A 57,671-nucleotide genomic window follows, 5' to 3' on the forward strand; every position below is an offset into this window, starting at 1 on the left:
CGAAGCGAAAAAAAGGAACATTCAGTTGGGAAAAGAAGACAGGAGCAGCCATCACACCTTTAATCATTGCCTTAGTATTATTGATCATATTAGCCGTCTATATTTCGTTGATTTTCTATCATGCATTTGTTTATCGATTTTAGTTTAAATTGCTTTTCTATACGCGAAATTGAAGGGACCAACATCAAAAATAATGGCAATGCTCAAAAAATAGGTTCAGGATACCCGTAGTGACCTTTATAGGCGAATATTTTTGGAACGTTTTACTATTCTCCTAAAGTAGTTATAATTGAAGGAAATACGTTATTAAGGAATTTCTCCTTCTAAACTAAAAAAGAATAGGTGAGGAACAGTGTCTATGGATAGTTACTCTGATTTGTTAAAACTAACAAATCAAACGGAAAATAGCTACTGGTATAAAAAATCAGTACCTGAAAATACTACGCTTCTTTACGAAGGGGACGTAGCAGATAAAATCTATTTTATTAAAAAAGGAGCTCTTCGTCTTTGGAATAACGATGACGGAAAAGATATCACGTTTCAGTTTTTCTTTGAAGGGCAAATCGTCGCTTCTTATGAAAGTTTTCACCTTGGGAAACCAAGTATATTTACCATTGAAACAATTGAAAATACTGATTTATTAGTCTTAGAAAAAAGAAAACTGGAGCATTTATTAGCAGAATCACCTGATTTAATATATCTGATGATGAATCAGTTATCGGAACGTTTTATCGCTTATACCGAATACTTCTTATCAAGAATCAAAGAATCCCCAGAAAAAAGATATATTTCATTGCTCGAAAAAAGACCAGAACTAGTACGACGTGTACCAGATCACTATATTGCTTCATTTTTAGGGATCACGCCGGTTTCTTTAAGCAGAATAAAAAAGAGAATCAAATCGTAGAATTATCTTTTGTTAATTACAGTTACATGATCTCCCTGTATTCTTTAGTCATAAAAGAAAAAGGGAGATCGAAACGAATATGAAAACATTGATTATCTATAACCATCCATATGAAGGAAGTTACAATTACGCCATTCTGGAATCAGTAGTAAAAGGAATCACAAGAGCTCAAGGAAAATATGAAGTCATTGATCTAGATAAAGAGAACTTTAACCCTGTGATGACTTCCGCTGATCTATTAGGGTTTGTAAAGCACCAAGCAGTTGACCCTATTGCTATAAGCTATGCGGAAAAAATCAAAGAAGCAGATCATCTGGTCTTTATTTTCCCGATTTGGTGGGAAATGATGCCAGCATTAACAAAAGGGTTTATCGATAAAGTCATTTATCCAGGATTGACTTATGACTACAAAGAGAATGGGATAAGCATGGTGTGTCTTTTACCCAAATTAAAGGCCACAACAGTTATTACAACGATGAATACACCTAAGATCATGTACAAATTAACCTATGGGAATGCCTTGAAAAAAGCGCTTATAAAAGGAACATTCAAGAAATCAGGTATGAAAAACGTGAACTGGATCAGTTTAAACATGGTCAAAATGAGCAAGGTAGAAAAAAGACAAAAATGGCTAAAAAATATTGAACAGAAATTCGCAAACATGTAATTAGGATAAACAAAGATTGAGGTAAAAGTGGTTTTTACTTTTATCTCAATCTTTTTAATCACTTTAAAGGAAGGAGCAACTCTATGTATACAAGCATTGAATATGTAATCGTTCACAAAGTCAATATTTATGAGGTAAATCGTTTTGGTCACAAATGGTATACTCAAACATTGATTTTTAAGCTTCCAGAAGATAAAAAACGTTTGTTTTCTTATCATGTGACAAATAAGATTGATATTTCCCATTTGAACAAAGGAGACAAAGTCATGCTAAATCTTCATGTTTTTGGGAGAGGTCGTTCAACTTATTTTAAACCAGAATTTTGTGTAGATGGCATACTATTAATTGAATAAGTTTCCAGTATGACTAAGGCCGAAAAAGCTGTTTAGATGACTAAGATCCAATACATAACTAATTCGGATGCGGATAATTGCACACACAAAATACAGCTTAAAACACGAACAAATGAACAACAACTATAAAATTGTTGCTGCGCAAATTATTAATAATAATTTATTCTAAAAAATTTTTCACAAAATACGAATTTGAAAAATAAAATTTTGGAATATGCAACGAACAAATCAGAAAATTTTTCTAGCAAATAAAAATTTACGAGTAGAAACAGTGCAAAATTTTTTTATAATTTTGAATAAGACAAAAATAGCAAATTTTGGTTTAAATTGGTATGAAGTAGGTTTGATTTCACTTTGAATCTACTTTGCATAATATATATTATGTAAACTAGAACATGAAAATTATATATTAGGCTATTCTCCCCGCTGTTTTACCTATCTCTAATATCTTTTAATGAACGTAATTAGCAAAAAACGAAAAAAATAATTATTTAACTTTTGCAGGCATAAATGGTTAAAAACAGAATGTTGATTTTCCTTATAGATAGGTTTACTTTTTCTGGATTTTATTTGTTTATTTCAAATAGATTGCAATATCTTTTTTTTAGAATATCAAATTCTTTTTTTCTAGTTGTGATAGCTAAGATAAATCGAACTGCTTCATCCTTAGAAAAAGCAGTCGTATAGTCGTTGATTTCAAGGAATGTGACCATTGCTAGCAGTGCCGTTCGCTTATTACCATTATAAAAGGGATGTTTCTTTGCGAGGTTTATTGCTAATATGGCAGCTTTGTCATAAATACTTGGGTATAAATCTTCGCCCAAAAATGACTGAGACGGTTGATTGATTGCCATATCTAAAGCGCTGGAATCTTTTACAGCAATCATTTTACCTTTAGAATAACGAAGAATAACTTTACATTTAAACATAATGAACTACAGGAAAACTACTGGAACTGCTGTATGCTAAAATCATAAATCAACTAAATCTTTCAAAGGTTGATTATATTGATCCATAACAGAATTAACTATGCTATCAATATTGAGTTTTTCCTCTTGATAAATATAAATGATTGATTCTCCGGTTTCTACACCTATATATTTTTTTGTTTCTGGATGAATAGTCGTAATATCGCTATTGCCAGATTTTTTAATCTTATACTTGCGTGTCATTTTCAATGTATCTCTCTCTTTTCTAATAGATTTTCCATTCATAAAAAAGGTTAGGCTTGATTTAAGTCGTGGAGACTGTGAAATATCTTTCCCCTCTCAAATGCCTAATTTATCAATAAAGTGCTTGGATTTTTAGCATTTACACTTTTTCATTTATTATTTACGCACAAAAATCGATTTCTATCTTAATCGATCAGATAAATTCGCTAGTTAATAGCGGTCGCAATTAAAAAAACTGATAAAGATTTCCGTTTCAAAGAAATTTTATCAGTTTCGACTTGTAACTTGCCATGAGAAATTGTCTTAGTCACAGATTTTTTTAAAGAGCGTGTTTATTGGATCATATCGGAATCGAACGATTTGTTTGGCGCACTCGATTTGCACAATAAACGGCACAGTTAATAGATCATCAGCAATCAAACCTAAAAACTCAAGTTCTGAAATTGATAGATTGATGTGGAATTGCTGATTTTCGGTTGGATAAATCGTTGTTTTATCGAATCCTACTAATATTTTTGTCCTAGGGAGCCATTTATTGGTGTATTTTTTCAAATAAACTTGAATAACTTCTTTGCCAGCAATCGCTGAGTCATTAGCGATAGTTCCAGATACAATGATTTGTTTTCCTTCTAGAGAAACTTCAGAATATTCGAGAGCGAAGTTGCTGTAACTTAAACCATAGCCAAACCGATACACTGGTTTTCCTGATAAATGAAGATAGTTCTCGTTAAAAGCGGTATCTCTAAAATTATAAAAAACCGGTAATTGTCCTTCTGCATCTGGTATCGATACTGCTAATTTTCCACTAGGATTTCGTTTGCCAAAAATTATATTCGCTAAAGCTTCGCCACCATATTGCCCAGGATATCCCACATAGAGTAAAGAATCAAAATAATCTGCTAGTGGAGAAACAATGACTGGTCTTCCAGTAATGACCACACCAATCAAAGGCTTTCCAAGTTTTGCTAGTTCCTGGATCAGTTCTGATTGGCAATCAGGTACACTTAAGTCAGACAGATCGATATTTTCCCCGCTAGTCATTTCGTTCGAACCACTCAATGCTGCACCATTCTTATCAAAAGTAGTCTCAAACTCACGTATGCTTGAACCACCAAATGTCACAATGACTACCTCTGCTTCTTCTGCTATCTCTTTTGCTTCTTCTAATAACTCCCTACGACCAGAAGTCATTCCACACCCTTTAGCCTGTGTAAATACGATATTATCCTTCTGGTACTGCTGTAATCCATCCCACAAAGTCGAACATCGCTCTCTCATCTTGAATGGCGTATAATCTCCTAATTGATGGTAAATACTTTCATTATGCGGACCGATTACTGCAATTTTGCATGATTCTGTTTGACTCAATGGTAATATACCTTGATTTTTTAACAAGACCACCGATTCTTCTGCTAATTGGATTGTTAGCCGTTTCGTTTGTTTGATATCTACTTCCGCTATCTTAGGCAACTCTTTCCTGAACAGCCCCATCCTCTCCTTCAATTTTAGCACACGAAGGACGGCATCATCTAACTCTTCAACAAAAACCTCTCCCATTTCGATAGCATGTTCCAATCTTGGGAAGACCTGATCCCATAAACTGATGTCCACCCCACTTTTTAATGCTTCTGCTGCTGCACGCATTGGGTCACCAAAGTGTTCAGCAATACGATCTAACGCACATCCATCTGCCATGACGATGCCTTCAAACCCGCCCTCTTCTCTTAAAAACTTCCGCAATAAAAAGGGATTGTTATGGCAAGGTACTCCATCTATATCATTATAAGCAGCCATGATCGCTGAAGTGCCTGCTCGAATACTTCTCAGCGCTGCCGGAAAATGGATTTCACGTAATTCTCGTTCACCAATGGCTACTGGTCCCGCATTATGCCCACCCATACTGGCTCCTTGGGCGGCAAAATGCTTTAGCACCGCCAAGACTAAAGGATGTCCATCTTCTTTTTGCAGTCCTCTAACAGCCGCTTCTGCAAAGCAACTGGTTAGAAAAGGGTCTTCGCTAAAGCACTCTTCCGTTCTCCCCCATCTTGGATCACGAGCAATATCAAGGGCGGAAATCAAGCCGACATGCGCCCCTGTTGTACGAATTTCTTTTGCAACACATTCTTGGACTTTTTGATAAAGTCCAGGATTCCAACTGGCTCCACTGCAAAAATTAACAGGTACTGTCGTAGCATCTAGTCCTTGATGTCCATGGGGGCATTCTTCAGTCAAGAAAGCGGGGATTTTAAGTCTTGTATGTTCATTCAAATAGGTTTGGATCAATTGGCTGACTTCAAATGCTTCTTCTTGCGTAAGGCCTGTATTCAAATCTCTGTTCGTCCAAGGGTCTGCCCGAAAAACACCATAGATCCACCCAATCGACCCAAAATACGCTACTTCTTTTTTGAAGTAATCAGTCAATTCGATTCTTCCATTTACTTTTTCGTAAACTTGCCGCCCGTAGAGACGTTGATTCAGTTGTCCTACTTTTTCCCTTATAGTCATCTCTTTAAGAAGGTTTTCGATCATCTCATTACTCCATATACAATTTGATTGTGTGGATCTCATATGGTTTGAAGTTGATGCTTACACAGTTTCCAATCACCGGTAACTCCTCATCCTCTTCTTCCAATAAATTACATAGAAAAGCGCGTTCAATATGTCGTTTTGCTGACAAGGAACCGACTGTTTGACGATTATGGTATTCATATAATCGAACAATGACCGCTTCTTCCTCTTCTGCTTTTTTCACTGTATCGAGTAAAATATTTTTTTCGTCAACAGAGAAATACGCTGTATCTTCGCAATCTAAAAGAATCGGTAAGACCAACGCAGGAACATTCAAATCTAGGGCTTGCTCCATCGTATCTGCTTCCTTCCAAGTCCCATGATGTGCATACAAGGAATAGGTGAATTTATGGATTCCCTGATCTGCGTTTGGATATGGATCAGTTGCTGCTTTGATCAAAGAAATCCCTACTTTTTGATATGCTGTATTGAATCCATATTTCGAATCAGTTAAAATACTGACTCCAAACCCTTCTTCTGATAAATCGACCCATTTTTGCCCACAGCTTTCAAAACGTGCGAGATCCCACGAAGTATTTTGATGAACTGCTCGCTTGACATTCCCAAATTGGATATCGAAAGTTGCTTCTAAGGTATTGACAGCAATCGGCATTTGCACTTTCAATAGCAAATGGTGTAGATGCCAGTCTACAGTGGTTTCAAAATCAATACGGCCAGTATCATGATAAAAATGAATGAGTTGGCAAATCGTGGAATTCTCAAAAGGGCGAATGACTTTGATCGTATCTCGAATAGGCCCCTTTTCAACTAGTTTGGCTTCACTTAGCTGATTGACAAAATATGCTTTTTTATCGTAATAGATATCGATATCCCACGCATCGTAATTCATCGGTAGGTCTTCATAAGCAATTAGTTGATTCAGTATCGTGCCTTCAGGTAATATTTCTCGCTGGTATCTTTTGTCATATAAAGAAATGATCTCAAAAGAACGGTTGAATTTTACGATAAAGTCAGTTGTTTCAAACTCTTTTTGTATAGGTTGGACCACTTGTGCTTTCTTTGTGTTTTCCACGAGTTGAACAATCTGATTACTTAGACTAGCCATATGAGGTAGCTTCACCAACAGTTGTCCGTCGTGCGTTCGCTGCTGTAACTTTGCATCTTTGCTTTGTTTCTCTGTCGCAAAACAAATGATTGCATCCCGTTTGATCCCTAACGGATTATAGACTGTTAGGTATTCTTGTCCTTTCAAAGAAAGCAGTCGATCCTTATTCTGTTCTGCCAGAAAATCAGTTAATTGCTGGATCAATGCATTTCCTTTGTTTGTGATCAGCTGATAGTCTTGATCTGTTTCTTGGTACACTTCTTTTATAGAACTACCTGGCAAAATATCATGGAACTGATTGAGTAAGAGTTTTTTCCATAGGGTTTCCAACTCTTGCGGGTAAATCGCCAGCCCATAGCAACTATATAGTTTCTCGATCGTTTGAAGAAAAAATTCAGATTGACGATTGGCTTTTTTGTTTTTGCCAATCGAGGTCAATGTCCCCCGGTGGTATTCAAAATATAACTCACCGTACCAAACAGGTGGATCATCAAGATTCAACGAATGTTCCAATCTCTGATAAAACTCGCTTGCTCGATTCCCAGTGATCGTTGGCATCTCAGGTAGAGGACGGTGCAAACGTCTTTGGACTTCCAACATCTGTCTTGTGGGACCACCGCCACCGTCACCATATCCATACGCCACAAGAATTTCATTGTGCGCACTTTTTTGCTGATACCGATCAAAACTACCCTTGATCGTATAAGGGTCTAAAAGGCCATTATATGTCGTGTAATAGGGAGTAGGGCTGTAGCCTTCACTAATAGTCGTGATAAAATGTGTCAGCACTCTACTGCCATCGATTCCCTGCCAGTAAAACGAATCATAGGGTAGTTGATTGAATTGATTCCAAGATAGTTTCGTTGTCATAAAATAGGGCGTGTTCGTTTTTAACAACAGTTGTGGCAAAGCTGCAGAATAGCCAAAGACGTCGGGTAGCCACAAAATCTGACTATCGATGCCAAATTCTTTTTTGATGAATCGTTTTCCATAAAGTAGTTGGCGAACAAGCGATTCCCCTGAGGTCAAGTTACAGTCTGCTTCTACCCACATCGCCCCTTCTACTTCCCACTTTCCTTCAACCACTTTACGCTTGATCTCATCGTACAACTCTGGTGCCTGTTCCTTAATGAACTGATACATTTGCGGTTGGCTTTGAAGGAAAGTATACTCAGGAAATTCCTTCATCAGTTTGAGGACAGTTTGAAAACTTCGTTGCCCCTTTTCGATTGCTTGTTGTACCGTCCATAGCCAAGCTAGATCGATATGTGTATGTCCGACTGCCGTTACCCTTTCTTCAATTGCTCCTGCAGAGTGATAGAGTTCTTCGAAAATTCTGCGAGCGCTCTTTAGACTGCTGTAAAAAAGAGTAGAATAAGGTTGTCTAAAATCCAAGGAATTGACTGCTTTTGTTACAAATTTCTGGTACATCTCTGTTTTACCGCCGAATTGTCGGATTCCCCGCCAACAGTCAAGGGACGTGAAAAGATCGTAAATCGTTTGCTCCACCTCTGGATCGATTTTAATCAATGAAACGTACAAAGGAAACTTTTTTTCTGTCCGTCCAGCCCACAGTTCGATCGATAGATCCAAGGAACGATCAAAAAAGAAGTGATCCAAGATGATTTCTCTATGATTGACATCGATACTTTGGATAAGTGTTCCATCGATCGAAACATTCATCTGTGGGTTAGTCGTATTATCCCATTCCCCTAGTACTGTCTCTATTCTTAACGCTACCGTCGCCTTTTTCCATTCGCTAGGCACTGAAAAGCTACCTTTTAATGTGTAATGCCTGTTCTTTTTTCCAAAAAAAGTGCCTTGTTGATAGAGTTCCCATGATTCATCATTTTTCTTATAGATTGGTTCGATACATTGTTCTTCTTGTACGCGATATTTTTTTAATTCTCCTAAAATTCTTTGGGCACGTTCAAATTCAAATGGTTCCATCTATTTTCACATTCCTCCTATGTATTTCATGCTTCATTTGCATCAAAAACCTGGACCATCCTCGTGTAGAAAATAGTCGCAGGTCTTATGCCTCATATCGCTAGTTTTCTTTCCATCGGTTATAAGCTGTTTGATAGACTTCAAGATATTTTTCGATGCCCATCGACTCTACCGTTTTCTTAAAATCGTCCCATTTACTAAGCGGTTCGACTCCCGTAATGAATTTTGCTTCCATTTGTTCGATATAAGTCGATAAATCAGTTGCCGTTGCCGAAACTTGGTCATTTTCTTTCACTGTTAAATATAGAAGAGGAAAAGGAACTTTTGCAATATCGTTCATTTTCTCCTGTGTTTCCTTTGCTACCCACTCATCAAAACGAGTGTCTTTTTCTTCATCTGGTGCTGTTAAAAGTTTATATTCTCCAGTGTCGGTGACGATGTTCGGTGTAGTCAATCCGTATGCTGGCGTGATTTTTCCCCGTTCATCTTCCGTATTTTTCAGATCGATCCCTTTTGTGTACACGCGAACCTTCTCACCGGCAGCATTTTTCTGATATTCCCATAAAGAACCTTCTGGACCCTGTTCTAAATATTTCGATCCTTCCTCTGAATAAAAATAATCTACCCAGCGCACAGAAGCTTCTGGCGAAGGATTCACTTTCGTCAATGCGAAAGTCCCTCGAGAAAGACGAGGACTTCCTGGAATCACTGCATCAGTTGACCACTCAGACGTCAAAGGCTGGAACATTGGGTCATTCAATGCTTCTATTTCCGTTCGGCCCGTGGTGAAGAAACTAAAGTAGTCGGAAAATATCCCTAGTTGATCATTCTGTCCCTTCGCTTTTTTCTGTTCATCCGATTGTCCATAGACTTCTTTGTCAAGTAACCCTTCGTTATAAAGTTTATTCATGAATGTCAAATAGCCTTTATAGTTTTCAGTGGTGGGTGTATAAATGACCTGATCATTATCGACTTGGATCCCTCTTGTCCTCAAACCAAAAGCCGCAAGCAACCAGACTCTTGTTCCATTCATATCCACATCAGTTAGCGGAATCTCATCTGCTTTCCCATTCCCATTAGGATCTTCATTTTTAAAACGAAGGAGAAGTTCATAGAATTCATCTATTGTCTTTGGCAGCTCCGTCACATTCAGCTTATCTAACCAAGTGCCGTTATACCACATTGGTCCTTGCCACCAAATCGATGTTGCATTTCTAGTGACCATCGGTAGAGAATAAACGTGTCCGTCTGGCGTCGTGATCGATTTCAATAAAGACGGGTCTTCTTGCGTCAATGCGTAAAAATTAGGCATTAGTTCTGGAGTTATGTATTCTTCTAAAGGAAGTAAAATCCCCTGTGAGCCGTAATCGATTTCCATAGCAGAAGTCAAAGAACCCGAGCCAGCCCCATAAACGATATCTGGCAAATCACCAGAAGCAAAAGCTAGATTCAAACGTGTACTGAAATCAGCTAGGGGCGGTGTCGTATATTTCAATGAGATCCCTGTTTTTTTCTGATAATCTTTGAGCGTTGGCATATCTTCCCATTCTGCCAAACCAGCATTGGGTGCCATCAGATTCAATGTTAATTTTTGACCCTTTTTAATGATCGGAAACTGACCATCTGTATTCAATTCAGCTTTTGTTGTTTTTTCCGTATCCTTTTTGTCGGATTTTCCACAGGCACTTATTGCTGTAACACATAAAATAAGACAAATGATCCGTATAACTTTCTTTTTCATAGTTTTATCCTCCCTCTTAGTTATCCTTTTATTGAACCTACCATCATCCCTTTGACAAAATATTTTTGCAAGAAAGGATAGACGATGATGACTGGTAACGTTGAAACAATCATGACACCATATTTGATCACTGCAGCTAATTGCTGTTTGCTATACAACATGTTCGCTGTGTCCGCACTTATATTGCTTACTGTATTTGAAGACATATCTTGTAAAATCAAGATTTCACGTAATACCAATTGCAAAGGATACATTGATTTGTCTGAAAGATAGATCAATGCACTGAAAAAGCTGTTCCAATGACCAACACCATAAAACAAAGCCATTACAGCGATGATCGGTGTCGATAATGGTAAAACGATTTTTAGGAACAAACGAAAATTAGAACAGCCATCCACGATAGCGGCTTCTTCCATCTCTCTAGGAATCGTTGTCTGAAAAAAAGTTCTTGTGACAACGACGTTATAGACCGATACGCATCCCGGAATCACGAGAGCCCAAACTGTATTCAACATCCCTAAACTACGAATCAGCAGATAAGAAGGAATCAGCCCTCCAGAAAGAAACATCGTTACGAGCATAAAATTGGTAAATGCTTTTCTTCCATAGAAATCTTCCCTTGCCAAAGCATAGGCACAGGGCAATGTGACGAGAAGGTTGATCATCGTACCCAGCGAAGTGTAATAAATCGTGTTTAAATACCCTCGCCAAATATTGCTATTTCCCAACAACGTACGATAGCCTTCTAGAGTTACTCCCTTTGGAAATAGCCACATCTCCCCCGAATTTACAAGGTGCGGGTTTGAAATAGAGACACTAACGATATAAATCAAGGGATAAAGCACGATCAATAACGCAATTGCTAAAAAAGTGTATAGGACACCCAGGAATAATTTATCTGCTTTGGTATCTTTGATAAGAGTGGTTGTTTTCATCTTTTCACCTCCTTTTTTACAGCAGACTGGAATTACTCAAACGTTTGGCAATGCTATTTACTGAAATCAGTAAAATGGAATTGATCACTGAATTAAAAAGTCCGACTGCAGATGCAAAACTATATTGAGCATCCAACAATCCCTGCTGATACACGAATGTTGCAATGACATTCGACGACTCCATGTTCAAGGGATTTTGCATTAGAATGACTTTTTCGAATCCTACCGACATCAAACTGACAAAACTCATGATCAATAAAATGACCATCGTTGGCATGATCGTCGGCAAATTGATGTACCAAACTCTTTGCAACCTTGAAGCGCCATCGATCGTGGCAGCTTCGTGTAGTTGGGTATCGACACCAGATAAAGCGGCTAAATAAATGACAGAGCCCCATCCAGTGCCTTGCCATACACCTGATAAAACATAAATCGTTTTGAACCATTTAGGATCAGTCATAAAGTTGATTCGTTGTAGCCCAACAAACTCCAACAAATGGTTGATCACCCCAGTTGAAGGAGATAAGAAAGCAATGATCATCCCTACCATGACCACCACCGCAATAAAGTTGGGCGCATAAGTCACTGTTTGCGTGATTTTTTTAAACGGACCATCCTTGATTTCATTCAATGCTAAAGCCAAGATGATCGGAAGTGGAAACCCAACGATGAGGGAGTACACACTGATACCTAAAGTATTTTTGATTAGATCCCAAAAATAGTAGGATTCAAAAAAACGCTGAAAGTGTTTCAACCCAACCCAAGGACTACCTAATATACCAAGAGAAGGCATATAATCTTTAAAAGCAATGATGATCCCATACATCGGTCCGTAAGAGAAAATCAGGATCACCAGAAAAGCGGGCAAAACAAATAAATAAAGTTGTTGATTCTTTCTCAGTTTCAGTTTGAATTGCTGGAACTTTGTTTTTTTGTCTGTCGATGGTATCTGAGTATTTGGATAACCCATTGGTTAACCTCCTTTTTAAAAATAGTTTGCGCTTTCATTTTTATTTATTCTTTGTTATTCGAAGTCCGATTGCTCCGTTTACGGGACGTGTGATTTCACTGCTAAGTAGATGATATTAGCCATCTATTTCATAGAATGACAGTTGCTTTTCTGTTGCTAGATCTACAACGACTGTGTCTATACTCGCTTTGATTTCACTTAACTTGATAACAGATTGCGGTATTTCCAGAATGCTACGAAATGCGTAATATGTATTTTTTTCTTTATGCGAGGTAAAATACCATCCCTCAGTATTGTCACTCTGTTTTTTTTCTAGAGGTCGCGTATGATAGATCCCTTCACCATACCTTTGCAACCATTCACCGATTTCTTCTAAGATGGATGTTTCTTCCTTGGTGATCGTTCCTGCAGGAGTTGGCCCTACACCTAAAATCAAATTTCCGCCTTTACTGACAACATCAATCAGCATCTCAATCAATTCCTGACTTGTCTTGAACACGTCATTTGGCACGTATCCCCAGTCGTTTCCTATAGGTATGTTGCTTTCCCAAGGTTTTGAAGGAATCTCATCATGCGCAGGTATTTTTCTTTCTGGCGTCACATAATTTTCGTGACGTCCCCCCATCATCCGATCTACAATGATCAATTCTGGTTGCGACTCACGGGCAATCTCTGCCAAACGGTCCATCTGTAAATCCTCTTTGCCTTGTCCACACCAACCAGCATCCAACCACAGAAAATCGATCGGTCCATAGTGAGTAGTGATCTCCTTTATTTGATGATGAACAAAAGAAACATATCTTTCCCACAGTTCAGGGTGCTTTTGTGTATCATAGCTGACATGCCGACCTTTGATAGTTGAATCATCTAACCAATAAAAGGGCGAGTACCAATCAGCTTTAGAATAATAGGCACCTGTCGCTAACCCCGCAGATCGAAAAGCAGTGAAAACTTCTTTAAGCACATCTCTTTTAAAAGGGCTTAATTTACCTCCGATTTTGTACTCTGTTTCCAGTGTATTGTATAAATTGAAGCCATCATGATGCTTCGCTGTGAATAAACAATACCTAAAACCGGCCTTTTGACAAAGTTCCGCCCACTTTTCGGCGTTCAATTTTTTGGGGTTGAATTCCCTTATAAGTTGCCAATAATCCATTCGTAAATCTGCTATATTCTCTCGATAGGCTCTACCGGCTCGTGCCCATTCATCTTTTTCAGACAATTGCCAAGACTCCACGATACCTGCTTGCGCATATAGTCCATAGTGAAAAATGACACCGAATTTCAAATCTTGGAACCAACTGAGACGTCGTTCCAGCATTTTTGTTTCTGGATAAATCTCTTCTTGTTCATCTCTATTTTTCGATTGTTCAATATCGCCTCGGATTTTTTCCATTACACACCTCTCCTTTGTTTTAAACCTACTGGGCAAAGACAGAAAAAACAATATGTAAAAAAAGCCAATGTGTAATATCAGGAATACTATGGTATTCGCAATTTTTTATAGTATCTTTTTAGTAAATAAACGTAGCAAGGAGGATCTTATGCCTACATCTAACGCCTTTTATGACCTATCTTATCGTTTTGGAACGTTCCTGATACTTTTGCTTAAACTGCAGTTTTTCTGGCTACTGACTCTCTTGAAAGGTGGGATCATTTTTGGCTTATTTCCAGCGACTGCTACCATCTTTCAAGTTTTTCTATTCCTTTTTACGAACAAAGAAGTGCCTCAAGAATTGGGCTCTTGGTATAAAAAAACGACTAACCGTCAGTTCAAGGTAATCAATCGATTAGGCTTCTTCTACAGCAGCATCCTGCTTTTTCTTTGGTTCGATCTACGAATAGCTGCACACTTTCTGCGCCATTCATTCGTTCATCTGAGTTTATTGCTCTTTGTATGTCTGTTCATTCTGGCAGGATTCTATCTTCTGCCTGTCTTTCTACGATACCAGCTAACATTTAGCCAATACTTCATACGTGTATTTCTCTTGATGTTCTTGAATCCTTTCCAAACATTAGCGATGGTTGTCAGTAGTATCCTCACCTCAGCACTTGTATTCTGGTGTCCTTTATTCTGTTTCTTAGCTATCCCATTATTTTTGTTTCCAATCGGCTTTTTTACTTTTCAGGCGATGCAACGTGGAGAGAACCTTGCGAGGAACAAGACATGTACAAAATGATTCGAATTTTTATTTTTTTACTCATTTCTTTCTTTTTGTTTTTCATTTGGCTAGGTAATGATCACCAAGAGACAATATCAAATAGGCAAACAACTGCTACACTTTCGGGAAAGATCACGGATAAAGAAAGTGCCCAAAATTGTCTTGACTTAGTAAAAAAGAATTTAGCTGCAGCCACTGAAAAAAACCTTGAAGCTTATCTGGCTACTTTGTCTGACAAAGCGCAAGCAGACACAAAAAAAGAACTATCAAGTATTGATTCTTATGATCTACAACACGAGCTGATAGCTTTCAAGGTACTTGATCAACGGCCAGATTCTTTGTTTGTTGAAGCATTCCAGCGAACGAATAATCAAGGAACAACCCATTATCAAAACCATATCGCTCAAATCCATTACACGTTTATGATTGAAGCAGGTGAATGGAAAATCACTGATGCCATCATTACCAATATCGAACAGATCGATTAAAAAACAGCTTTCCAGGGTTAGACTGTCCTACTCAAGGACGTCAATCCATAGAAAGCTGCTTTTTGTTTTCATGTTCAAATAGTGCAAACACCGTTTATTTACGGTTCATTTCTCGATATTTACCTGGTGTCATCCCGACGATCTGCCGGAATTTTCTTGTAAAATTAGAGATATCATAATACCCATTCTGTTGGATGATCACCTTGATGGGCAACTCAGTTTCTGCCAATTCTTGTTTTATTTTTCTAAAGCGCAACATTTGGATATATTTTGAAAAAGGCAGTCCGCTTTCTTTGCGGATCGAGCGACTGACAAAAGAAACGGAAACAGAAAAAGCCGTAGCTGTTGATTCTAAACTAAGCTGTGCCGATTGGAAATTCTGCTGTAGATAGGCCAAGATTTGTTCTTCCAAACATTCCGGTTGTTTTTTTGGTATCTCGCCCATTTTTTTACAAATTCGTTCTGCTAGTTCGTTTAAAAAGTTTTCAAGTTCGATCAAACTTGAAAAATCAGGCAATTCTTCCAAGTGATGGAAAATCCCTTTACCAATGAGTTCATTTCCTATTTGGAGGATCGTATTAAGTAGATAGTATCCATATAACTTTTGCAGATTTTCTGATTTCAAGTTCAGTTCTCCATAAGATATCAGTTCTCTGATTGTTTCTAAAACGTGATCAAACTCTCCATTTTCAAGATAGTTCACTAATTTTAAACGGAGATCACTAGGATACTCGATACTCAAAGCATTCTCTTTAGTAGTTAGTTCTGAATAGTAACGGATTGTTCCTTTCACATTCGGATAACGTAGCGCTGCTCGCGATTCGATATAGGAACGGTTTAACTGACCAAGACTATGAACGATAGAGCCAACCCCGATCCGAATAGGTTGTGAACATCTTTCGGTAATCATTTGGACGAGTTCAGCCTGCTCGTCAAGAGATCCACACCCAATCGCGAAAACAAAGGTCTGATTTTCTATATTCTCGACTCCATAAGCACAATAGTTCTTTGTGATTGCTTCAGACCACTGATTATTTATTCGTTCTTTCGATTGATCCAACTGTTTGAGATCAATCGTTGCACTAAAATAATACTCCGTCGAAAACTTGATATGGACAGCTGTCAATAACTGCTCCAATTCGGAATCGATCACTAATTGACTGTTAAGTAAGCGCTGGAAAACTTGCTCCCTTGCATATGGGATCTGTAGCTGATTCTGAATAGTCAATTTTTGGTGCGCAATGAGAAATTTTGCTAATGTATCAGAGACTTCTTTAAGTGAAGAAACCGTAAGTGTGGGGTCTTCTTGAAATTGCTGTGCTAAGTACTCGATTTTTTGAATAGGACGCAAGTTACGCATGCTAAACAAAACGACGATCACTAACCCCATAAACAAAATCACTAAGATCAAGACAATCATTTTGGTCTGAACTCGTTCGATCGTAAGCAATGCCGTTGTTGGATCAACAAGAGAAAGGAGCGAGAGATTCAAATAAGGATTCTTCAAACTTTGGATAAGATATCGTTTTTGCTTGATCTTCACATTTTCTTTTGTCATTAGTTTCTCTACGGAATAAGGCGTACTGAGAAAAGTATTCAGCTCCTCACTTTTCGTCTTTGTCACTAATTGATAGCTTTCATCGATGATATAGTTTAGATTTGTACTAGCAGGACTATAAGCATCGAGTACTTTAGTAAGAGTGTTCTTTTTGATTTCGTAGATTGCGATACTATGTACGGTACCTTCCTTGTTTTGTATTGGAACAACATACAGATAGGAAGAAGATGGCAATTCCTCATCAGAAGCAATAGTGATAAACTTGGCATCAGTCGTAGCCAATTGTTCTTGTAGTCTCTTTTCCAGCTGATGATCGTTCTTAACTGTTTTTCTAAGAAACAGTTCCAGCGAGTAATTTCCTGATGAGGAGTAAAGCATCTCGGGGCGGTCATTCCGATAATAGAGATAGACTTCCTCAACTAATTCACTAGTTATTTTGTATGTATGTAATATTGATTTGCCTTCTTTGATATAATACGGATGATCCAGCGAACTTAAAGCGAGTTGGCGATTGTCAGTGATCCGCTCCGTGAGATGTGCCAACTTCAAAAAGTTGCTCTCAAGCGAGTAATTGATCTGCATCATCTGATTTTTTGCCATCAAGCGCACTTGTTGTTCTGTACTTTCCGTTGCTGTAATATACCAGATCCACGAAACAGATAAAAATGGAAGTAAAAAAGCAACGAGATACGAGCCTAATATGCCTAGAAGTCTTCGAACATTGATTCTTTTTTGTTTAATCCTTCTGATCAAGTCCACCTCCAACTTAGTTTATTGTTATAGTAGAATATCAAGCTACAAACTCTTCCTTCTATCTCTTCTATTCCAACATAAAAATAACGATTTAGCAATACAATATGGAAAGGATGAAAACATTATTAGGTATGAAAAAAAAACAAGTCCATCCTATGTATTTTCTATATTTAAATAACTCGAGTGATTATTTCTAAAAACCTATCACTAAATCAAAGCTACATCCAGACAAAAGACCGATTTTTAAAGTTTCGCCGAAGGGACGTTAGCATCAAGTTCATCCCTCTATTAGAACCAAGAGTGCTTTTTCTGATTTATATGTAAAATGCAATCCTTTTTTTCAATCATTTCTTCTTGATCTTTTGTTGCAAATTTTTTGATGTTTTTTTATGTGTTTCATAGTTGCTCTTTTTATACCATGCAAGCGTTATCCTAGTTCGATATATTCTTTGACAGTTTCTACTTCGAGTGCTAGTCTTTAGTTATTCTAATAAGAGGTGACCTAAAATGAGTTCCATTGAAAACAAAGCATTAAAGGATATTGTAGATTTATACTCCCTTTTGAGAGAACGCAAAGATCAGACACCAGAGATGCTGGATATCACTGATGTATTGCTAGAAGTATCAAAGAAATTGAAAACGACAAAAAATCCAGAAGCTTTGATTAACAGACTCGTCCAATATATTCGCAGTACTGCAATCAAAGGAAAAATCTATTTCCCACCAGAAGAAGAAAAAATCGTTATAAGTCTGAGTGCCATTGGAAAAAAAGCTGGTTTAAATGGATTATATATGGCAGATTTTTCAGACAAGACACAATTTTATAATTGGACAGAACAGGTTCCTCGTCATTAAAATAAGCAATTTCAGATTGATCTCTGAAATTTAAAAAACGATCAGCCATACGGATGAGCAATTTCCATTAGAGAGATTGCTCTTTTTTGCGGGATTCATCACTCAAAAGAAGAAAAAGTAACATGCAAAAGCCATAACTCGTGGATTTAGATTTCAATACTGCATACACTTAAACATACGCAAAAAATACAAATACTTCCAAACATACGAGTATGATGAGCTTGCATGGATCACTACTGTAAATCAACACAAAGGATAACCGTATACCCTGAGGAAATATTAAAAAGATAATAACAATTTTTTGAATATAAAAAAGGCAAAAAACAGTCCCTACTCGAAGAATCGGAAACTGCATTTTGCCTTTACGTTTGTTATAATTCTAACTATTTCTGTAGAAAATAAAATTACATCTTAAAACCCGTGTTCATAATGAGGCCATACAGATTTTGATCCTCCACGCTATAAACTAAACGATATTTAATATTTATGCGTCTCGAATAATAAAGTAACCACATTAACTTTTCATAAGGTGGTGGATTCTGATAAGGGTTTTCTCTAATGACTGTAATTAGCTCATCAAACTTGTCATTCAAATTGGCACCTTTCAGTTTGGGCAAGTCTTTCCGGGCATTCTTCTTAATTTTTATATTGTATCCCAATCAATTTCACCCAAATCTTCACTTTCTTCATTTTCAAAGTGATGGATTTGATCTAAAACACCCGCATTCTGTAAGTAAATTGTTTCTTGTAAGGAGTTCCAGTCACTTTTGCTAATCATAACAACACTTTCGCCATCTTTTGTACTAGAAATTTCAATAGGCTGGCTGTCTGACACAACATGCTTGATGATTTCATAAAGATTTTTTCTCGCATTTGTTGGAGAAATAACTTCCATACTTCACCCTCCCCTTTTTACAATTGTTCGTAAACCAATTATAGCGTACGTCAAAAAATAGATTTTAGCTTATATTAGAGTCAACTATAAAATGCGCAAAAAGTGATAAAAATTTTGATCTCTCTACCAACTTTCTGAATAAAAGATGGAAACTTGAGTATCAACGGAAGGTATGCATTTTATCTCCCAAATCTATTGCTATAGCAAGTAAACAATTAGAAAATCGACTCATTTTGACAAGGATGAACGATTCAGGATTATTTCTTTTTTGCAGTTCTCCCAGTTATCTGTTGACAATTTTCCTTTACTAGAGACTCAATAATCGATAATTTTGAAATAAATACTAGGAAATCCATCACATGAGATAAGGAGCCAACTATTATTTAGGCAATCTAATAGCTCAAAAAGTTCATTTATCACAATAGTGTTAATATCTTCAAGCATTTTTTCATTCATTATGGGAAAGGGTAAATCTACATTTCCCACGACAATTATTAAATTCTATAACTGTTTTTCCCACCAACACGATTTGACAAAGAGCCCAAATAAACAGAAGAGGTTGGGACAGAAGTGTTTAACTCCGAGAAATAAGAAGAAATTCACGAAAATTGCTTTTCAAATTTTTGTGAATTTCGGCTTATTTCCGAAGGAGTTGCTTCTGCTCCCACCGTTTATTCGTTTTTAAAGAATGGGACAAAAGTATTTTTTACTTTTGTCCCACAATCTTCTGTCCAAATTATTCTAAGATTTCTCTTTATCAACATCATTTGGCAAAGAGCCGGTTTTATCTCCAATTTCTCAAACCTAAACGACTTTTGTCTCGACCTTAAATCAATGATCAGATGTATTGATGGAACAGTTGTGTTAGAACAGGTAAGAAATAGATGATGACCATCGCGATAACCACCATGATCAACTGTTTGCGCTGTTTTTTACGTTTCAGCATACTACTTGTCTTGTGTAAAAAATAAGTAGCGCCTTTTGCTATTGCTGTCAAAGTAGATAAAATCAATGTTGGAGAATAAGCTGTAGGATCTTGTTTGATCGACAATAATTTTGTCCCATACTCTGGGTATTTAAGTAATGCTTGATAGATAGCAACGATCATGATTGCTCCCATAAAATAGTTTAAAAATGAATGAACTTTTTTCAAATGGTAAAACTCCTTATTTCCCTAATGATTTTATTTGCTCGTGTATTGGTAGTGCGGCTTTTACGTACTATCTGAATGTGAATCACTTTAAGTCTCTTTTTTTGTGTCTCCTGTTTTGTCCATCCAAGGAAATGAAAAACCGATCGTGAGATCATCTTTCAACACTAACACAGCATCAAATTTGCCTTTTTTGCCTGTAAAACCTTTGATGACTTTGCTAGTTTTCCCTTTAGACAATAACTCTCGCAAATTTGTTTTAGTCAATTTCTTTTTCGCGATCGTTGGCCATAGTTTAAATTCGCAAGCTGGATTTGTACAAGTTGCCACTTTAGGATACAGCATGATGATCCCTTGTTTGCACTTAGGACAATGTCCCAATTGATCATTTTTCTTCTCCATTGCTTTGATTTGTCTTGAGCCAGTGATTTCTTTAGACAAGTCGACTTTTTCGATTTGCTTTGGAACAGATTCCAATAAATAAAGAATGAATTTTTTGATATTTTCAAGGAACACTTCTGGAGTTCCTTCGCGATTTCCGATTTTTCTGAGATAACCTTCCCAACGGGCTGTCATCTCTGCACTGGTCAATAGCGGCTCATCTGTTACAGCTTTGCACAAGGTAATCCCTTTGGCAGTCACCGTGATTTCATTCTTGTTGACTTCGATATAGTGACGTTGCTTTAAGTTTTCGATGATATTGGCTCGGGTTGCTTCTGTACCGATCCCCTCTACTTCTTTCAATATTTCTTGTGCCTCTTCGTCATCCAGCGTTTTTCCCGCTGTTTTCATGGCAGTGATCAGCGTACCTTCGTTGTAAGGTTTAGGCGGTTGTGTTTCTTTTTCGATACTCGCCAAATCAACTTCAACGACCTCATCTTTTTCAACTACTGGCAATTGTTGGAGGTCTTTCTTTTTATTTTTTGTTTCTAAAATAGCCTGCCACCCTTTTTTGACAGGAATTCTACCAGTACTTTTCAATCGTAAATTTTCTACGCCTGTCTGAATAACTGTTTCTTCATAGATGTAGTTTTCAGCAAACATGGCGATCGTAGTTCGTACGACTTGAAGATAGATTGCTTGTTGCAAACGAGATAATTTAGCAAAACGTTCCTTTGAAGGAATCGTCTTTGTTGGAATGATTGCATGGTGTTCTTGCACTTTCTTCGCATCAACATACCTTTTCTTCGCATAAGTATCGGGCGTTGGAACATTTTCGATACCTAAAAATGTTTTGTACTTGGCAAGGTTTCTTACTAAATACTGGTATTCATTTTCTGTGATGTAAAAAGAATCTGTTCTAGGATAACTTAAAAATTTACTTTCATATAATCCTTGGACAGCATCGAGTGTCGCTTTTGCGCTTGCTTTCATCAACTGATTCATTTTCGACTGCAAACTTGATAGAGAAAATAAACGTGGACTGCTGAGCTGTTTCTCTTTTTTTGATACATCTAAGATTTTTCCAGGCTGTTTCCCTAGATGTGCCCCTAACCGTTCGATTTCTTTCACTAACTCTTCTGATGTCTTGAAGCTTTTCTTCGGGTCCATCTTCCCAATGAATCGGCCATTTTTAGAAACGATTTTCGCTTCACTTTCAAAATAAGGTTCTTTTTTGAAGTTTCTAATCGCTTCTTGCAGTTGATAGATCATATAAAGCGTTGGGGTTTGGACACGCCCTAAAGAAAAACTGCCATCGATCCCTTTTTGTTGTAGTAACAAGCTATATAAAGGACTGCCATTCATACCAATCAGCCAATCCGCATTTTGTCTTGCTTTTGCTTCTTTATACTTAGAGAAATAATGCTCCCCCGGTCTAAGTTGCTTGAATCCTTCATAAATCGCTTCTTTTTCCAGTGAATTGATCCATAAACGAAGGTATTTCTTTTTTTTCGTGAATGCTTTTGCCTGTATGATGATCGACCAAGCAATTGCTTCTCCTTCACGATCCCCATCAGTTGCAATGATGATCGTATCTGCAGATTGAAGCTCTCTTTTTACGATTGAGAATTGCTCACGTTTATCCGCAGGTACTTCGTAGCGAAATTCCTCGGGGAAAATCGGTAAGTTCGCCAAAGACCATTTCGCCCAACGCTCTTCGTAAGCACCAGGAGGCAACATATCGACTAGATGACCGAATCCGTAAGTGATCGTAACTTCACCAGTGAACAAAGGATCAGCGATTTCGTAATATCCTGGGTGACGTTTCCTTTGCTTGAACGTTTCAGCATATGCTTTTGCTTGAGAAGGCTTTTCAGCTAGAATGACTGTTTTCATTGCTTCTCCCTCCGTTATCTCTGCCTTTTTTCAGACTTCTTTATTATGGAACAAACATTCGTATCTGACAATAAGAAAATCGTTTTCTTGTGAAAAAAGGTAGTCCGCTCTTTCCGATCCTCTAAAAATAAAACCGAATAGTCTGAAATCGACTAAGTATTGCCAGTTCTCAAAAATCAGCTTGCTGAACCTCTTTTTTGAGTTACATTTTCTATCTTTGAGATGATTTGATTTCTTAGCTATCAATAAAACAAGCGGACGAGACAAAAGTAACCATCACTTTCATCTCATCCGCTCAATTCGTATAAACGATTTTGCTTTATTTACTTAAAAATTCACTGATTGCCGATTTATTTGCCTCATTATCAATGACTAAAATACTTCCTGCATACTCGCTATTTCCGTAATTCCAAGAACCGTCTACAGGAACACTTAATCGATCGATCCCTCCTGCTCCACGAGCAATCGAGAAAAGATTTTTGGTAATGAACAGCGCAGTAACATCTGTTGACGTATAGCCGATTGCTTTACCAGCCGCATAAGGCGCACGAATAAGATTCAATGGATTTTTCAGCTGACTAAAAATAGCATTCATTACTTGCTGTTGTCTTCTTACTCTACCAAAGTCCCCTTCTTCATCCATTCTGAAACGAGCATATTGAAGAAGGACGTGTCCATCCATTTTTTGGACTCCTTTTTTGATATCCACTCCATCAAGATTTAGATCTTTTTCCGCATCGATTTTAACACCGGTCATAAACAATGCATCGATCACTTTCTCAAAAGATTTGAAATCCACTTTTGCGTAATACTGACAGTCGAGCCCAAAGTTTTCTTTGAGTGTCTGTCTTACAAGATCTGCGCCACCATAAGCATAAGCAGAATTGATCTTGTTTTGCCCGACGCCGGGGATCGTCACAAAACTATCTCTCATAAAGGAAATCAGTTTAGGTTTGTGGGCAGGTCCGTCTAATTGTAAGACCATGATCGTATCTGCCCGTCCAGCATCTTCTCCTCGCGTATCGCTACCTAGGATCAAGATATTATTGGCCCCACTCGAAGATTGGACACCATTAAAAGTTTCCGTCGTTGCACTTTCAAGACTTTTATCATGTTCTGCAACAAACTTGCCAACAAAGAACGAACCAATCGAGTAAATAAGAAGAAAGAAAATGATTCCTAGTACGATTCTTTTCCAGGAATATTTTTTTCGTTGTTTCGGTGGTTTTATCCCTTTGTTACGGTGGAAGAAGCCTTTTTTCTTAAAAGTAGACTCCTCTTGTTCAGTTGCTTTTTGATAGGTGTAGGGTGTTGATTGCCGCTGATGTACCGCCTCTTTCTCATCAAACCTGTTGGAAGATTCCTGATGATTTTGATAGATACGTATAGCATCATCTTGTTCAACATACTTTTCTTTTTTTCGTTCTCTTCTAAAGATACTGCTTGAATCGTCTTTAAGAGGTTTTGCTTTTTTATGGATGTTCTTATAGCGATCCATCCGACTCATGTTCGTTCCTCCTTGTTTCATATATAATTAAAGAATACGATATCAAGGAATCAAAAACACTGAAAATGACAACAATTTAATAAAAAATAACGAAATCAGTTCTAAGCATTCTCTTCTTTGATTTTTTTCATGGCGTCTGTCATGATCTTGACTTCCTTCATCATCCGTAGATAATGTTTTTCATTCAATGATTGCGGACCATCTGACCAAGCATGAATTGGGTCAGGATGGATCTCAACGATCATGCCGTCTGCTCCACTTGCAACTCCAGCTCTAGCCATTGGGGAAACGAGGTCCCACACGCCTGTCCCATGACTAGGATCCACGATGATTGGAAAATGACTTAATTTTTTGATGACTGGGACTGCGCTAAGATCGAAAGTATTCCTTGTAGCTGTTTCATATGTCCGAATGCCTCGTTCGATAAAAATGATTTTTTGATTTCCTTGAACAGCAATATATTCAGCGGCATTCAACCATTCATCAATGGTTCCAGAGATACCACGTTTCAATCCAATCGGCTTGCCCGTTTTCCCGACTGCTTCTAATAAGCGAAAATTCTGCATATTACGTGCACCTATCTGCAAAATATCGCTGTAGTGCGCCACCATGTCGATATGTCCTTCATCCATGACTTCTGTGATCACCTGCATCCCACATTCATCTGCTGCTTGGCGAATGTAGCGGAGTCCTTCTTCTCCTAGACCTTGAAAAGCATAAGGAGAAGTTCTCGGTTTAAATGCGCCACCCCGTAAGATCTGCGCACCACCTTTTTGGGCCATTTTCGCCGTTTCTCGTATCTGCTCTAAACCTTCAATGGAACAAGGGCCTGCCATCGTTACAAAATTTCCAGCCCCGATTTTCACACCATTGACATCCATGACTGTATCTTGAGGATGAAAGATACGAGAAGTTAACTTATACGTATTCGTGATCCGTTCTACATTTTCTACTCCTTCATAACGTAGAAAAGCTACATCTTGGATCAACCGTGTATCTCCAACTAGTCCAAGGACTTGTTGTTTCTCTAACTGGTTCACTTGGACAGTTAGTCCTTCTTTTTCAGCTCTTTCAATGACTTTGCGGACTTCACTATTAGTTGCAGATTTCTTCATTATTATTATCATTTATCTTCCCTCGATCTTTTCTCTCACTAACTGTACTGGCATTTCTTTTTGTGTCCAGAGTTCAAACGCAATCGCCCCTTGATGGATCAGCATCCCTAAACCATTGTATCCTTTCGCACCAATCTTCTTTGCTTCTTGAAGCAGTCTTGTTTCTTTAGGAGAATAGATCAAATCGAATACCGCTAGATCAGCATGTAACAATCCGACATTCGCAATTGGTAAACTGTCTTTTTTTGTCCCCATCCCGATATCCGTCGCATTCACTAATACATCTGATGATGAGAGATCTTTACCAAGCTGACCTTCATCCGCATAATCCCACACACGGATCAGACATCCAGTTTGAGCTGCGACCTGATCGAAATAACTCTTCAAAGATAGAAAAGTCGCATTTTTTCGTTTATAAACGACGATTTCCCGCGCGCCTTCTAAGGCCATTTGGACAATGATTGCTTTTGCAGCGCCACCGGCTCCAAGAACAGTGATTTTACGATTTTCGATTGAATGCCCAGTTTCTTTTACAGAACGTACAAAGCCCATCCCATCTGTATTATAACCAGTCAAGCGACCTTCGCGATTCACGATAGTATTCACTGCTCCAATCAATTTAGCTTCAGGACTTAATTCATCTAAATAATCAATCACTGCTGTTTTGTTTGGCATCGAAACATTGACACCTAGCATAGAAAATGTGCGGATACTTGCCACCGCCTGTTCAAGACTTTCTTGATCGACATCAAAAGCCAAATAGATGGCATCGACACCACAGGCTTCAAAAGATGTATTGTGCATCATTGGCGATAAACTATGTGAAGCAGGTGAAGCAAAAAAACCGGCCAATTTTGTTTTTCCAGAAATCATGATGTTCCTCCTTTTATACAAACTGCCATCAGATGTCATCGTTCGCATGAGGAGTACGAAGACATGGATGGCAGTGAATCATTTCAGGTAAAATTATATAAGGTAGCACACATCTGTACTCTAAGAAAGTCAAAGTTCAGATGACTTGACGTACTGCCTATCAACTAAATAAAAGTAATTAGTCTAATACTTCTTCAAAGAATTGTAATAAGTCGCTCATGGAAAGTTGTGCTTTTTCCTCTTTCGTCAAATCTTTAACGATACGTCCCTTTTGTAACACGATCAAGCGATTCCCGTAATTCAACGCATCTTCCATACGGTGAGTGATCATCAAGCAAGTCAACTTTTGTCCCGTGATACGTTCATTTGTTAGTGTCATCAGCTGTTTCGCTGTTTTAGGATCAAGTGCAGCGGTATGTTCATCTAATAACAACAATTCAGGAGCTTCAATAGTTGCCATCAAAAGGCTCAATGCTTGACGTTGCCCGCCTGAAAGCTCTCCAGCCGGGGTATCAAGATGTTGTTCCAATCCATTTCCTACCTCTTGACATAATTTGAAGAATTGTTCTTTTTGGTTCTTTAAATTGCGCAAACGGAATTTTCGCTTTTTCCCTCTATTTTGAGCAAGCAATAAATTTTCAGCAACGGTCATTCGAGGAGCAGTCCCCATCTTTGGATCTTGAAAAACACGTGAGAGAAAAGCAGCTCGTTTCTCTTCTGGGTATTTGGTAATCAGCTGATCTTTAAAAGAAATCGTCCCTTGGCTGAGTTCCAACGTGCCTGCGATGGTATTGAAAAGTGTACTTTTTCCTGCACCGTTTCCACCAAGTACCGTGATGAAGTCTCCTTCATTGATTGTCAAATTGATATCTTCTAGTAATATTTTTTCTTCATGCATCCCATTACTAACTACTTTTTTTCCATTTTTGATCGTGATGATTGCTGTCATAACTAGACCTCCTTTTCGAATCCAGTTTTAAGATTCAAAGCTTTCTTCATTTGTGGAATCATCAAACAAATTGCTAAGATGATTGCTGAGAATAGTTTTAAGTATGTCGTGTCAAATCCAAGTTTGATAACGATCAAGATCAACAGCTGATAGATGATGCTGCCGACCACAATAGCAATCAGACGCTCTGCTAATGTCAATTCTTGGAAAATCACTTCGCCAATAATGATAGAAGCTAAACCAATCACGATCACGCCAATCCCTTTATTGACATCCGCATAACCATCATTTTGGGCAATCAATGCACCTGATAATGCAATCACGCCATTCGATAGTGTCAATCCTAAGATCTTCATGCGATCAGTCTTGATTCCCAGTGAACGTGCCATTGTTTCATTATCCCCAGTTGCAATATAACCTTGACCTAAATCTGTATTGAAAAAGAAGAGTAAAACACTGATCAAAATACCTAAAGCAATCAAGCCTAGTAAAACAGTGTCGAAATAATCTGGCAAGTGTAGTCCTTTAAATGTATCTTGTAAAATCGGATGATTCAACAATGATAGATTAGGTGTTTTCATCACAAAGAGAATGACTGAATTCAAACCTGACATCACTAGAATCCCTGCAAGGATTACTGGAATCTTTCCTTTTGTATAAAGAAGACCTGTGACCAATCCGGCAACCATACCTGCAAGTACGCCTAGAATCGTTGCTAAAATCGGTGTGACTCCATAAGTGATTGCTGTTACACAAACTGCTCCGCCTAGTGGAAATGAACCTTCTGTTGTCATATCAGGGAAATCAAGAATTCGATACGTCATGAAAATCCCCAGACCTAAAATTGCCCATAACATCCCTTGTGAAATTGCTGATACGATCATTTTTCATCCTCCTTTGTTGACGTTTCTGTTGTGTCACTCGAAACGATTTTCGCATTTTTCTTTAATTTATCTGGGATCGTTATCCCTAAGAGTTCCGCTTGTTTTTCGTTGATGATCGTATCGCCTTTATCAAAAACGTAAACAGGTGTTGATGCTGGTTTTTCTTTACCTGTTGCTAACGTTGCTGCCATTTTTCCACTTTGTACGCCTAAATCATATTGGTTGATGCCGATTGTTACTAATCCACCTTGTTCAACCATCGTATCAACAGATGGAATAACTGGTATTTTTGATTTGTTGGCTTCCTTCACTACGGTCTGCATAGCGTTCGCAATCGTATTGTCTAACGGAACATAGATGAAGTCGACTTGTTGACTCATCACTTGGACTGTCTGAGCAATTTCATTTGTTGATGGAACAGCATATTTTACAGAAGTCAATCCTTCTTTTTTAGCCGCTGCTTCTGCTTGGCTCACTTGATATTTTGAGTTATCTTCAGAAGAGGCGTAAAGAATCCCGATTTTTTTCGCATTAGGTAAAATTTCTGATGCCAATTTGATTTGTGCTTCTACAGGGGGTTGATCCGATACACCTGTGATGTTTCCACCTGGTTTATCAAGGGATTTCACTAACCCTGCGCCCACGGGATCGGTCACAGCACCTAATACTAACGGAATCTTTGTCGTCACATTCGCTAAGGATTGCGCTGCTGGTGTCGCGATCCCAACTAATACATCAGGGTCCGCTTGAACCAGTTGTTGACTCATCGTTGCTAGTTTGCTTTGATCTGCTTGACCGTTTTGGAACTTGATTTCCAGATTTTTTCCTTCTTCAAGGCCCGACTGCTTCAATCCATCTTTGATTCCTCGATAAATCTCGTCTAATGCTGGGTGGCTCACATATTGTAATACCCCAACTACTGTTGTTTTTGTTGTTTTTTCTGCTGATTCTGTGGAAGAATCATTTATTTTTTCATAAATGAATGTTCCGACTAAATAAATCATTATAAGTGCTACTACTGTTATCAATCGCTTATTTTTCATTTTCTTTCCCCCCATGGACTCCTTAATGACTAATTATTCAAGATTGGTTTACATACGAACTTACGAAAAAAAGACAATTACCTAGACGGCAATTGTTTTTTTACATACAAAAAACCGCATAGACGTTATCTATGCGGTAGTCAAATTTCTTGTCTAGCATAGATACAAATTTTAGATTTGTACTCTAAAAAGTTGTATCTACGGTAAAAGTTCGCCATCAATACAACTTATCTACGCCAGTTACGCCAAGCTTGATTCGTTACTGCTAAAAATTGGTTTGATAAGTTCATTGTGGATCACCCTTTCCTTAATAATTGATATTAGTCTAATCGAATTTATCCTATACGTCAACTACTTTTTACAATTTTATTTTTGCTCTTCTCAATTATCATCAGTTGAACGAGTGGTTGTATTTGTTTGATCCTCTGTTATTTTTGTCGAGGCGGACTCTGATTTCGCCATTTCATCCTCTAGTTTTTTGATATTTGCTAACGGAAGTCGGTTCAATTCTGGAATCATTTCTTGTGCTAACTTTGCTTGATTGTCCTTTTTTTCTATCGTCAAGCGATTTGCTTCTTTACCGTCTTTAAAAAAGATCACCGTGGGTTTCTCCTGATTGATCTTATATTTTTGTTCCGTTTCCTTTATATCGTAAATAAGCGGATAAAAATAAATCGGCCGATTCAATTCTTCCATTTCTTTTGGATCATTAAAAATTGCCAATAACGTTTCATATTGCTTACCCTTTGGTACACAGAACATCACAGAAATTGCTTTATTTTCAGCAATCGTCTTGGAAGCATCACTTAAAACTAAAGGTTGCAGTTTGGTAGATGTAATATCTGCATAGACTAAACTATCGATTTGTTCCTCTCTGATTTTTTCTGGAAAAACAAACATCATGATGGTAAGCATCCCAGAAAAAAACAATACCAACAGTACTCGGGTAAAATATGTTGTTGGATTCTCTGCAAAATCTGCAGCAAAATGAGTATAACTTGCCTTGATTCTTTTGCCCAATTCTTCAATCATCGCCAAGCCACTGTCACCTTCTTTTCATCTTTTCTTTTATTATAGCTAAAAACTGCCAAGATATGAAAAGAAACCTTTACTTTTTTTACTCTTCCTCCATTTTGTTTAGAGAATCTCGCTTTTTATGCCCACACTTTGCAAATTGGTCTTTCTGCCTTTTTTTCGTTATAATAGAACTACTTATGAAAAGAAATGAGGAATGAACCATGTCCTTCGATGGAGTATTTACCCATGCAATGGTCAATGAATTGCGTGAAACTCTACTGTCTGGTCGAATCTCCAAGATCCACCAGCCTTATGAAAATGAAATCATTTTAGTTATCCGCTCACGCGGTAAAAATCATCGCTTGTTATTGTCCGCGCATCCTAGTTATGCACGCGTGCAAATCACACAAATCGACTATCAAAATCCCGACAATCCGCCTAATTTTGTCATGATGCTTCGAAAATATTTAGATGGTGCAATTTTAGAAGCAATCGAACAAATCGATAATGATCGAGTGATCCATTTCCATTTTTCTAAACGAGATGAACTTGGAGACCTGCAAAATATTGTGTTGATTGTTGAATTGATGGGTCGTCATAGTACGATCGCCTTGGTCAATAAAGAAACAGGTAAAATCTTAGATGCGATCAAACACATAGGAAGCTCTCAAAATACCTACCGTTCATTGCTTCCTGGGGTTGAGTACGTTTCACCTCCCGAGCAAGAAAAACTTGATCCTTTTAGTGCAGACAACGAAAAAATCTTTCATCGTCTGTCACAAACCGAGCTTTCACCAAAAGCGCTCCAGCAACAATTCAAAGGACTTGGTTTTGATACCGCACAGGAACTAGTCGCACGTTTAGCAGAACGACCAAATGAAAAAATGCTCGTTTGGCAAACTTTTTTTTCCACTGTAGAAAAGAAACTAGCTCCGCATTATTATGAAGTGGAAAACAAAGATTATTTCACACCCATCGCCTACGACTATTTCGCAAAGTCAGCCACTTCTGAAGAAACATACGACTCCCTCAGTACATTACTTGATGCTTTTTATCATGACAAAGCTGAAAAAGATCGTGCAAAGCAACAAGGTGGCGAATTGATCCGAAAAATCGAGAATGAATTGAAACGAAACAAAAATAAACTAAAAAAACGAGAACAAACGCTGAAAGATTCTGAGAATGCGGAAAGTTATCGTAGAAACGGCGAGTTGTTGACTACCTTCATGACACAGGTTCCAAGAGGCGCAACAGAAGTAACACTCCCTAACTATTATGAAGAAGACCAACCAATCAAAATCAAACTTGATCCTGCACTCTCGCCTAATCAGAACGCACAAAAGTACTTCCATCGCTATCAAAAACTGAAAAATGCAGTCAAGTTGATCGGCCAGCAAATCGAAGAAGCCAAAAGCGAGATCGATTACTTAGAATCTGTCCTCTCTCAATTAGAGATTGCTGGACCAATGGATATCGAAGTAATCAAAGAAGAATTAACAGCTGAAGGTTATCTAAAAAAGAAGACACAGAAAAAACAAAAACGAAAAAAACCTTCGCAACCCGATCAATACCGTTCTTCAGATGGCACATTGATCCTAGTTGGGAAAAACAATTTACAAAATGATCAGTTAACGATGAAAACGGCGAAAAAGACGGATTATTGGCTCCATGCAAAAAATATCCCAGGTTCACACGTTATTATCAAAAGTGATCGACCCACAGATGAAACAATCACACAAGCTGCCGAATTAGCCGCATACTTCTCAAAATACCGTCACTCGGCTCAGGTACCTGTTGACCTTGTTCAAGTCAAACATATCCGTAAAGCAAATGGAGCAAAACCAGGTTTTGTCATTTATGAGAATCAAAAAACGATCATCGTGACACCTGAAGAAGAAAAAATCAATCAACTAGAAAAAGAGTAACGCTTATCCAAAAAACGGCTGAAACAAAAGTAACTCCGAAAGATAAACCAAAGGAGCTACGTCTGTTTCAGCCGTTTATTCGTTTTTTAAAACGCGAAGTAAAATGTTTCTTACTGTTGATACACACTCGTTGATTTTATCATACATAGAAGCAAACATGTTTCCAATCCATCCGTGAAGTATAGTCTGTGGCATCATTTCTTCTAAAATACCCATACACGAGAAAATAAGCTCAATCAAGTGCCTCTCTTAGACGATAGTCATTTGGAAGAAACTATTAGCCTATACCTTTAACCTGTACCTTTGAAACGTAAAATTTTTTCCATGATGATGCCGTATACGAGCAACAGAAAAATCGGGAACAACACTACCCAGATGTTCAATGATAGATCAATACCTTCATTTATATGAAAAGTAGTCGCATTCGTGTTGAACACTTTCGGATAAATTGTCAGAATGATATTTTTCAAGTCAAATTTCCCTAATATCGGTAAAAACAGAGTATATGTACTTAGTACAAATAGGCTCACTAACATATTTTTTGTAACTAAAGTAAGATAGAACATAATCAAAAGATAGATCAGGCTATTTCCTAAAACAAAAAGGAACTGATAGAGTGAATGATGCATAAAAGAGAGTTGATTTATGCTGTCTAACTCTATCAAGGGAATTACTTCCACTGGGAATAACCAAGGCGTCAATAGCTGTAACATAACGAAACCCATAATTGAAATAATTAATACGCTAGTCAGAGTTACCATACTAGCAATTAGTTTCGACTGGTTGATTTGCCACTGCGAACAGATTGTTCGATGCACTTTGTTCGTTCCATATTTTATTTCTGCGTTCGCGATAACAACTCCGTAAATACCACTCATAAAGGGAAAAATAATAAAAAACGAAGAAGACAATAATTGGTTGATTCCGTTTTTAGGTAACATCGCTACTAAACTTGCTTGATATGCCATAAAATAGTATTTTGTAGGATTATCGATTATTTCTATGTTTTTAGAACGTTCTAAACGAAAATCTCCGTCTAACAGTTGAGTAATGTTTTCACCATTTGCTACGGCATCCTCCACTGCTTGATAAAAACTGCCTAAATGGCTATTCACCAGATTTCTTTGGGATAGATACATCATTGCAGTCACAAAAATCGAAATCACTAAAAAAATCAAATAATTTTTTGACTTCCATTGATAATGCAGTTCACTCAGCAACAGACCCACCTTCTTCTACGACAGCAAATAATGTACGCACTTTGTGTTCCGGTACAACTTCGATCGTTTTATTCTTTACCCATAAATGCTCATCACAAAGCTCTAAATACAGTGATTCATGCCCACTCATTATTATCAACGTTCCTTGTTTCTTTAAATATTTTAACGTCTTGAAAAGAAGCAATCGATTCATTTGATCCAATCCATTTAGAACTTCATCTAACAAGAGAATTTTAGGATGGAGCAATCTCACAAGTAGTAAAGCCAACATCTTTCGTTCGCCTAAAGAATAGGTTCTTACACGTGATTTATACAGCAATCCTTTCGATAAGTACGAAGACTCTAATTTTTCTATCTCAAATCGTATATTTTTATTTTTTGTAAAGAAAACCAGGTTATCCACTCCAGTCAAATTTAAAAAGAATGGCGTATCATCAAAAACACAAAATATACTAGATGCTTCTTTATCGATCATTCCAGCAAATTTTTCTTGTCCCAATATACAATGGAACAAGGTCGTTTTTCCAATACCATTTTCCCCGTAAATATAGTAAGTTACATTTTGATAAAAAGTGAACGAAACCTTTTCAAAAAGTACTTTCCTTCCAAAACTCTTTGAAAAATCACTCAGCTTCAGCATCCTATTTTCTCCTTGCTTTAATACCAACTACTACTAGCATTACTACTCCATAATGATCCATGTCCTTGTAACTCAATTCTATAAGGAACTCCCCTCTATTCCACAGATTATTTTTCTTTAAGTTTATCTCACAACGAATTAAAAAAGCATCGGTACATTGTGTAAAATTCTATATTGTAAATTGCACAATATACGGATTCTCAATTAAATTTAAATACAGTAAAATGGAATGGATACATCCAAACTACACGTTTCATAAGGAACTCATTCTCTTCGTGATTTCGCCAACTTAGTAGCAAAAAATGAAGGACTTTGCTATTCCTAAAATGAAAAGCATACATACAAATCAACGGCCTAAGTACTACATTTATGATTCCAATCGATGGGGAGTGATCTAGCCACATGCATATTATTTTATTTGATGATCATACACTTTTTGCCCAAGCGATGCAGTTTTCCTTGTCCACTTATTTTGAACGATTTGATATTTTTTCGGAAAAAGTTGATATTTTAAAAGTTATTATTAAAAATAAACCAGATATTGTTCTGTTAGATATCCGTATGGGTAGTGTCAACGGATTAGTTGTCGGAAAAGAAATTATGGAACAAGTCCCACATACTAAACTAATTTTTCTTTCTGGTTATGATTTACAAGCCTATCGTAATGAGGCATTCAAGATAGGTGCAAAAGCCTTTATAAATAAAACTGCTTCTCTAGATGAGTTGATCACCAAAATCAAATTTATTTCCAAAGGTCATACACTCTTGTCACCAAATCAATCAATCGCAAATAAAATCACGGATAGAGAATTGGAAGTCTTGAAACTAGCAGCTACTGGACAGACACAGCATGAAATTGCTAAAAAATTATTTATAAGTCGCCGTACTGTCAATTCCCATATCTGCTCTATCAACAGTAAATTAGAGGTGAACTCAACAGTATCTGCCATCATCAAAGGGCTTGAACTGGGGCTGATACAGATCAAAAGTTAGCGTCCTCCGCCTATCGATAACTACACCACAACAAAAAAACAACCACCCAACATAGAAAAAAGATACAATCCCTTCCCTTACTGAATGGTTGTTTTTAGTCTCGTTCCCTTTTCGCATCAAAAATGAGCAATCAAAAAGAGGTTGGGACAGAAGTGTTTAACTCCGAGAAATAAGCCGAAATTCACGAAAATTGCTTTTCAAATTTTTGTAAATTTCGGCTTATTTCCGAAGGAGTTGCTTCTGCTCCCACCGTCTATTCATTTTTTAAAGAATGAGACAAAAGTGTTTCATACTTTTGTCCCACGTTCTTTTCGAATACAAACGTTCAAGAATTCGATGCGTGTAACAAAATAGATCTTCTTTTGTACTTCCCCCATAGCTAAGTTGGCACCTATTAAATTCTTTTTCCCATTCAAAGCGAGCGGATCCCTCTAAACTTTTTGGGCAATGACTCATGTTGGAACACTAGATGATTCGACCCTATCCAAGCTTGGTGTATAGGATTCAATATCCAATGCGTGTTATTCTTGGCATCAATGCAGGGAAGATGAATGACTCATATTTGCTAGAGGCAACTATTGCTCTTCATTCAAATGGATCTCTTTGAACTCAACATTAATGATTGAAGCCAAAGAACGAGCAAAAACACCAACTTCTCGTAAAATTTCAGATATTCTTTATTCTCCCACTGGTAAATAGTAGACTTCCAACCCTAAGACTCGGATGATTTTTTCTAGATCCGCCACTTCCACGACCATCGTTTGATCAGGTCTTCCAGGTGCAAAGACGATTTTTTGATGGGATAGTAATTCTTCATCAATGATTACAGGTACATAGAACGTATAGCCAAACGGAGAAACAGCACCTGGTTTTTGACCTGTCAATTCTTCCATTTTTTCTGCAGAAACAACAGAAACTCTCTTGCCGATCAGCTTACTTACCTTTTTAAAATCGCTTTTTTTAGTGGTAAAGGTCAAATAGATGTAATAGTTGTCTTTCTTATCTTTCAAAAAGAGGCTTTTTGTTTCCGTTCCAGTAAATCCTTGCTCTTTTTTCACGACTAGTGCATCTTCATTCGTATAAATCGCCCGGTAGTCATATAGTTCAAAAGGAATATTTTCTTTTAAAAATTTGTCTTTTAATGAAATCACAGCACTCACTCCTAAAAAATTGACAGTTTTTTTAACCGTATTTCTTTTTTGTAGAAAAGTCAACAATTATACCAGGTCTTTACTATCCTTTGATATAGCAAAAACTACTCTCCAAAGATGAAAGAGTAGTTCAAAAAAATCATTGATTGTTTTATTGTCCCATTATCGGGGGAGCCATCATTTTTACTGTACTTGAAGAGTTTTATGTTAGAAAGTTAACTGTACTCCTTAGCTAAAATCTAAAAAGCGGGAATATTTGAACCTTTTGAATTATTTTTGATGTAATCTGCTACTTCTTGGGTAGTCATTGCTTTTTTGAGTACCTTGATTTTTTCGCTGTCTTTTTCACCTTCACGCGTAACGAGTTGCAATGCGTAATGTTCACTTGCTTCTTCATCTTCTAATAGCACCGCATCTTTAGTCGTTAAACCAGCGGGCTCCAAATAAGCAGGATAACAAAAGACCATAGCGATATCTTTTTCGTCATAGGCTTTTACTAAATTCAATAAATCAATGCTTTCAAATGTAAGATTTTTAGGATTTTTTACAATAGCAGCGACTGTCCCATCAAATCCTACACCTTCTTTTAATGTGATTACCCCATTTTTAGCAAGGATTGCCAATGCGCGGCCCTCATTCGTTGGATCACTAGGTATCCCTACTTTGGCATTTTGAGGTAATTCATTTGCTGATTGATATGACTTAGAATAAAATCCTCCAGAGAAATAATAAATCGGTTGAACAGCTACAAGATCAGCTTTCTTCTCTTTATTGAACATCTCCATAAATGGTTCATGCTGTGCGAAGTTCGCATCTGCTTCATCATGTTGGACGGCATCATTATATGCGACATTATCACTAACTTCCATGATATTGATTGTGTAGCCTTCTTTTTCAGCTGTCTTTTTCGCAATTTCTAAAATATCTTTTGATGATTCTAACTGGACAGCTACCGTGATTTCTTTGTCTTCTTTCCCCTCTTTACCTCCACCACAAGCAGCCAAAATCACAGTTGCAAGAGCAGCCAATACAATCAGATAAACCTTTTTCATTCTTTTTCCTCCTATTTTCGTTTGTCTAGTGTTTGGGCAATGAAATTACCGAATATTTGTAAAATGAAGACCAACGCAATCATGATCACGATGGCGACATACATCATACCGTATTCATAACGCTGATAACCTACACGTACAGCGAAATCGCCAATTCCGCCACCACCAATGACTCCCATAACGGTAGAATAGGAAACCATACTGACGGTCGTGGTCGTATAAGCCAATACTAATCCACTACGTGCTTCAACTAATAAAAAATACCAAACATATTGTAATCTGGATGTTCCTAAGGAGTTAGCCAGAGCACCAATCTCTTTTGGTACATCTAATAGTACTTGCTCGACTAACCGAGCAAAAATCGCAATTGCTACGATACTCAATGGAACGGATGAAGGAACAGGGCCAAAAGCTTTCCCTAGGACAGAACGTGTAACGGGAATCAAGGCAATCACAAACAATAAATATGGAAATGAACGGACAACTGTAACTAAAAAATTGAGTAACCAATACAGCCATGGGTGATGACCTTTCATTTTTGGATTTGTCAGAAACAAACTCAAGCCTAATGGTAAGCCAAGCAAAAGGCAAATCACCATTGAAATCGACATCATGATCCCTGTTTCCTTCAAACTTGTTAGCAATGCGGGCCAATACTCCATAAAACTAGTATGTGTCAATGGTCAAGCCCCCTTTTTATCTTTTCAAAATAAGTAAGATTTTCCTCTTCAAAGTATTCGGGATTGTTGGATAATTCGCCAATCAGTTCTCCATGTTCCATAACGAGAATCCGTTTACAGAGGCTTTTGACTGTTTCAAGTTCATGACTTACAAAGAAAATAGTCGATTGGAACGCTTCGTGCGTTTTTTGCAATAGGCGTATAACGCTTTCAGTATTTTCCTCATCCAATGAACTGGTCGCCTCATCACATAATAGGATACGAGGATCTCTACTTAGTGCTCTGGCAATCGAAACCCGTTGCTTTTCTCCTCCAGAAAGATTGGCTGGGTAAGCTTGCGCTTTGTGGTTCATATCAACAAAGTCTAATAATTGTGCAAGTTTATCCCCATTGACTTTTTTTTGTAATTTCAAAGGTAATGCCATGTTTTCGTATACGCGTAAATTATCCAATAGATTATAATTTTGAAAAATCATTCCCATCCGTTGTTTTTGCTGACGACGCTCATTTCTTGTGAAAGTTTGACTATCTATGCCATCAAATAGTATTTTTCCCGAACTCGGGTCCTCCATCAGATTCAACAAGCGAAGCAGTGTAGATTTTCCTGAGCCGCTTTTCCCAACGATTCCAATAATTTCTCCTTCTCCGACAGAAAAATCAATCGATTGCAACGCTTGGGTATTTTCATATCGCTTAGAAACATTCCTCAATTCAATCATGGCAACTCTCCAATCTAAGATTATAACACCTCTAAAATCTGTTTAATAATAATAAATAAGCAACTACTAAATCAGCTAAAAATTTCTGATTAATCAATGAAATAATGGACAATTGCCATTTTCTAGCTATATAATCCCTTAAAACCAAAAAAAAAGCAATATTTTTACTCGCTTTATGAGAAAAATCTGTTTTTACAACTGTACTAATTTTTACTTGTCGTATTTTGCTCTTTTTTCACTATTTCATATTCTAAAATGAGATCGAGACAAAAGTCGTTTCGATTTGAGAAATTGGAGAGAAAAATCGTAGGACAAAAGTAAGAAACACTTTTGTCTCATTCTTTAAAAACGAATAAACGGTGGGAGCAGAAGCAACTTCTTCTTAAATAAGCCGAAATTCACAAAAATTTGAAAAGCAATTTTCGTTAATTTCGGCTTATTTCTCGGAGTTAAACACTTCTGTCACAGCCTCTTTTTTGAAATTTCCGAAAAAACTGACTTTTGAACTTTCGTTTATTCACAAGTCTATGGCAAAAATGATTTTTAGTTTTGTCCCACACTTAAAAAAAGAGTGTGAGACACTATGATGCACTTCCCGTCTAGTGGACACAGAAATATAAAATTCCTATATAGGGGAGCATATCATTCTTCTCTCACACTCTTTTTCTATTTTTCTAACAAATCAAGTATTTCTTGAGGAGAGTCAATAACTATGTCGACATTTTGAAAATTTTCAATATTTTGGGCTCCCCATTTAGCTAAACCAAAAGTGACTCCACATGCTTTCGCACTTTGCATGTCATATAATGAATCACCAATATAAATCGTCTCTTCCTTTTTTACATTGAGCTCGTCAATTGCCTTTTGTATTGGATCTGGAAAAGGTTTATGCAAGTTAGTATCTGAAGCTGTAATTTGTATATCAAAATACTGATTTAAATCAAATCGGTCAAATTCATTCTTCATTTCTTCCTTTGTTTTAGATGTAACAAGTCCTAATTGAATCTCTTTTACGTGCAATATCTGTAATGTTTCTTCTATATGCGGAAAAACTTGAGCATTATCTGCTAATAAAAGTACGTTTTCACCCCATTTTGATAAGAGAGTCTCCTCTTCTTCCTCAGTATTTACAAACTTTTTAATCGCATCTCTTCCGGGAATACCTAAAATATAATGTAATATCGTTTTAATCATAGCTTTTCTCCTTTGTGTAAATGATTTTACTCTTTCCTATTCTAACGGCTAATTCTTCAGGAATTTTTTTATCGGTTACCAAGTAGTCGAGTTCTTCAAACGTGTAGATAAGATAATTATGAGATAAGTTGATTTTTGTATGGTCGCATAGCAGTACGATTTTATTACTTTTCTCTCTAATTGCCTGCTTCATTGCTATATCTTCTTCATGGGCATAATAGATTCCTTGATTATTTATACCTGCACAACTTAAGAAAGAAATATCAAACCGATACTTAGTTAATTCCCAGATTGGGTATCCACCAGTAACTGAACGGCTTTCTTTATTTAATGTTCCCCCAAGGATTGTAGTAGGGATTGAAGTAGTCTTTAAAAATTGATCAGCAATGTCAATCGAGTTCGTTACAGCTTTTTTTATGTTTCTATTCGCTAAATACTGGGGCAAAAGAGAGATTGTGGTCGACACATCTAAATATATATTTTGTTTTTCAAGTAATAATTTACTTGCTTCTCGAGCAATTTGCTTTTTTACTTGAAGTTCTTGATCTGTTCGTCCTAAATATCCATCTATTTTATTAAATGAATTTGCTAAACTGATACCTCCGTAAGTTCTAATCACAAGGTTGTTATCCGCTAGTTTTATTGTATCTCTTCTAGCCGTGTCTCTAGAAGCACCTGTAAGTTGCATAATGTCTTGTAAAGTTAACGATTGTTCTTTTTTTATTCTTTCCATTATTATCAGCAATCTTTTTTGTTGATTCATCGATAGAACTCTCCTTACTGCAATAAGTGATTTTAAGTTCATTTTAATAATAACTTAAATGAGCTTAAATGTACAACAGTATATCATACTCATACATCACACGTTTCTGGACACTCATAATTTAATTTCTGAAATAGCCCCAATCGTTGTCGATTAAACAGCAATTATGTAGCATAGCTTTGTTACTTTGAGAAGTGTAGTTAGTTAGCTGACTCAGCTAGTTTTTGACACATAAAAAAAGACAGCTTATTTTATTGTCAGCTGTCTTTAAAAATGTAATATTTCACTGTATCACTTAACTTATTTCCATAAACAAGATAGGATACGGATTTCCCTGTTCATCCATCTCTGACCTTTCACGAACTTTAAATCCCATATGTTCATAAAATCCTTTTGCCTGTGGATTTTGTTCATTGACAACGAGTTCTTTTATACCATATTTTGTCATTCCATATCCCAACAGCTTTCTACCTAATCCTCTGCCACGCTCTTCTGGAGCAATGAACAGCATTTCCAGTTTTCCGTCATCAATTCCCATAAAAGCGACAGGCATTGCATTTTTATCAGTTTCAACAAGTAAGTGTGGCACGGCCATCAAGGCAGTCGGCACAAATTTTTTTATCTCTTCTATTTCCTCACCTGATAAGAAAAGATGCGTTTCTCTTACCGATTTTTCCCATACATCAACCAATTGCTCGACAAGCAAAGGAGTTCTGTCTTTGATTTCGATTTCTTTCATAATCCTACCCTTTCTGCAAAAACGATGTAGTTTATATCACACCATTTACTGTTATACCGCCTAAATAAGCGATTTTCACGCCTGGCAGAGGCGAATAGATATTGTAGTCATGCAGATATTCTTGATTTTTTGTTCGTTTTTAGTATAAAATCAGTTATTTTCATTCTAAAAAACATGACTAATAGACAAATAGTCAGGATGACATTTTCGTATTCAGGTAATTGTTGTGCTATGACAAACCCGCCAATCAATGTACCTACAAAAATCACACTTGCGGTAACACTTCGTCTAGACAGTTTTCGTTTCATCACCTCACGCCTTTCTACTACTTTTTTCGTTTCCTACTACTTTCAATCCTATCATTTACAACGCGAAAAAGACAGACAAAGAACGGTTCAATAATATCTTTTGTTGCTGGAAATCGAAATCGATTTTCTACCAACACTTTTTCTTTATTTCAAATCAAAATGAGACCCACATTTGGTAAAATTTAGTCAACAAAAACTTTACTCTACCAAAGGAGTCTAATGAATAATCCTAATAACTTTATGAATATTGTTCAGACAGAAAAATATCAGGTTTTAGAAAACAGGGATTCCTTGTCCATTGCTCTTCTAGTTAGTCCAAAAGAGACGATAATCCAGTAATTAACCAATGATAATTTGACTAGTCAAACAAATTAATTCAACAGTATGAATAGCCTTAAGCAAATTTTTTATCTTTCAACCACTAAAGCTGATCAAAATGAATAACACAAAAACTACAATACTACGATCTCTATACTAATTTTGTCGAGGGAAAAAGCAATCTTTCAAAGATACCACACGTGAAGTCCTAGTGCCAGCTCACAGCCAACCCAAGTCTTTTCCCACAAATTCCTCTCAGTTAGAAAATTCTAAGGTGACGATTACCGTCAACGATAGTAGCGAAAAGCTCAGCTAAACATCACAGGCAATATAACGGCCTTGGTTATTAGGATATTTTCTTCATTCCTTTATTTGATTTATATCAAATAAGTGTACCACCACTCATTGATAAAAAGCCATTATTATTTAGCTTTTAATTTAAATTCAGCTTGACCATTATGCAACACACCATAAATCCGTTGATCTGCGTCAAAATCGCCGAAGTCTATTGCCATCTCACCATCTAATTCAATGATGTCTTCAAGTCGTTGGCTCAAAAATTGGTGGATTAATTCATGACGTTCACCAAACTCAGTCACTTTAGCCACTGCCGTTGCTAAGGTATAGCCTTCATCAAGAAAATGTTTAATCCCCATAATCTGGATAGTTGTTTTTAAACTATACTGCCGACTGGCGCCTTCTTTTTCTGGTAAAGAACTAATGTAGCCACGTTTCTCCCAATAGCGCAGTTGCCGCAAAGAAACATCGCTCATCTGACGAACTTCACTGATACCCAAGATTAATTTATCAACATCAATACCAAGTTTAGCTTGCAAACCCATTTTAAAATTCCTCCATATCTACTTACTATTATTAATAGTGTCACACATTCAACATGCATGTCAAGAAAAAATACACCATTGTCATATTTGTTGACAAGAGAAATTACAGTATTTAGGTCCTAGAAGCTTTCAAACTCCTCTGTATCTGCTCACTACTAATAAGATTATCATGCACTTAATAATATGTCGTCAAAAAGAACATCGTTGTCACTTTACTTGACAGTTTTAAATTATCGAGTTATAGTTTCTAAGTTCCCAAGAATTGACTTTGTGGTAAAAAGAGGAGAAATATTATGCATAAAAACAAAACAAACGTTATGATCGTGACCATTGCTATTTTTATTGCGACTTTTATGTCCGCGATCGAAGGCACTATTGTTTCAACGGCGATACCAACCATTGTTGGTGATTTGCATGGTTTGAACATGATGAGCTGGATTATTTCAATTTACTTATTGACTAGCGCGATGTTAACCCCGATTTATGGTAAGTTAGCTGATCGAGTTGGTCGCAAACCAATTTTTATTATTGGCTTATCTATTTTTATTATTGGTTCTGCTCTATGTGGGTTAGCACAGAATATAGCGGCCTTAATTATTTTCCGTGCATTACAAGGGATTGGTGCTGGCGCAATTATGCCGGTTTCCTACACTATCATTGCCGATATTTATCCGCTAGAACGGCGAGCTAAAGTTTTAGGATTTAATAGCTCAGCTTGGGGGATTGCTTCAGTGGTAGCACCATTATTAGGTGGTTTCATTGTTGAAAAATTAAGTTGGCACTGGATATTTTTCCTAAATGTACCAATTGGTTTAGTAACAATCTGGTTAATTTGGCAATTCTTTGATGAAGAGCGTAAAACTAGCCATACACCAATTGATTATTGGGGTAGTATTTGGTTGATGTTGACACTTTTGACGATTATGTGTGCTATTCAAATTATGGAAAAAGGCATTACGTTATTGTTGGTTAGTCTATTTATTATAGCAGTATTGTGTTTCTGGCTATTTATTCGTACTGAAAACGAGCGGTCGATCCGATTATTTCATTGGATTTATTTAAAAATAAGACTTTCAATGTCCAAAATATAGTGGCAGCTCTCGTTAGTGGCTTTCTGATGGGCTTTAATGTCTACATGCCTATGTGGATGCAAGGAATTTTAGGTTTGCCGGCTTCAATGGCTGGTTTCGTACTTACACCAAGTTCAATAATGTGGGTAATCGCTTCGCTTTTTGCTGGCAGTCTATTGGTTAAATACCAACCACGCTTGATCTTATTTTGGAGTTTGCTAATATTAGTGATTGGTAGTTTTATGTTAGCAATTGTACCGGAAACAACTCATTTCATTCAATTCTTAGTGATTGCTGCTTTCATTGGTATTGGCTTCGGTATGGTCATTACGACTACCACCGTTGTTTCACAAAATTCTGTCACTAAAGATAAAATTGGTGTAGCTTCCTCTTTTAATACACTTTGTCGAACATTGGGTCAAACGTTAATGGTTTCAGTTTACGGCATTATCATTAACTTACATTTAGTTAGTGGCGTACAGCAGTACCATGATCGTGGTGTGACTAGTGATATGATGAGCCGCATTGTTAATCCGCAGACAGCAGCAGGTATACCGGCTAAACTATTACCTACATTACGGCATATCTTATATAGTGGCTTACATTTAGTCTACTATGTTTCGGTAGCGCTAATGATAGCCGCATTGTTGATCAATGTTTTAGCCGACCGTAAACATATCAAAAAAGATTCCGCAGTATAAATATCAAGTTAGATCAAGAACATAGCGTTCTTTAAATACTTGCCAAGTTTGATATATCTAGTTATTGGAAAGCAGAAAGGCATTTGAGAAGGTGCAAGTACCTCCTCAAATGCCTTTCAATTTTGGCTCTATACTTTTTGATGTTGGTGAACTTCGCCAACATCTTTTTTTGTATAAAAAAATATAGAAAAGACACCCTGAAATCCTTTAGAATTAATTTGGCTAACAAATTCATAGGAGGATTCAAGATATCTCATACTCAGCTTATCAAAGATACCCTAAATATTCTAGACCTAAATATCTATTTCGAGGAAAATTGTTTAACTAAAGAAAAATATAAAGGGCAAATTTGCTTGATTTACAAAGGAACTCTTCAGTACACGCCAGAAGAGTGTCCCCATTGTCTTTGTGTCGTCCCCTCTAGGATCATTCGTTGGGGGACGACAACCGTTCGGTTGTTACTGAATGATGTGTCTGAGTATCGCACTTATCTGGAGTTGAAGAAACAACGATTTAAATGTAAGTCTTGTCAAAGAACATTCGTAGCGGATACCTCTGTCGCTGAAAAACACTGTTTCATTAGTCAAAAAGTTCGTTGGTCTGTTATTGCTCGCTTAAAAGAGAATACTTCCATGACGGAAATCGCTCGTCAGAAAAATATCTCCACTTCTTCGGTCTATCGTGTTATGAAGCGATTCTACCGCCCATTGAATCCTTTCAAACAGACTTTGCCAAAGGTCTTATGCTTTGATGAATTCAAATCGGTTCGAAGTGTTGCCAGTGCAATGAGTTTTATCATGATGGACGGACAAAGCCATGCATTATTGGATATTGTCGAAAATCGACGCTTGCCTTATTTAGAACGCTATTTTTCTCGGTTTTCATTAGCGACTCGTGAAGCCGTTCAATGGATTGTTATTGATATGTATGCGCCTTATGTTTCATTGGTGAAAAAGCTTTTCCCGAATGCTCAGTTGATCATCGACCGTTTCCACATCGTCCAACATATTGGCAGAACCTTCTTGAATCACCGAGTGAAAGAAACACCTACACTACTTAAAGGAACTTCCCACTCTCAACGAGGACTAGGGAAAAAATTGAAACGTTATTGGAAACTTCTACAAAAAGAAGAAGCAAAGTTAAACTACGAAAAACGGATTTGGCGTGCCAGTTTTAAAGATTATTTGACTGAAAGTGAAATTGTCGATCGACTGTTAGCTGCTTGTCCCAACCTGCGCCAAGGCTATCAGTTATACCAAGACGTTCTTTATGCGGTAAAGAAAAGAGATCAGTCACTATTTGAGGATTGTTTAACTAGAGACATTAGCGGTCTGCCTGAAACCTATACAACCACTTTACGAACGTTTAAAAAGTTTCTGCCACAGATTCAAAATGCGCTTCACTACAGCTATTCAAACGGACCTTTGGAATGTTTAAACAACCACATCAAAGTATTAAAACGCAATGCGTACGGCTTTCGCAGCTTTTACAATTTCAAACTACGGATCATGATTCGTCATGGCAAAACATTTTTAACCAAATAAACAGAACAGAAAGAGAGTTTCTTCTTTCTGTTCTGTCCAAATTATTCTAAGATTTCTCTTTACCAACATCATTTGACAAAGAGCCTCAATTTTTATGCCTCACTGGAAACTTTCCGTACCCCCGTATAACAGGTAGTTTTCAAAACGTACAAAAAATCCGAGATTGATGTTTAGTCCCTCTGTCCTAGATTTTTTTTTATAAAACTCATCGTTTCTCATTGACAAATAACAAAAAACAATTGGAACAATAGCTTTTACAAGCAATCATTCCAATTGTTTCTAATGATGTTCTCCCTGTTTGATTAGCTGTGTGAGATGGTGGATGAACCGTTGAGCGATTTTACTTAATGGTCGTTTCACGGAGTAAATGATCACCAACTCATTTTCTTGACTATCTGCTAGGGGAATCAATCGAAGGTATTCTTTCATCTCGCCGATCACGATTCCAGAACCAGAAGCATAAGCATCTGTTTCCAGAACGATATTCATCAATGTACCACGATCACTCGTATAGATCACCGTTTCTTGGTCAGGAATCTCGATCAAATCCTCATAAAAATAAGGAAAATTACTGCCATCTTGAGTAAATCTCACTTGGGGATATGGAAATAGCTTCTCTTTGGCTATCTCCTTTTTTTGGCTCAATGGATGTTCTTGACGTAAAAAGATATGTGTCTTGAAAGTCCCTAAAGCCTGTGTCACCAATTCTCCTTGTTCCAAGTATCTTTTGATCCCTGAACGATTGTGTTCATTCATATAAAGGATGCCGATTTCACTATGTTGCTCTTTGACTTCTTCTATCACTTTTGCAGTAGTCGTTTCAATGATCCGAAATTGTTTGATTTCTTGTTTGAATGAAGTAATCAGCTTTGCTGTCAAAGGACCTAAAAAATCATAGTGTTGTGAGGCAATAGAAAAACTGTCCCGCTTTTCATTCGCAAGATAATACCCTTCTAACGATTCCAGTTGCACTAAGATTCGTTCTGCTCGTTTTAAAAACTCTTGGCCTTCTTCGGTTAAAAAGGCGCCTCGATTGGTTCGGGTAAAAAGAGTGATCCCAAGCTCTGTTTCAAGTTCCTTGATGCCTGCCGACAAACTAGGTTGTGCAACATATAGTTTTTTAGCCGCTTCTCTAAAACTTCCATTGTTTGCCACAGCAACCACATATTTCAATTGTTGAAAATTCACTGATTTGCCTCCGTGTAATAGTTGATTTCTCGGTTTTTCAGCGGTTGGATCGGTCGATTATTTGGTTGTGCATATTGCCCTTTAAAAGGAATCAAAAAGTCCTTATTCAATTTTTGGATCTGGTCCATTACAAACCACTGTATAGGACCGCTAGTCGGCGGTGTGGTTAACGACCCGACATAATGATAATGGCTCTTTTGCTCTGGGAATAAGACGATTGGATTCGTCCAATGTTCGTGTTTCTCCACGTCCCAAGAATCACCATTCTCGCGATCATATAACCAACCTTCTCCAGTTGCTAAATGATACATGACTCCTACGACCAAATTTTCTTTTTTGGCATTCATGTGCACAAAGTGGAACTCAATATCTTCCTGTTTTCCATTGATCAAATGCTCAGAAGGCATATGGAAGTGGATATCAGTCAAATAAAATTTTTGATCTTTAAATTCAATGTAACTAAATTGATCGTAAGGAACTAAATGAATCGTATTTTTGAATTCTTTGTCCGTGAATCGTTGCCTTTCATAGTGGAAAGATAATGTTTCACTTGACTCGCCTGTTTCCTCACATGTAGTTAATTGAATAGGTGACTGCAAAGAAAAAGCTGCTCCTTTGGCAAACCAATCACATAACTCAGCCCAGTGTTCAGGTCCTCTATCTCCCGAGTATCCCCATTCAACATCCATATTTTTCTTCAAATCCATACCTCCAGAACTTTCTTTTTCGTTTTATTTGTTGGTTTTCTTGACAATAGTCGAAACTGTTGCTAAAAAATCTTCTTTTCCATAGAATTCTTGGTTCAGTAATTCTGGGAAGATCTCATTGAAGAAATACTTTACAGAAGGACGATGCTCGAATGACTTGATCGTCGTGACCGCTTCGATAAACATTTCTTTATAGACTTTTTCTGGATTGTTTTTGATGATTTCTTCAAAAGATTCATACAATAAATCGACTTTATCAGAAATTGCTAGTAACTCTCCCTCAACCGTGTTATCTTTTCCTTCAAAAAGACGTTTACGATACGTTTCCTGAAATTCTTCTGGAATTTCCTGATTAATAAACTCGTCCGTCATTTTCTCTTCTACCGTTTGCAACATCCCCCGCAACTCTTTACTTGCATATTTTACTGGAGTTTTGATGTCACCAATGAAGCGCTCGGTATAATCATGGTTCAGTGCCTTTTCATAGAGCAGTTTCCAGTCGATCTTTTGACCATTTACTTCTTCGATATCCCCTAAAACTTGAGCAATCGAAGCCACTCGATACGAGTGTGCCGCTACCGTATGCTCGGTGAATTTAAAGAAACCAGGAGCCCGAGTGATTTTTTCTAAGTTGTTCAATCCCAAAATAAATTCATTCAATCCCATAAATAGACCTCCCTTAATGGAATACTTTTTCCGATAATCCTACCATTAAATAACTAAAATTTGCAAATAACACGTTTTATTTTCATTGATTTTTTTATAATTTTAACAAAATCATCCCCAATTTATATAAAAAAATAGAAACCAGAAGAAAGCATTCTAGTCTCTACCACTCGTATATCGTATTTTCAAATAACACTACTCAAAAACAGTTGATGACTTGAAAACATTCAAAACAACATAGCTCTAAAACAGGCGATGAAATATTTGAAGTAATGATGAAGTTTTGGAAGCATTCAAAACAACATAGCTCTAAAACCTCGTAGAAAAAATTTTTTCTACGTGATTTATCACTGAGCTACTCGTCCATAGCAAAACTTTCGTCTTGAATACTTCTTTATTTGTTGTTTATTCAACACTAGTATACCATTTTATTTCTGATGCTAAAATATTTTTTACAGATGTTAAGCAATCAGTTTTTCTTCCAGTTTTCAGGATCTTGTTTCCATTCCTTCAATAGGTTTAATTCTGTTTCATCAATGTATTTTTCTTCAAGTGCTGCTTCAATCAGCACGGAATAATTCGTAAGGGTCAATAATGGCATTTCCGCATTAGCAAAGTTTGCTTTTCCTTTTGGTAATTCATACGTGAAGATAGCAGCCACACCTAAAACATTCGCCCCTTCACGTTTAGCAGCTTCTGCTGCTTCTAGTACACTTCCGCCAGTGGAAATCAGATCTTCGATTACGACCATTTTTTGCCCTTCAAAAATACGTCCTTCGATTTGGTTTCCTTTACCATGATCTTTCGCTTTACTTCTGATATAAACCATCGGCAAATCTAAAATTTCAGCTACCCATGCTGCATATGGGATGCCTGCAGTAGCTGTTCCTGCAATGACTTCAACATCTGGATATGCTTCTTTGATTTTGTCTGCTAACCCTTGTGCAATTTCTTTTCTAACTTTTGGATAGCTCATCGTGATTCGATTGTCACAGTAAATTGGACTTTTGATGCCACTTGCCCAAGTAAAAGGTTCACTAGGGCTCAAAAAAACAGCTTCGATTTCTAATAGATCTTTTGCGATCGTGGTTTCAATTGACTTCATATTAATGGCTCCATTCTTCTTTAATTGATTGATACGCTTGATATGGATCTTGCGCCAATGTGATCGGACGACCAACGACAATGAACGTAGAACCGATTTCATGTGCTTTAGCCGGTGTCACAATTCTTGTTTGATCTCCTGCAACTGTTCCTTCTGGACGTATCCCAGGGGTTAGACAGATAAATGATGGGTCAGTTTGTTCTTTGATGGATTTCACTTCCCATGCGGATGAAACTACTCCGTCAAGACCAGCTTGTTTGGCACATCGGGCATAATGAATGACACTTTCCTCAAGAGGAACATCGATCAATTGGTCATGGTGCATTTCTTCTTCACTTGTTGAAGTTAATTGCGTGATTGCCAACAACAGCGGGCGTTTTTTGTCTTCTGGCGTACCTGCTTCTAATCCTCTTAGAGCAGCCTCCATCATTCGGATGCCACCAGCTGCATGGACACAAGTCACGTCCACACCTAATTTAGCTAGGCCTGTCATAGCTTTTTCAACAGTATTCGGAATATCATGGAGCTTCAAGTCTAAAAAGACATCGTGTCCAGCGTCTTTTAACCAACGAACAATGATTGGCCCTTCTTGATAAAATAATTCCATGCCGATTTTTACAAATAATTTCTCATCTTCTGGAAATAATTGCAGAAACTCTTCTACTTCTTGCCAAGTTGAAAAGTCTAACGCGATAATTGGTCGTTGATTCATTGATTTCGTTCCTCTCTTACTTCCTTGATTAATTGCTCTAATGATTCGATACCAAGTTCTGCCATTCGGACTGGCAACCCTTCAATCAGTTTAGGACAGATGTAGGGATCGGTAAAGTTAGCCGTTCCAACAGCAATAGCACTTGCACCTGCCATGAACATCTCTAACACATCGTCAACAGTTTGGACACCACCCATTCCAATAATCGGTAGTTTTGAAACGGACGCCACCTGATTGATCAAGCGAATGGCCACAGGTTTGATTGCTGGACCAGACAGTCCCCCTGTTTGATTTGCTAAAATTGGTTTTCTGGTTTTTAGATCGATCCGCATGCCAAGTAGTGTATTGATCATGGTGAAACCATCGGCTCCGCCACTTTCGATTGCTTGAGCGATGGGCACGATGTCTGTCACATTAGGCGAAAGTTTCACGTACACTGGAACTTTTGCTACTTTTTTGACCGCTTGTGTCAATTGAAAAGCAGCTTCTGGGTCAGTACCAAAAGCGATACCTCCATGTTTGACATTCGGGCAGGAAATATTCAATTCAATAGCTTTTACATTCGGTGCGTCACCGATTTTTGCACAAACTTCTACATAATCTTCTTCACATGCCCCTGCGACATTCGCAATGATAGGCAATCCCTGGTAGTGAGCTAATTCAGGTAATAATTCTTTCATCACAACATCTAGTCCAGGATTTTGTAAGCCGATAGCGTTCAGCATACCAGAAGGTGTTTCTGCTACTCTCGGCGTAGGATTGCCAAATCTTGCCTTAGGTGTCGTTGCTTTGACCATGATCGATCCTAGTTGATTCAAATCATAATATTTTCCATATTCTTTTCCGAAACCAAAGCATCCACTGGCTGGCATGATCGGATTTTTCAAATCTAACCCTGGAAGTTTTACTGCTAAAGGATTTCCACTCATAAAATGACCTCCCCAACTTTGAAGATAGGTCCTTCATCACAGACCTTCACACTTTTCGTTCCTGTCTCATCATCTGGCTTATGGCACACACATGCGTAGCAAGCACCGACACCGCAAGCCATCCTAGATTCTAATGAAAGCTGGACATTGGAATGGTCTGAATAAAGTTGTTCGACAGTCTTCAATAGTCCATTTGCGCCACAAGCAAACACTGCTTTAGGCATTTTATTTGTTCTCAACAATAAATTTCCGACATTGCCGTGGATTCCGTAGGTACCGTCATCTGTTGCAATGCGAGTCTCTCCTAATTCATTGAATTCTTCTTCATAATATAATACGTCTTTTGAGGCGAATCCTAGAAAATGAATTGGAATGATCCCTTTTTCTTTTAATTGCTTTGATAACTCATAGAGAGGAGGCACACCAATCCCACCGCCAACGATGAAAACTTCATCTGCTGGTTCTAATCCTGACAAGTCAAACCCATTGCCTAAAGGACCTAACACATCGAGTGTATCGCCTACTTTCAATTCTGAGAAGATTTTTGTCCCTTCTCCTTCGATTCGATAGATAATCCGACAAGTTTTATGTTCATGATCAATCTGATTGATACTGATTGGTCGCCTTAGTAGCAAATCAGCACGAGGCACTCGAACATGCAGAAACTGCCCTGGAGAATTCATTTCATTGACTAATTCTCCTTTTAACGTGAGTTCATAAATGCGTGGTGCCAGTTGTCTTTGATTGATAACCTTCATTAATTCTTGTTTCATATCTACTCTCCTCATTTGAGACGTTCCAGTGTGTGTCCTGCCTAAGTATCAACTAAGAAGAGACTCTTCTCAATTGATACCTTTGTACATGACTATTCACATTTTCATTATCTCGTTTCTTTTTAGATCGCTTTTGTTGAAAATGCTCGTGATTCCATTACTCGAATGATTGCATCTGCAGTATCTAATGAAGTAAATAACGGAGTTCCATGTTCAACAGCCTCTCGGCGAATGATAAAGCCATCTTTCGAAGCATTTCCTCTGTCTTTGTCAATGGTATTGACTACGACTTGCGCTTTTCCTTCACGGATCAAATCGACAACATTTTTTTCATGGACATGCTCAGAAATTTTGGCAACCTTCGTAACGATCAACCCATGTGATTCGAAAAAGGCAGCTGTATTTTTCGTTGCTAACAAGCTGTAGCCGATTTCTGAAAAGCGTTTGGCTAATTCTAATGCTTCTTCTTTGGTTTCATCCGCAATCGTGAACAAAACGGAGCCATAATCTGGTAACCGAAGTCCTGATGCCTCAAAAGCTTTATACAATGCCTTATCGAGATTTTGGTCTGATCCCATGACTTCCCCAGTCGATTTCATTTCAGGCCCTAAATACGTATCTACTTTATGAAGTTTAGTGAATGAAAAGACTGGTGCTTTTACGTGGACATTCTCAGTTTCAGGATACAATCCAGTTTCAAAGCCTAAGTCTTTTAGTTTCTGCCCTAAGATTGCTTTTGTTGCGATCTGTGCCATCGGAATACCTGTAACTTTACTTAAAAATGGTACAGTACGACTTGCACGAGGATTCACTTCGATCACATAGACTTTATTATCATGGATGACAAATTGGATATTCATCATACCAATGCAGTTCAACCCTCGCGCTAGGCGGATCGTATAGTCTTCGATCGTCTTCTGGATTTCAATGGATAGTGCTTGTGGCGGATAAACAGCCATCGAGTCACCTGAATGGACGCCTGCACGTTCGATATGTTCCATGATTCCTGGGATCAGTACTGTTTCTCCATCACAGATGGCATCTACTTCACATTCACTACCAAGCAAATAACGATCGATCAGTACAGGATGTTCTGGGGAAGCTTTGACTGCATGTTCCATGTAGTCTTCAAGATCGTGTTGATTTTCAACGATTTCCATTGCACGTCCGCCTAAAACATAGCTGGGTCTGACTAATACTGGGTAACCGATAGTTGAAGCAATTGCAACAGCTTCTGCTTTACTTGTCGCTGTATCTCCTAACGGTTGTGGAACATCCAGTTGCTTCAATGCCTGTTCGAAAAGATCACGGTTTTCTGCACGATCCAAATCTTCGATCGTTGTCCCTAAAATTTTCACACCAGCTTTAACAAGCGGCTCTGCTAAGTTGATCGCAGTCTGACCACCGAATTGGACGATCACACCCATCGGCTGTTCAAGATCAATAACGTTCATGACGTCTTCAAAAGTCAATGGTTCAAAGTACAATTTGTCAGAGATAGAAAAATCAGTCGATACGGTCTCTGGATTACTGTTCATGATGATTGCTTCATATCCAGCTTGTTGGATTGCTTTGACAGAATGGACAGTCGCATAATCAAACTCCACTCCTTGGCCAATTCTGATTGGTCCTGACCCTAAAACTAGGACTGATTCTTTCTCGGAGCGGATACTCTCGTTTTCATATTCATATGTGCTATAGAAATAAGGCGTTTGTGACTCAAATTCAGCGGCACAAGTATCCACCATTTTATAAACGGGCAGGATATTTTGCTCAGTTCGCATTTGTCTGATCTCTTTTGCGGTAGTTTTCCACAAATCCGCGATCTTTTGATCCGTAAATCCATTTTGTTTCACAAACGTTAGTAGCTCATGATCATTCGGTTGTGCTGCTAGTTGGTTTTCTAATTCGACGATGTGAAGGAGTTTATCTAAAAAGAATAAATCGATTTTTGTTAATTCCGCAATTTCTTCGATCGGGAAACCTCGACGGATTGCTTCTGCTACGTAGAAGAGGCGATCATCTTGTGCTCTGACCATTTTTTTGATCAATAGATCATCTTCGACATCCTTTAACTCTGGCAATTCAATATGATAAGTCCCGATTTCTAGAGAACGAACAGCTTTCAAAAGGGATTCCTCGATGTTTCTCCCGATTGCCATTACTTCACCAGTTGCCTTCATCTGGGTCCCTAACACTCGTTCACCATTTTCAAACTTATCGAAAGGCCAACGTGGGATTTTTGCTACAACATAGTCGAGTGCAGGTTCAAATTCAGCATAGGTCGTACCTGTTACCGGATTTTTCATCTCATCAAGCGTCAGCCCTAAAGCAATTTTAGCTGCCAATTTTGCAATCGGATAGCCGGTTGCTTTACTTGCTAATGCAGAAGACCGTGAAACACGAGGATTCACTTCAATCACATAGTAGTTGAAACTGTTTGGATCTAAAGCTAACTGCACATTACAGCCACCTTCGATTTTCAACGCTCGGATAATTGAAAGCGAAGCATCACGCAACATTTGGTATTCATGATCAGATAATGTTTGGCTTGGTGCAAAAACGATCGAATCGCCTGTATGGATACCAACAGGATCAAAGTTCTCCATGTTACAAACAACGATTGCATTATCAGCTGAATCTCGCATTACTTCATACTCGATTTCTTTGAATCCAGCGATACTCCGTTCGATCAAACATTGTGTCACAGGGGATAAACTCAGGCCGTTTTCAGCGATTACACGTAGCTCTTCTTCATTTTCGCACATGCCACCGCCCGTTCCACCTAATGTGAAGGCAGGGCGGACGATGATTGGGTAGCCGATTTTATTGGCAAAATCAACAGCTTCTTCTACTGTTGTCACGATTTCAGATTCGGGGATTGGTTGATTCAATTCTTCCATCAACTGTTTGAATAAATCTCGATCTTCCGCCTGATCGATCGCGGATAATTTTGTACCTAAAAGTTCAATATCTAACTCATCTAAAATACCAGATTCAGCTAGTTCCATTGCCATATTCAAGCCTGTTTGGCCTCCTAATGTCGGCAACAATGCATCAGGGCGTTCTTTTCTTAAGATTCTCGACACGAATTCTAAAGTGATCGGTTCGATATACACTTGATCAGCAATTTCTTTATCTGTCATGATCGTCGCTGGATTAGAGTTGACCAAGACGACTTCATATCCTTCTTCTTTCAAGGCTAGACAAGCTTGCGTTCCCGCATAATCAAACTCAGCGGCTTGTCCGATGATGATTGGTCCTGAACCGATCACCATGATTTTTTTGATATCTGTCCGTTTTGGCATTCTTATTGCTCCCTTCCTGCATCCATCATTTCCATGAATTCGTCGAATAAATGTAAGGCATCATGTGGCCCAGGTGCAGCATCTGGGTGGAATTGAACACTGAATGCTGGATAATTCCGGTGTCTGATCCCTTCTACTGTTCCGTCATTCACTTCAACATGGGTCACCATCAATCGTTTTGGGTCCACCGTTTTCTCATCCACTGCATATCCGTGATTCTGTGAGGTAAAATCGATCCGTCCAGTAGCGATTTCTCGCACTGGATGGTTCAATCCGCGATGGCCAAACTTCATTTTATACGTGTCTGCTCCATTTGCTAATGCAAAGAGTTGATGCCCAAGACAGATGCCAAAAATCGGGATTTTTCCTTGGATACCTCGGATCATCTCAATTGCTTCTGGTACGTCTTTAGGATCACCAGGACCATTCGTCAGCATGACTCCATCAGGCGCTAAGGATAAAATCGTTTTTGCATCTGTATTATAAGGAAGGACAGTCAAATTACAGTTACGTTTACTTAGTTCTCTTAAAATGCTGTGTTTCAAACCAAAATCGATCACCACGACATTTCGTCCTGTTCCGGGACTTGGGTAAGGTTTATTCGTTGATACTTGTTGTACTTGATTGGTAGCAAGCACAGTTGCCTTCAATTGATCAAACGCATGCTCAAATGAATCACCTGCATCAACGATACTTGCTTTCATCGTTCCCACTTCCCGGATTTTTCTCGTCAGCGCTCTTGTGTCGATCCCAGAAATCCCTGGGATACCTTTACGTTTCAGAAATTCATCTAGCGTCATTTGACTGCGCCAGTTTGAAGCAACTCGTGCATGTTCTTTCACTACTACACCTTTGCAAGTTGGAGAAATAGATTCGTAATCATCGCGATTGACGCCATAATTCCCCACCATCGGATAAGTAAAAGTGATGATTTGTCCATTGAAACTTTGGTCAGTAATCGTTTCTTGATAGCCTGTCATGCTAGTCGTAAAAACGATCTCGCCAAAGACATTGTTTTTTGCGCCAAATGCTTTTCCTTTAAATACCGTACCGTCTTCCAAAATCAGTAATCTTTCCATGCGGTTATTCCCCCTTTTGCCAAGCAAGTTTTCCGTCAACAAACGTCAATAACGTTTCTCCCTTGACCTTCCATCCAACAAAAGGTGTGTTTTCCCCTTTGGAAAGGAAATCTTTTTTATCGATCTCGCTAAGGTGTTCGATAGCGAAAACGACTAAATCAGCAGGCGCCCCGATCGTTAATGTGCCAGCATTCAATTGGAAGATCTCAGCTGGTTTCACAGCCAGCCAATTGATGACTTGTTCCAGTGTGAAGCGTTTGGTTTCAACGAAATGTGTGTAAATCAATTGAAAAGCTGTTTCGCTTCCCACGATCCCGAATGGTGATTCTAAGAAACTCTTACTTTTTTCTTCTAATCCATGTGGTGCATGGTCAGTGGCAATGCAATCGATCGTTCCATCGAGTAATCCTTCGATCAAGGCTTCGCGGTCTTCTTTTCCACGTAAAGGCGGGTTCATTTTCCAAAAGCCAAAATCTTCCGGTATATCTTCATCAATCAGAATCAAATGGTGCGGTGAAACTTCCGCAGTTACGTGAATACCCGCTTTTTTGGCATCACGAATTACCCGCACACTTTCTTTTGTGGAGACGTGACAGACATGATAATGAACGCCAGTCGCTTCCGCCAATAAGAGATCGCGTGCGATTTGTGAAGATTCAGTTACACTTAAAATACTCGGCAAGCCCAATTCTTCTGCTTTCTTGCCTGCATGCATCACACCGCCAAACAATAATGATTCATCTTCGGTATGTGCGACTAATGCTTTCTTGTTTTTGGCTGCTTCTTTCATTGCAAGATACATCGTTCCTGCTGTCTGGACACCCACTCCATCATTCGTAAAAGCAAACGCCCCTTCAGCGATCAGTGCTTCTTGATCTACTAATACTTCACTGCGAAGGTTTTCGGTGATGGGTGCATATTGTAACACTTTCACCACCGCATTTTGTTTGATCAGATCATAGACATTTTTCAATTTTTCTGCTGTATCAGGTACTGGATTCAGATTAGGCATTGCACATACAGTCGTGAAACCGCCTCTAGCAGCTGCTTTCGAACCGGCTTCGATCGTCTCCTTGTATGTAAATCCCGGCTCTCTCAAGTGGACATGGACGTCTACTAAACCAGGGGTGATCAATTGCCCTTTTGCATCATACACTTCATCAAATTCAGTCTCGGAAAAACCAGTTCCTATCGCTTTGATTTTTCCATCTTCGATCCAAATTTCTGCAGGTGTTGTTTCGTTGTTTCTAGTATTGATTTGACCGTTTTTAATGAGTGTTTTCATGTTTTCTTCCTCCTAGCTTTACGCTTTTCCGTTTAATACCGCTTCTAAAATCGCCATTCTGACAAACACACCGTTACTCATTTGCTGAACGATTCGTGATTGTAACCCTTCAACTAATGAATCTGCCAATTCCACATCCCGGTTGACTGGCGCTGGGTGCATGATAATTGCATGTTTTTGTAATTTTTTTGCTCGTTCAATCGTC

General features: G+C 37.9%; 50 protein-coding genes and 3 pseudogenes (1 of these 53 running past the window's edge). 11 read left to right on the top strand and 42 right to left on the bottom strand.

The features are described from left to right. Nucleotides 1–358 precede the first annotated feature (358 nt). The 3 genes from ED2_RS03550 (at nucleotide 359) to ED2_RS03560 (ending at nucleotide 1,927) form a co-directional block, all read left to right on the top strand. Nucleotides 359–907, top strand: coding sequence for a Crp/Fnr family transcriptional regulator (locus ED2_RS03550; RefSeq protein ID WP_005879086.1), 549 nt, complete (start codon nucleotides 359–361; stop codon nucleotides 905–907). Nucleotides 908–986: 79 nt separating this feature from the next. Further along, on the top strand, nucleotides 987–1,574 hold the full coding sequence (locus ED2_RS03555) for an NAD(P)H-dependent oxidoreductase (protein ID WP_016176664.1): 588 nt from the start codon (nucleotides 987–989) through the stop codon (nucleotides 1,572–1,574). A gap of 83 nt (nucleotides 1,575–1,657) precedes the next feature. Then, complete coding sequence (locus ED2_RS03560) at nucleotides 1,658–1,927, top strand: hypothetical protein (RefSeq protein WP_016176665.1); 270 nt, start codon at nucleotides 1,658–1,660, stop codon at nucleotides 1,925–1,927. Nucleotides 1,928–2,493: 566 nt separating this feature from the next. On the opposite strand, the gene ED2_RS03565 is transcribed toward ED2_RS03560, so the two are convergent. The 8 genes and pseudogenes from ED2_RS03565 to ED2_RS03600 form a co-directional block, all read right to left on the bottom strand. Next, the gene (locus tag ED2_RS03565) at nucleotides 2,494–2,856 is read right to left on the bottom strand and encodes a type II toxin-antitoxin system death-on-curing family toxin (RefSeq protein ID WP_016176666.1); all 363 of its coding nucleotides are present in this window, start codon (nucleotides 2,854–2,856) and stop codon (nucleotides 2,494–2,496) included. Between the two features lie 42 nt (nucleotides 2,857–2,898). Then, a complete protein-coding gene (locus ED2_RS03570; RefSeq protein WP_005879091.1) occupies nucleotides 2,899–3,105 on the bottom strand; it encodes an AbrB/MazE/SpoVT family DNA-binding domain-containing protein in 207 nt (68 codons plus the stop codon). A 297-nt stretch (nucleotides 3,106–3,402) separates the two neighbouring features. Further along, nucleotides 3,403–5,628 carry a glycoside hydrolase family 3 protein gene (locus ED2_RS03575; RefSeq protein ID WP_016176668.1) on the bottom strand — a complete coding sequence of 742 codons (2,226 nt, stop codon included), beginning with the start codon at nucleotides 5,626–5,628 and terminating at the stop codon, nucleotides 3,403–3,405. A gap of 4 nt (nucleotides 5,629–5,632) precedes the next feature. Further along, the gene (locus ED2_RS03580) at nucleotides 5,633–8,683 is read right to left on the bottom strand and encodes an alpha-mannosidase (protein ID WP_016176669.1); all 3,051 of its coding nucleotides are present in this window, start codon (nucleotides 8,681–8,683) and stop codon (nucleotides 5,633–5,635) included. Nucleotides 8,684–8,783: 100 nt separating this feature from the next. Beyond that, nucleotides 8,784–10,424 carry a type 2 periplasmic-binding domain-containing protein gene (locus ED2_RS03585; RefSeq protein ID WP_005879095.1) on the bottom strand — a complete coding sequence of 547 codons (1,641 nt, stop codon included), beginning with the start codon at nucleotides 10,422–10,424 and terminating at the stop codon, nucleotides 8,784–8,786. Nucleotides 10,425–10,444: 20 nt separating this feature from the next. Next, on the bottom strand, nucleotides 10,445–11,359 hold the full coding sequence (locus ED2_RS03590) for a carbohydrate ABC transporter permease (protein WP_060789691.1): 915 nt from the start codon (nucleotides 11,357–11,359) through the stop codon (nucleotides 10,445–10,447). A gap of 16 nt (nucleotides 11,360–11,375) precedes the next feature. Continuing rightward, nucleotides 11,376–12,329, bottom strand: coding sequence for an ABC transporter permease (locus ED2_RS03595; RefSeq protein WP_016176671.1), 954 nt, complete (start codon nucleotides 12,327–12,329; stop codon nucleotides 11,376–11,378). A 40-nt stretch (nucleotides 12,330–12,369) separates the two neighbouring features. Further along, a pseudogene (locus tag ED2_RS03600) lies at nucleotides 12,370–13,725 on the bottom strand (alpha-L-fucosidase). A gap of 148 nt (nucleotides 13,726–13,873) precedes the next feature. On the opposite strand from ED2_RS03600, the gene ED2_RS03605 reads away from it, so the two are divergent. Both ED2_RS03605 and ED2_RS15945 read left to right on the top strand, forming a co-directional pair. Beyond that, complete coding sequence (locus ED2_RS03605) at nucleotides 13,874–14,509, top strand: DUF624 domain-containing protein (RefSeq protein WP_060789692.1); 636 nt, start codon at nucleotides 13,874–13,876, stop codon at nucleotides 14,507–14,509. Continuing rightward, nucleotides 14,497–14,979 carry a hypothetical protein gene (locus ED2_RS15945; RefSeq protein ID WP_060789693.1) on the top strand — a complete coding sequence of 161 codons (483 nt, stop codon included), beginning with the start codon at nucleotides 14,497–14,499 and terminating at the stop codon, nucleotides 14,977–14,979. The genes ED2_RS03605 and ED2_RS15945 overlap by 13 nt, the downstream gene beginning before the upstream one ends. Before the next feature lie 94 nt (nucleotides 14,980–15,073). Here ED2_RS15945 and ED2_RS03615 read toward each other — a convergent pair whose 3' ends face one another. Next, complete coding sequence (locus ED2_RS03615) at nucleotides 15,074–17,290, bottom strand: helix-turn-helix domain-containing protein (protein ID WP_060789694.1); 2,217 nt, start codon at nucleotides 17,288–17,290, stop codon at nucleotides 15,074–15,076. Nucleotides 17,291–17,797: 507 nt separating this feature from the next. On the opposite strand from ED2_RS03615, the gene ED2_RS03620 reads away from it, so the two are divergent. Continuing rightward, a complete protein-coding gene (locus tag ED2_RS03620) occupies nucleotides 17,798–18,145 on the top strand; it encodes a bacteriocin immunity protein (protein ID WP_005876025.1) in 348 nt (115 codons plus the stop codon). Between the two features lie 404 nt (nucleotides 18,146–18,549). Here the strand turns inward: ED2_RS03620 and ED2_RS03625 are convergent, their stop codons facing one another. The 11 genes from ED2_RS03625 to ED2_RS03675 form a co-directional block, all read right to left on the bottom strand. Further along, on the bottom strand, nucleotides 18,550–18,804 hold the full coding sequence (locus tag ED2_RS03625; RefSeq protein WP_025481334.1) for a Txe/YoeB family addiction module toxin: 255 nt from the start codon (nucleotides 18,802–18,804) through the stop codon (nucleotides 18,550–18,552). Then, on the bottom strand, nucleotides 18,789–19,040 hold the full coding sequence (locus ED2_RS03630; protein ID WP_016176676.1) for a type II toxin-antitoxin system Phd/YefM family antitoxin: 252 nt from the start codon (nucleotides 19,038–19,040) through the stop codon (nucleotides 18,789–18,791). Before ED2_RS03630 ends, ED2_RS03625 begins: the two co-directional genes overlap by 16 nt. A gap of 838 nt (nucleotides 19,041–19,878) precedes the next feature. Next, nucleotides 19,879–20,193: a hypothetical protein gene (locus ED2_RS03635; protein ID WP_005876031.1), complete on the bottom strand. Its 315-nt coding sequence runs from the start codon at nucleotides 20,191–20,193 to the stop codon at nucleotides 19,879–19,881. A gap of 87 nt (nucleotides 20,194–20,280) precedes the next feature. Next, on the bottom strand, nucleotides 20,281–22,467 hold the full coding sequence (locus ED2_RS03640) for a type IA DNA topoisomerase (protein WP_060789695.1): 2,187 nt from the start codon (nucleotides 22,465–22,467) through the stop codon (nucleotides 20,281–20,283). Between the two features lie 319 nt (nucleotides 22,468–22,786). Further along, nucleotides 22,787–23,974 (bottom strand): LCP family protein, encoded by a 1,188-nt coding sequence (locus ED2_RS03645; protein WP_060789696.1) that lies wholly within the window; start codon nucleotides 23,972–23,974, stop codon nucleotides 22,787–22,789. A 101-nt stretch (nucleotides 23,975–24,075) separates the two neighbouring features. Beyond that, nucleotides 24,076–25,101: a 3-deoxy-7-phosphoheptulonate synthase gene (gene aroF, locus ED2_RS03650; RefSeq protein WP_016176679.1), complete on the bottom strand. Its 1,026-nt coding sequence runs from the start codon at nucleotides 25,099–25,101 to the stop codon at nucleotides 24,076–24,078. Beyond that, nucleotides 25,102–25,962 carry a shikimate dehydrogenase gene (locus tag ED2_RS03655; protein ID WP_005876039.1) on the bottom strand — a complete coding sequence of 287 codons (861 nt, stop codon included), beginning with the start codon at nucleotides 25,960–25,962 and terminating at the stop codon, nucleotides 25,102–25,104. A 178-nt stretch (nucleotides 25,963–26,140) separates the two neighbouring features. Further along, a complete protein-coding gene (locus ED2_RS03660; protein ID WP_005876041.1) occupies nucleotides 26,141–26,911 on the bottom strand; it encodes an ABC transporter ATP-binding protein in 771 nt (256 codons plus the stop codon). Nucleotides 26,912–26,913: 2 nt separating this feature from the next. Continuing rightward, nucleotides 26,914–27,795 (bottom strand): ABC transporter permease, encoded by an 882-nt coding sequence (locus tag ED2_RS03665; protein ID WP_005876043.1) that lies wholly within the window; start codon nucleotides 27,793–27,795, stop codon nucleotides 26,914–26,916. Then, nucleotides 27,792–28,838 (bottom strand): tryptophan ABC transporter substrate-binding protein, encoded by a 1,047-nt coding sequence (trpX, locus tag ED2_RS03670; RefSeq protein ID WP_016176680.1) that lies wholly within the window; start codon nucleotides 28,836–28,838, stop codon nucleotides 27,792–27,794. Before trpX ends, ED2_RS03665 begins: the two co-directional genes overlap by 4 nt. 381 nt (nucleotides 28,839–29,219) lie before the next feature. Continuing rightward, nucleotides 29,220–29,870: a hypothetical protein gene (locus tag ED2_RS03675; RefSeq protein WP_051057954.1), complete on the bottom strand. Its 651-nt coding sequence runs from the start codon at nucleotides 29,868–29,870 to the stop codon at nucleotides 29,220–29,222. Between the two features lie 206 nt (nucleotides 29,871–30,076). Here ED2_RS03675 and efbA point away from each other — a divergent pair, with 206 nt between their 5' ends. After that, the gene (efbA, locus tag ED2_RS03680; protein WP_060789697.1) at nucleotides 30,077–31,780 is read left to right on the top strand and encodes a fibronectin-binding protein EfbA; all 1,704 of its coding nucleotides are present in this window, start codon (nucleotides 30,077–30,079) and stop codon (nucleotides 31,778–31,780) included. A 290-nt stretch (nucleotides 31,781–32,070) separates the two neighbouring features. On the opposite strand, the gene ED2_RS03685 is transcribed toward efbA, so the two are convergent. Next, nucleotides 32,071–33,000 carry a hypothetical protein gene (locus ED2_RS03685; protein WP_005876052.1) on the bottom strand — a complete coding sequence of 310 codons (930 nt, stop codon included), beginning with the start codon at nucleotides 32,998–33,000 and terminating at the stop codon, nucleotides 32,071–32,073. Continuing rightward, complete coding sequence (locus ED2_RS03690) at nucleotides 32,990–33,640, bottom strand: ATP-binding cassette domain-containing protein (RefSeq protein ID WP_016176682.1); 651 nt, start codon at nucleotides 33,638–33,640, stop codon at nucleotides 32,990–32,992. Before ED2_RS03690 ends, ED2_RS03685 begins: the two co-directional genes overlap by 11 nt. A gap of 402 nt (nucleotides 33,641–34,042) precedes the next feature. On the opposite strand from ED2_RS03690, the gene ED2_RS03695 reads away from it, so the two are divergent. Next, nucleotides 34,043–34,633, top strand: a complete 591-nt coding sequence (locus ED2_RS03695; protein ID WP_016176683.1) for a response regulator transcription factor — start codon at nucleotides 34,043–34,045, stop codon at nucleotides 34,631–34,633. A gap of 129 nt (nucleotides 34,634–34,762) precedes the next feature. Next, a pseudogene (locus tag ED2_RS16285) lies at nucleotides 34,763–34,891 on the top strand (DUF3788 family protein); the annotation flags it as partial. A gap of 419 nt (nucleotides 34,892–35,310) precedes the next feature. On the opposite strand, the gene ED2_RS03700 reads toward ED2_RS16285, so the two are convergent. The 9 genes from ED2_RS03700 to ED2_RS03740 form a co-directional block, all read right to left on the bottom strand. Continuing rightward, complete coding sequence (locus tag ED2_RS03700) at nucleotides 35,311–35,784, bottom strand: YbaK/EbsC family protein (protein WP_016176684.1); 474 nt, start codon at nucleotides 35,782–35,784, stop codon at nucleotides 35,311–35,313. Between the two features lie 239 nt (nucleotides 35,785–36,023). Continuing rightward, nucleotides 36,024–36,836, bottom strand: a complete 813-nt coding sequence (emtC, locus tag ED2_RS03705) for a metal family ABC transporter substrate-binding protein EmtC (RefSeq protein ID WP_005876059.1) — start codon at nucleotides 36,834–36,836, stop codon at nucleotides 36,024–36,026. An 11-nt stretch (nucleotides 36,837–36,847) separates the two neighbouring features. Continuing rightward, nucleotides 36,848–37,498: a metal ABC transporter permease EmtB gene (gene emtB, locus ED2_RS03710; protein WP_034865179.1), complete on the bottom strand. Its 651-nt coding sequence runs from the start codon at nucleotides 37,496–37,498 to the stop codon at nucleotides 36,848–36,850. A gap of 14 nt (nucleotides 37,499–37,512) precedes the next feature. Beyond that, a complete protein-coding gene (emtA, locus tag ED2_RS03715) occupies nucleotides 37,513–38,235 on the bottom strand; it encodes a metal ABC transporter ATP-binding protein EmtA (protein ID WP_016176685.1) in 723 nt (240 codons plus the stop codon). A 666-nt stretch (nucleotides 38,236–38,901) separates the two neighbouring features. Continuing rightward, nucleotides 38,902–39,429, bottom strand: coding sequence for an HAD family hydrolase (locus tag ED2_RS03720; protein WP_016176686.1), 528 nt, complete (start codon nucleotides 39,427–39,429; stop codon nucleotides 38,902–38,904). Beyond that, nucleotides 39,422–40,192, bottom strand: coding sequence for a DeoR/GlpR family DNA-binding transcription regulator (locus ED2_RS03725; RefSeq protein ID WP_005876068.1), 771 nt, complete (start codon nucleotides 40,190–40,192; stop codon nucleotides 39,422–39,424). Before ED2_RS03725 ends, ED2_RS03720 begins: the two co-directional genes overlap by 8 nt. 295 nt (nucleotides 40,193–40,487) lie before the next feature. Further along, entirely contained in the window at nucleotides 40,488–40,931 is a 444-nt protein-coding gene (locus tag ED2_RS03730) for a GNAT family N-acetyltransferase (protein ID WP_005876070.1), read from the bottom strand. Nucleotides 40,932–41,038: 107 nt separating this feature from the next. Next, complete coding sequence (locus ED2_RS03735; protein ID WP_005876072.1) at nucleotides 41,039–41,239, bottom strand: hypothetical protein; 201 nt, start codon at nucleotides 41,237–41,239, stop codon at nucleotides 41,039–41,041. A 740-nt stretch (nucleotides 41,240–41,979) separates the two neighbouring features. Beyond that, nucleotides 41,980–42,399 (bottom strand): MerR family transcriptional regulator, encoded by a 420-nt coding sequence (locus tag ED2_RS03740; RefSeq protein ID WP_005876074.1) that lies wholly within the window; start codon nucleotides 42,397–42,399, stop codon nucleotides 41,980–41,982. A gap of 293 nt (nucleotides 42,400–42,692) precedes the next feature. Here ED2_RS03740 and ED2_RS03745 point away from each other — a divergent pair. Together ED2_RS03745 and ED2_RS03750 are read left to right on the top strand one after the other, a co-directional pair. After that, nucleotides 42,693–44,170 (top strand): annotated as a pseudogene (locus tag ED2_RS03745) (MDR family MFS transporter). Between the two features lie 248 nt (nucleotides 44,171–44,418). Then, nucleotides 44,419–45,714 (top strand): ISL3 family transposase, encoded by a 1,296-nt coding sequence (locus ED2_RS03750; RefSeq protein ID WP_025481336.1) that lies wholly within the window; start codon nucleotides 44,419–44,421, stop codon nucleotides 45,712–45,714. A gap of 279 nt (nucleotides 45,715–45,993) precedes the next feature. Here ED2_RS03750 and ED2_RS03755 read toward each other — a convergent pair whose 3' ends face one another. From ED2_RS03755 to ED2_RS03805, 11 genes are all read right to left on the bottom strand, one after another. Continuing rightward, the gene (locus ED2_RS03755; RefSeq protein ID WP_016176690.1) at nucleotides 45,994–46,902 is read right to left on the bottom strand and encodes a LysR family transcriptional regulator; all 909 of its coding nucleotides are present in this window, start codon (nucleotides 46,900–46,902) and stop codon (nucleotides 45,994–45,996) included. Further along, nucleotides 46,899–47,603 (bottom strand): carbonic anhydrase family protein, encoded by a 705-nt coding sequence (locus ED2_RS03760; RefSeq protein ID WP_016176691.1) that lies wholly within the window; start codon nucleotides 47,601–47,603, stop codon nucleotides 46,899–46,901. Before ED2_RS03760 ends, ED2_RS03755 begins: the two co-directional genes overlap by 4 nt. Nucleotides 47,604–47,633: 30 nt before the next feature. Further along, complete coding sequence (locus ED2_RS03765; RefSeq protein WP_005879659.1) at nucleotides 47,634–48,275, bottom strand: YfbR-like 5'-deoxynucleotidase; 642 nt, start codon at nucleotides 48,273–48,275, stop codon at nucleotides 47,634–47,636. Between the two features lie 469 nt (nucleotides 48,276–48,744). Beyond that, entirely contained in the window at nucleotides 48,745–49,380 is a 636-nt protein-coding gene (gene pyrE / locus ED2_RS03770; protein WP_016176692.1) for an orotate phosphoribosyltransferase, read from the bottom strand. Nucleotide 49,381: 1 nt separating this feature from the next. Continuing rightward, nucleotides 49,382–50,092 carry an orotidine-5'-phosphate decarboxylase gene (pyrF, locus tag ED2_RS03775; RefSeq protein ID WP_005879663.1) on the bottom strand — a complete coding sequence of 237 codons (711 nt, stop codon included), beginning with the start codon at nucleotides 50,090–50,092 and terminating at the stop codon, nucleotides 49,382–49,384. Further along, nucleotides 50,089–51,021, bottom strand: a complete 933-nt coding sequence (locus tag ED2_RS03780; RefSeq protein ID WP_016176693.1) for a dihydroorotate dehydrogenase — start codon at nucleotides 51,019–51,021, stop codon at nucleotides 50,089–50,091. Before ED2_RS03780 ends, pyrF begins: the two co-directional genes overlap by 4 nt. Further along, entirely contained in the window at nucleotides 51,018–51,794 is a 777-nt protein-coding gene (locus ED2_RS03785; RefSeq protein ID WP_016176694.1) for a dihydroorotate dehydrogenase electron transfer subunit, read from the bottom strand. Before ED2_RS03785 ends, ED2_RS03780 begins: the two co-directional genes overlap by 4 nt. Before the next feature lie 122 nt (nucleotides 51,795–51,916). Beyond that, on the bottom strand, nucleotides 51,917–55,102 hold the full coding sequence (gene carB / locus ED2_RS03790; protein WP_005879669.1) for a carbamoyl-phosphate synthase large subunit: 3,186 nt from the start codon (nucleotides 55,100–55,102) through the stop codon (nucleotides 51,917–51,919). 2 nt (nucleotides 55,103–55,104) lie between these two features. Then, on the bottom strand, nucleotides 55,105–56,181 hold the full coding sequence (locus tag ED2_RS03795) for a carbamoyl phosphate synthase small subunit (RefSeq protein WP_016176695.1): 1,077 nt from the start codon (nucleotides 56,179–56,181) through the stop codon (nucleotides 55,105–55,107). 4 nt (nucleotides 56,182–56,185) lie between these two features. After that, nucleotides 56,186–57,466, bottom strand: coding sequence for a dihydroorotase (gene pyrC, locus ED2_RS03800; RefSeq protein WP_016176696.1), 1,281 nt, complete (start codon nucleotides 57,464–57,466; stop codon nucleotides 56,186–56,188). A gap of 18 nt (nucleotides 57,467–57,484) precedes the next feature. Further along, nucleotides 57,485–57,671, bottom strand: partial view of an aspartate carbamoyltransferase catalytic subunit gene (locus ED2_RS03805; protein WP_005879675.1) — the 3' portion only. Its footprint extends 740 nt past the window's final position; only the last 187 of its 927 coding nucleotides appear in the window; its start codon lies off the right edge, out of view — the gene reads right to left on this strand; it ends in the stop codon at nucleotides 57,485–57,487.

Origin of the sequence: Enterococcus durans NBRC 100479 = LMG 10746, assembly GCF_001544215.1 — a bacterium.
GTDB classification, from domain to species: Bacteria; Bacillota; Bacilli; order Lactobacillales; family Enterococcaceae; genus Enterococcus_B; species Enterococcus_B durans.

What these genes read in the sequence shown, in the direction of transcription:
- ED2_RS03550 (WP_005879086.1), top strand. Translation starts at nt 359, where the DNA reads ATGGATAGTTACTCTGATTTGTTAAAACTAACAAATCAAACGGAAAAT.
- ED2_RS03555 (WP_016176664.1), top strand. Translation starts at nt 987, where the DNA reads ATGAAAACATTGATTATCTATAACCATCCATATGAAGGAAGTTACAAT.
- ED2_RS03560 (WP_016176665.1), top strand. Translation starts at nt 1,658, where the DNA reads ATGTATACAAGCATTGAATATGTAATCGTTCACAAAGTCAATATTTAT.
- ED2_RS03565 (WP_016176666.1), bottom strand. Translation starts at nt 2,856, where the DNA reads ATGTTTAAATGTAAAGTTATTCTTCGTTATTCTAAAGGTAAAATGATT.
- ED2_RS03575 (WP_016176668.1), bottom strand. Translation starts at nt 5,628, where the DNA reads ATGATCGAAAACCTTCTTAAAGAGATGACTATAAGGGAAAAAGTAGGA.
- ED2_RS03580 (WP_016176669.1), bottom strand. Translation starts at nt 8,683, where the DNA reads ATGGAACCATTTGAATTTGAACGTGCCCAAAGAATTTTAGGAGAATTA.
- ED2_RS03585 (WP_005879095.1), bottom strand. Translation starts at nt 10,424, where the DNA reads ATGAAAAAGAAAGTTATACGGATCATTTGTCTTATTTTATGTGTTACA.
- ED2_RS03590 (WP_060789691.1), bottom strand. Translation starts at nt 11,359, where the DNA reads ATGAAAACAACCACTCTTATCAAAGATACCAAAGCAGATAAATTATTC.
- ED2_RS03595 (WP_016176671.1), bottom strand. Translation starts at nt 12,329, where the DNA reads ATGGGTTATCCAAATACTCAGATACCATCGACAGACAAAAAAACAAAG.
- ED2_RS03605 (WP_060789692.1), top strand. Translation starts at nt 13,874, where the DNA reads ATGCCTACATCTAACGCCTTTTATGACCTATCTTATCGTTTTGGAACG.
- ED2_RS15945 (WP_060789693.1), top strand. Translation starts at nt 14,497, where the DNA reads ATGTACAAAATGATTCGAATTTTTATTTTTTTACTCATTTCTTTCTTT.
- ED2_RS03620 (WP_005876025.1), top strand. Translation starts at nt 17,798, where the DNA reads ATGAGTTCCATTGAAAACAAAGCATTAAAGGATATTGTAGATTTATAC.
- ED2_RS03630 (WP_016176676.1), bottom strand. Translation starts at nt 19,040, where the DNA reads ATGGAAGTTATTTCTCCAACAAATGCGAGAAAAAATCTTTATGAAATC.
- ED2_RS03640 (WP_060789695.1), bottom strand. Translation starts at nt 22,467, where the DNA reads ATGAAAACAGTCATTCTAGCTGAAAAGCCTTCTCAAGCAAAAGCATAT.
- ED2_RS03645 (WP_060789696.1), bottom strand. Translation starts at nt 23,974, where the DNA reads ATGAGTCGGATGGATCGCTATAAGAACATCCATAAAAAAGCAAAACCT.
- aroF (WP_016176679.1), bottom strand. Translation starts at nt 25,101, where the DNA reads ATGATAATAATAATGAAGAAATCTGCAACTAATAGTGAAGTCCGCAAA.
- ED2_RS03655 (WP_005876039.1), bottom strand. Translation starts at nt 25,962, where the DNA reads ATGATTTCTGGAAAAACAAAATTGGCCGGTTTTTTTGCTTCACCTGCT.
- ED2_RS03660 (WP_005876041.1), bottom strand. Translation starts at nt 26,911, where the DNA reads ATGACAGCAATCATCACGATCAAAAATGGAAAAAAAGTAGTTAGTAAT.
- ED2_RS03665 (WP_005876043.1), bottom strand. Translation starts at nt 27,795, where the DNA reads ATGATCGTATCAGCAATTTCACAAGGGATGTTATGGGCAATTTTAGGT.
- trpX (WP_016176680.1), bottom strand. Translation starts at nt 28,838, where the DNA reads ATGAAAAATAAGCGATTGATAACAGTAGTAGCACTTATAATGATTTAT.
- ED2_RS03675 (WP_051057954.1), bottom strand. Translation starts at nt 29,870, where the DNA reads ATGATTGAAGAATTGGGCAAAAGAATCAAGGCAAGTTATACTCATTTT.
- efbA (WP_060789697.1), top strand. Translation starts at nt 30,077, where the DNA reads ATGTCCTTCGATGGAGTATTTACCCATGCAATGGTCAATGAATTGCGT.
- ED2_RS03690 (WP_016176682.1), bottom strand. Translation starts at nt 33,640, where the DNA reads ATGCTGAAGCTGAGTGATTTTTCAAAGAGTTTTGGAAGGAAAGTACTT.
- ED2_RS03695 (WP_016176683.1), top strand. Translation starts at nt 34,043, where the DNA reads ATGCATATTATTTTATTTGATGATCATACACTTTTTGCCCAAGCGATG.
- emtC (WP_005876059.1), bottom strand. Translation starts at nt 36,836, where the DNA reads ATGAAAAAGGTTTATCTGATTGTATTGGCTGCTCTTGCAACTGTGATT.
- emtB (WP_034865179.1), bottom strand. Translation starts at nt 37,498, where the DNA reads ATGGAGTATTGGCCCGCATTGCTAACAAGTTTGAAGGAAACAGGGATC.
- emtA (WP_016176685.1), bottom strand. Translation starts at nt 38,235, where the DNA reads ATGATTGAATTGAGGAATGTTTCTAAGCGATATGAAAATACCCAAGCG.
- ED2_RS03720 (WP_016176686.1), bottom strand. Translation starts at nt 39,429, where the DNA reads ATGATTAAAACGATATTACATTATATTTTAGGTATTCCCGGAAGAGAT.
- ED2_RS03725 (WP_005876068.1), bottom strand. Translation starts at nt 40,192, where the DNA reads ATGAATCAACAAAAAAGATTGCTGATAATAATGGAAAGAATAAAAAAA.
- ED2_RS03730 (WP_005876070.1), bottom strand. Translation starts at nt 40,931, where the DNA reads ATGAAAGAAATCGAAATCAAAGACAGAACTCCTTTGCTTGTCGAGCAA.
- ED2_RS03735 (WP_005876072.1), bottom strand. Translation starts at nt 41,239, where the DNA reads ATGAAACGAAAACTGTCTAGACGAAGTGTTACCGCAAGTGTGATTTTT.
- ED2_RS03740 (WP_005876074.1), bottom strand. Translation starts at nt 42,399, where the DNA reads ATGGGTTTGCAAGCTAAACTTGGTATTGATGTTGATAAATTAATCTTG.
- ED2_RS03765 (WP_005879659.1), bottom strand. Translation starts at nt 48,275, where the DNA reads ATGGGATTGAATGAATTTATTTTGGGATTGAACAACTTAGAAAAAATC.
- pyrE (WP_016176692.1), bottom strand. Translation starts at nt 49,380, where the DNA reads ATGAAGTCAATTGAAACCACGATCGCAAAAGATCTATTAGAAATCGAA.
- pyrF (WP_005879663.1), bottom strand. Translation starts at nt 50,092, where the DNA reads ATGAATCAACGACCAATTATCGCGTTAGACTTTTCAACTTGGCAAGAA.
- ED2_RS03780 (WP_016176693.1), bottom strand. Translation starts at nt 51,021, where the DNA reads ATGAGTGGAAATCCTTTAGCAGTAAAACTTCCAGGGTTAGATTTGAAA.
- ED2_RS03785 (WP_016176694.1), bottom strand. Translation starts at nt 51,794, where the DNA reads ATGAAACAAGAATTAATGAAGGTTATCAATCAAAGACAACTGGCACCA.
- carB (WP_005879669.1), bottom strand. Translation starts at nt 55,102, where the DNA reads ATGCCAAAACGGACAGATATCAAAAAAATCATGGTGATCGGTTCAGGA.
- ED2_RS03795 (WP_016176695.1), bottom strand. Translation starts at nt 56,181, where the DNA reads ATGGAAAGATTACTGATTTTGGAAGACGGTACGGTATTTAAAGGAAAA.
- pyrC (WP_016176696.1), bottom strand. Translation starts at nt 57,466, where the DNA reads ATGAAAACACTCATTAAAAACGGTCAAATCAATACTAGAAACAACGAA.